General features: G+C 63.1%; 57 protein-coding genes (2 of these 57 cut by a window edge). 32 read left to right on the top strand and 25 right to left on the bottom strand.

All coding sequences use genetic code 11. The features are described from left to right. On the bottom strand, positions 1 to 242 hold the beginning of the coding sequence (locus tag MJ639_RS11840) for a methylated-DNA--[protein]-cysteine S-methyltransferase (protein WP_243372452.1). It extends 325 nt beyond the left edge of the window; 242 of the gene's 567 nt are visible here — the first part of the coding sequence; its start codon is at positions 240 to 242; its stop codon lies off the left edge, out of view. 235 nt (positions 243 to 477) lie between these two features. Here MJ639_RS11840 and MJ639_RS11835 point away from each other — a divergent pair, with 235 nt between their 5' ends. From MJ639_RS11835 to MJ639_RS11820, 4 genes are all read left to right on the top strand, one after another. Beyond that, on the top strand, positions 478 to 2,142 hold the full coding sequence (locus tag MJ639_RS11835; RefSeq protein ID WP_243372443.1) for an electron transfer flavoprotein-ubiquinone oxidoreductase: 1,665 nt from the start codon (positions 478 to 480) through the stop codon (positions 2,140 to 2,142). 210 nt (positions 2,143 to 2,352) lie between these two features. Next, positions 2,353 to 4,155 carry a tetratricopeptide repeat protein gene (locus MJ639_RS11830; RefSeq protein ID WP_243372441.1) on the top strand — a complete coding sequence of 601 codons (1,803 nt, stop codon included), beginning with the start codon at positions 2,353 to 2,355 and terminating at the stop codon, positions 4,153 to 4,155. A 99-nt stretch (positions 4,156 to 4,254) separates the two neighbouring features. Further along, complete coding sequence (locus tag MJ639_RS11825; protein ID WP_243372439.1) at positions 4,255 to 5,127, top strand: 4-(cytidine 5'-diphospho)-2-C-methyl-D-erythritol kinase; 873 nt, start codon at positions 4,255 to 4,257, stop codon at positions 5,125 to 5,127. Positions 5,128 to 5,213: 86 nt separating this feature from the next. After that, positions 5,214 to 6,107: a hypothetical protein gene (locus MJ639_RS11820; protein ID WP_243372437.1), complete on the top strand. Its 894-nt coding sequence runs from the start codon at positions 5,214 to 5,216 to the stop codon at positions 6,105 to 6,107. 80 nt (positions 6,108 to 6,187) lie between these two features. Here the strand turns inward: MJ639_RS11820 and MJ639_RS11815 are convergent, their stop codons facing one another. After that, on the bottom strand, positions 6,188 to 6,991 hold the full coding sequence (locus MJ639_RS11815) for a MetQ/NlpA family ABC transporter substrate-binding protein (protein WP_243372435.1): 804 nt from the start codon (positions 6,989 to 6,991) through the stop codon (positions 6,188 to 6,190). A 358-nt stretch (positions 6,992 to 7,349) separates the two neighbouring features. After that, the gene (locus MJ639_RS11810) at positions 7,350 to 8,369 is read right to left on the bottom strand and encodes a polyprenyl synthetase family protein (protein ID WP_243372433.1); all 1,020 of its coding nucleotides are present in this window, start codon (positions 8,367 to 8,369) and stop codon (positions 7,350 to 7,352) included. Positions 8,370 to 8,482: 113 nt separating this feature from the next. Between MJ639_RS11810 and MJ639_RS11805 the strand changes: the two genes are divergently transcribed. Together MJ639_RS11805 and MJ639_RS11800 are read left to right on the top strand one after the other, a co-directional pair. Continuing rightward, entirely contained in the window at positions 8,483 to 8,707 is a 225-nt protein-coding gene (locus tag MJ639_RS11805; RefSeq protein ID WP_243372431.1) for a putative signal transducing protein, read from the top strand. Continuing rightward, entirely contained in the window at positions 8,700 to 9,440 is a 741-nt protein-coding gene (locus MJ639_RS11800) for a tRNA1(Val) (adenine(37)-N6)-methyltransferase (RefSeq protein WP_243372429.1), read from the top strand. Before MJ639_RS11805 ends, MJ639_RS11800 begins: the two co-directional genes overlap by 8 nt. A gap of 30 nt (positions 9,441 to 9,470) precedes the next feature. Here MJ639_RS11800 and MJ639_RS11795 read toward each other — a convergent pair whose 3' ends face one another. Then, positions 9,471 to 9,791: a hypothetical protein gene (locus tag MJ639_RS11795; protein ID WP_243372413.1), complete on the bottom strand. Its 321-nt coding sequence runs from the start codon at positions 9,789 to 9,791 to the stop codon at positions 9,471 to 9,473. A 177-nt stretch (positions 9,792 to 9,968) separates the two neighbouring features. Between MJ639_RS11795 and MJ639_RS11790 the strand changes: the two genes are divergently transcribed. From MJ639_RS11790 to MJ639_RS11750, 9 genes are all read left to right on the top strand, one after another. Then, positions 9,969 to 10,853 (top strand): S49 family peptidase, encoded by an 885-nt coding sequence (locus MJ639_RS11790; RefSeq protein ID WP_243372411.1) that lies wholly within the window; start codon positions 9,969 to 9,971, stop codon positions 10,851 to 10,853. A gap of 76 nt (positions 10,854 to 10,929) precedes the next feature. Further along, the gene (locus tag MJ639_RS11785) at positions 10,930 to 11,871 is read left to right on the top strand and encodes a glycine--tRNA ligase subunit alpha (protein WP_243372402.1); all 942 of its coding nucleotides are present in this window, start codon (positions 10,930 to 10,932) and stop codon (positions 11,869 to 11,871) included. Between the two features lie 47 nt (positions 11,872 to 11,918). Beyond that, positions 11,919 to 14,168 (top strand): glycine--tRNA ligase subunit beta, encoded by a 2,250-nt coding sequence (glyS, locus tag MJ639_RS11780; protein WP_243372394.1) that lies wholly within the window; start codon positions 11,919 to 11,921, stop codon positions 14,166 to 14,168. Between the two features lie 96 nt (positions 14,169 to 14,264). Beyond that, complete coding sequence (locus tag MJ639_RS11775) at positions 14,265 to 14,912, top strand: L,D-transpeptidase (RefSeq protein ID WP_243372384.1); 648 nt, start codon at positions 14,265 to 14,267, stop codon at positions 14,910 to 14,912. 24 nt (positions 14,913 to 14,936) lie between these two features. After that, complete coding sequence (locus tag MJ639_RS11770; protein WP_243372382.1) at positions 14,937 to 15,257, top strand: hypothetical protein; 321 nt, start codon at positions 14,937 to 14,939, stop codon at positions 15,255 to 15,257. A gap of 11 nt (positions 15,258 to 15,268) precedes the next feature. Next, positions 15,269 to 15,583 (top strand): hypothetical protein, encoded by a 315-nt coding sequence (locus tag MJ639_RS11765; protein WP_243372380.1) that lies wholly within the window; start codon positions 15,269 to 15,271, stop codon positions 15,581 to 15,583. A gap of 154 nt (positions 15,584 to 15,737) precedes the next feature. Further along, positions 15,738 to 18,416 (top strand): pyruvate, phosphate dikinase, encoded by a 2,679-nt coding sequence (gene ppdK / locus MJ639_RS11760; RefSeq protein WP_243372378.1) that lies wholly within the window; start codon positions 15,738 to 15,740, stop codon positions 18,414 to 18,416. After that, entirely contained in the window at positions 18,416 to 18,679 is a 264-nt protein-coding gene (locus tag MJ639_RS11755; RefSeq protein WP_243372376.1) for a hypothetical protein, read from the top strand. The genes ppdK and MJ639_RS11755 overlap by 1 nt, the downstream gene beginning before the upstream one ends. Positions 18,680 to 18,689: 10 nt before the next feature. Continuing rightward, a complete protein-coding gene (locus tag MJ639_RS11750) occupies positions 18,690 to 19,049 on the top strand; it encodes a GFA family protein (protein ID WP_243373238.1) in 360 nt (119 codons plus the stop codon). A gap of 134 nt (positions 19,050 to 19,183) precedes the next feature. On the opposite strand, the gene MJ639_RS11745 is transcribed toward MJ639_RS11750, so the two are convergent. After that, complete coding sequence (locus MJ639_RS11745) at positions 19,184 to 19,585, bottom strand: hypothetical protein (protein WP_243372374.1); 402 nt, start codon at positions 19,583 to 19,585, stop codon at positions 19,184 to 19,186. Between the two features lie 133 nt (positions 19,586 to 19,718). Here MJ639_RS11745 and MJ639_RS11740 point away from each other — a divergent pair, with 133 nt between their 5' ends. From MJ639_RS11740 to acuI, 4 genes are all read left to right on the top strand, one after another. Next, positions 19,719 to 20,543, top strand: a complete 825-nt coding sequence (locus MJ639_RS11740; protein WP_243372373.1) for a helix-turn-helix domain-containing protein — start codon at positions 19,719 to 19,721, stop codon at positions 20,541 to 20,543. Between the two features lie 104 nt (positions 20,544 to 20,647). Then, positions 20,648 to 21,877 carry a cell wall hydrolase gene (locus MJ639_RS11735; protein WP_243372370.1) on the top strand — a complete coding sequence of 410 codons (1,230 nt, stop codon included), beginning with the start codon at positions 20,648 to 20,650 and terminating at the stop codon, positions 21,875 to 21,877. 131 nt (positions 21,878 to 22,008) lie between these two features. Beyond that, positions 22,009 to 23,247 (top strand): MFS transporter, encoded by a 1,239-nt coding sequence (locus MJ639_RS11730; RefSeq protein WP_243372368.1) that lies wholly within the window; start codon positions 22,009 to 22,011, stop codon positions 23,245 to 23,247. A 219-nt stretch (positions 23,248 to 23,466) separates the two neighbouring features. Beyond that, the gene (gene acuI, locus MJ639_RS11725; protein ID WP_243372351.1) at positions 23,467 to 24,453 is read left to right on the top strand and encodes an acrylyl-CoA reductase (NADPH); all 987 of its coding nucleotides are present in this window, start codon (positions 23,467 to 23,469) and stop codon (positions 24,451 to 24,453) included. On the opposite strand, the gene MJ639_RS11720 is transcribed toward acuI, so the two are convergent. Next, positions 24,417 to 25,382 carry a LysR family transcriptional regulator gene (locus tag MJ639_RS11720; protein WP_243372349.1) on the bottom strand — a complete coding sequence of 322 codons (966 nt, stop codon included), beginning with the start codon at positions 25,380 to 25,382 and terminating at the stop codon, positions 24,417 to 24,419. The two genes, acuI and MJ639_RS11720, sit on opposite strands and share 37 nt — an antisense overlap. Positions 25,383 to 25,567: 185 nt before the next feature. On the opposite strand from MJ639_RS11720, the gene wrbA reads away from it, so the two are divergent. Continuing rightward, positions 25,568 to 26,170 (top strand): NAD(P)H:quinone oxidoreductase, encoded by a 603-nt coding sequence (gene wrbA, locus MJ639_RS11715; protein ID WP_243372332.1) that lies wholly within the window; start codon positions 25,568 to 25,570, stop codon positions 26,168 to 26,170. A 21-nt stretch (positions 26,171 to 26,191) separates the two neighbouring features. Here wrbA and MJ639_RS11710 read toward each other — a convergent pair whose 3' ends face one another. Continuing rightward, entirely contained in the window at positions 26,192 to 27,184 is a 993-nt protein-coding gene (locus tag MJ639_RS11710; RefSeq protein ID WP_423790790.1) for an L-threonylcarbamoyladenylate synthase, read from the bottom strand. A 99-nt stretch (positions 27,185 to 27,283) separates the two neighbouring features. On the opposite strand from MJ639_RS11710, the gene MJ639_RS11705 reads away from it, so the two are divergent. Genes MJ639_RS11705 through MJ639_RS11690 form a run of 4 tightly spaced genes read left to right on the top strand, consistent with a single transcriptional unit; the run spans position 27,284 to position 31,712 of the window. Then, complete coding sequence (locus MJ639_RS11705) at positions 27,284 to 29,062, top strand: acyl-CoA dehydrogenase family protein (RefSeq protein ID WP_243372320.1); 1,779 nt, start codon at positions 27,284 to 27,286, stop codon at positions 29,060 to 29,062. 4 nt (positions 29,063 to 29,066) lie between these two features. After that, positions 29,067 to 29,918 carry an SDR family oxidoreductase gene (locus tag MJ639_RS11700; RefSeq protein ID WP_243372319.1) on the top strand — a complete coding sequence of 284 codons (852 nt, stop codon included), beginning with the start codon at positions 29,067 to 29,069 and terminating at the stop codon, positions 29,916 to 29,918. Between the two features lie 39 nt (positions 29,919 to 29,957). Next, the gene (locus MJ639_RS11695; protein ID WP_243372317.1) at positions 29,958 to 30,953 is read left to right on the top strand and encodes a magnesium transporter CorA family protein; all 996 of its coding nucleotides are present in this window, start codon (positions 29,958 to 29,960) and stop codon (positions 30,951 to 30,953) included. Positions 30,954 to 30,962: 9 nt separating this feature from the next. Continuing rightward, on the top strand, positions 30,963 to 31,712 hold the full coding sequence (locus MJ639_RS11690; RefSeq protein WP_243372306.1) for an SOS response-associated peptidase: 750 nt from the start codon (positions 30,963 to 30,965) through the stop codon (positions 31,710 to 31,712). Here MJ639_RS11690 and MJ639_RS11685 read toward each other — a convergent pair. From MJ639_RS11685 to ygfZ, 10 genes are all read right to left on the bottom strand, one after another. Further along, the gene (locus MJ639_RS11685) at positions 31,709 to 32,962 is read right to left on the bottom strand and encodes a class I SAM-dependent RNA methyltransferase (protein ID WP_243372295.1); all 1,254 of its coding nucleotides are present in this window, start codon (positions 32,960 to 32,962) and stop codon (positions 31,709 to 31,711) included. The genes MJ639_RS11690 and MJ639_RS11685 overlap by 4 nt on opposite strands. After that, on the bottom strand, positions 32,955 to 33,683 hold the full coding sequence (locus tag MJ639_RS11680; RefSeq protein WP_243372292.1) for a TlyA family RNA methyltransferase: 729 nt from the start codon (positions 33,681 to 33,683) through the stop codon (positions 32,955 to 32,957). The genes MJ639_RS11685 and MJ639_RS11680 overlap by 8 nt, the downstream gene beginning before the upstream one ends. Positions 33,684 to 33,689: 6 nt before the next feature. Next, positions 33,690 to 35,597 (bottom strand): 1-deoxy-D-xylulose-5-phosphate synthase, encoded by a 1,908-nt coding sequence (gene dxs, locus MJ639_RS11675; RefSeq protein WP_243372290.1) that lies wholly within the window; start codon positions 35,595 to 35,597, stop codon positions 33,690 to 33,692. Positions 35,598 to 35,703: 106 nt separating this feature from the next. Then, complete coding sequence (locus tag MJ639_RS11670; protein ID WP_243372288.1) at positions 35,704 to 35,952, bottom strand: exodeoxyribonuclease VII small subunit; 249 nt, start codon at positions 35,950 to 35,952, stop codon at positions 35,704 to 35,706. 39 nt (positions 35,953 to 35,991) lie between these two features. After that, on the bottom strand, positions 35,992 to 38,694 hold the full coding sequence (locus MJ639_RS11665; RefSeq protein WP_243372287.1) for a DUF2339 domain-containing protein: 2,703 nt from the start codon (positions 38,692 to 38,694) through the stop codon (positions 35,992 to 35,994). Positions 38,695 to 38,730: 36 nt separating this feature from the next. Then, entirely contained in the window at positions 38,731 to 39,264 is a 534-nt protein-coding gene (locus tag MJ639_RS11660; RefSeq protein ID WP_243372285.1) for a tyrosine phosphatase family protein, read from the bottom strand. 14 nt (positions 39,265 to 39,278) lie between these two features. Further along, complete coding sequence (locus MJ639_RS11655) at positions 39,279 to 39,869, bottom strand: HD domain-containing protein (RefSeq protein WP_243372283.1); 591 nt, start codon at positions 39,867 to 39,869, stop codon at positions 39,279 to 39,281. After that, positions 39,869 to 40,477 carry a DNA-3-methyladenine glycosylase I gene (locus tag MJ639_RS11650; protein ID WP_243372281.1) on the bottom strand — a complete coding sequence of 203 codons (609 nt, stop codon included), beginning with the start codon at positions 40,475 to 40,477 and terminating at the stop codon, positions 39,869 to 39,871. The genes MJ639_RS11655 and MJ639_RS11650 overlap by 1 nt, the downstream gene beginning before the upstream one ends. Positions 40,478 to 40,550: 73 nt before the next feature. Then, positions 40,551 to 42,500: a hybrid sensor histidine kinase/response regulator gene (locus MJ639_RS11645; protein ID WP_243372279.1), complete on the bottom strand. Its 1,950-nt coding sequence runs from the start codon at positions 42,498 to 42,500 to the stop codon at positions 40,551 to 40,553. 106 nt (positions 42,501 to 42,606) lie between these two features. Further along, a complete protein-coding gene (gene ygfZ / locus MJ639_RS11640) occupies positions 42,607 to 43,500 on the bottom strand; it encodes a CAF17-like 4Fe-4S cluster assembly/insertion protein YgfZ (RefSeq protein WP_243372269.1) in 894 nt (297 codons plus the stop codon). Positions 43,501 to 43,576: 76 nt separating this feature from the next. Between ygfZ and MJ639_RS11635 the strand changes: the two genes are divergently transcribed. Next, positions 43,577 to 44,908 (top strand): dihydroorotase, encoded by a 1,332-nt coding sequence (locus tag MJ639_RS11635; protein ID WP_243372267.1) that lies wholly within the window; start codon positions 43,577 to 43,579, stop codon positions 44,906 to 44,908. Here the strand turns inward: MJ639_RS11635 and MJ639_RS11630 are convergent. From MJ639_RS11630 to MJ639_RS11610, 5 genes are all read right to left on the bottom strand, one after another. Then, positions 44,905 to 45,393: a hypothetical protein gene (locus tag MJ639_RS11630; protein WP_243372265.1), complete on the bottom strand. Its 489-nt coding sequence runs from the start codon at positions 45,391 to 45,393 to the stop codon at positions 44,905 to 44,907. The genes MJ639_RS11635 and MJ639_RS11630 overlap by 4 nt on opposite strands. 59 nt (positions 45,394 to 45,452) lie before the next feature. Continuing rightward, complete coding sequence (locus tag MJ639_RS11625) at positions 45,453 to 45,716, bottom strand: hypothetical protein (protein ID WP_243372263.1); 264 nt, start codon at positions 45,714 to 45,716, stop codon at positions 45,453 to 45,455. A 300-nt stretch (positions 45,717 to 46,016) separates the two neighbouring features. Further along, positions 46,017 to 46,595, bottom strand: a complete 579-nt coding sequence (locus MJ639_RS11620) for a TIGR02301 family protein (RefSeq protein WP_243372261.1) — start codon at positions 46,593 to 46,595, stop codon at positions 46,017 to 46,019. Next, positions 46,592 to 47,041, bottom strand: coding sequence for an NUDIX hydrolase (locus MJ639_RS11615; protein ID WP_243372250.1), 450 nt, complete (start codon positions 47,039 to 47,041; stop codon positions 46,592 to 46,594). The genes MJ639_RS11620 and MJ639_RS11615 overlap by 4 nt, the downstream gene beginning before the upstream one ends. Then, complete coding sequence (locus tag MJ639_RS11610; protein WP_243372248.1) at positions 47,038 to 48,147, bottom strand: citrate synthase family protein; 1,110 nt, start codon at positions 48,145 to 48,147, stop codon at positions 47,038 to 47,040. The genes MJ639_RS11615 and MJ639_RS11610 overlap by 4 nt, the downstream gene beginning before the upstream one ends. Positions 48,148 to 48,221: 74 nt before the next feature. Between MJ639_RS11610 and MJ639_RS11605 the strand changes: the two genes are divergently transcribed. Beyond that, a complete protein-coding gene (locus MJ639_RS11605; RefSeq protein WP_243372239.1) occupies positions 48,222 to 49,289 on the top strand; it encodes a citrate synthase/methylcitrate synthase in 1,068 nt (355 codons plus the stop codon). 118 nt (positions 49,290 to 49,407) lie between these two features. Here the strand turns inward: MJ639_RS11605 and MJ639_RS11600 are convergent, their stop codons facing one another. From MJ639_RS11600 to pdxH, 3 genes are all read right to left on the bottom strand, one after another. Then, positions 49,408 to 50,130: an SDR family NAD(P)-dependent oxidoreductase gene (locus tag MJ639_RS11600; RefSeq protein WP_423790793.1), complete on the bottom strand. Its 723-nt coding sequence runs from the start codon at positions 50,128 to 50,130 to the stop codon at positions 49,408 to 49,410. 58 nt (positions 50,131 to 50,188) lie between these two features. Then, on the bottom strand, positions 50,189 to 50,539 hold the full coding sequence (locus MJ639_RS11595) for a hypothetical protein (RefSeq protein WP_243372234.1): 351 nt from the start codon (positions 50,537 to 50,539) through the stop codon (positions 50,189 to 50,191). A gap of 63 nt (positions 50,540 to 50,602) precedes the next feature. Continuing rightward, complete coding sequence (pdxH, locus tag MJ639_RS11590) at positions 50,603 to 51,211, bottom strand: pyridoxamine 5'-phosphate oxidase (protein ID WP_243372232.1); 609 nt, start codon at positions 51,209 to 51,211, stop codon at positions 50,603 to 50,605. A gap of 46 nt (positions 51,212 to 51,257) precedes the next feature. Here pdxH and MJ639_RS11585 point away from each other — a divergent pair, with 46 nt between their 5' ends. From MJ639_RS11585 to aroC, 6 genes are all read left to right on the top strand, one after another. Further along, complete coding sequence (locus MJ639_RS11585) at positions 51,258 to 51,773, top strand: RT0821/Lpp0805 family surface protein (RefSeq protein ID WP_243372230.1); 516 nt, start codon at positions 51,258 to 51,260, stop codon at positions 51,771 to 51,773. A gap of 105 nt (positions 51,774 to 51,878) precedes the next feature. After that, the gene (locus MJ639_RS11580; protein WP_243372227.1) at positions 51,879 to 52,817 is read left to right on the top strand and encodes a DnaJ C-terminal domain-containing protein; all 939 of its coding nucleotides are present in this window, start codon (positions 51,879 to 51,881) and stop codon (positions 52,815 to 52,817) included. 121 nt (positions 52,818 to 52,938) lie between these two features. Then, positions 52,939 to 53,763, top strand: a complete 825-nt coding sequence (fabI, locus tag MJ639_RS11575) for an enoyl-ACP reductase FabI (RefSeq protein WP_243372225.1) — start codon at positions 52,939 to 52,941, stop codon at positions 53,761 to 53,763. Between the two features lie 11 nt (positions 53,764 to 53,774). Further along, positions 53,775 to 54,368 (top strand): histidine phosphatase family protein, encoded by a 594-nt coding sequence (locus MJ639_RS11570; protein WP_243372215.1) that lies wholly within the window; start codon positions 53,775 to 53,777, stop codon positions 54,366 to 54,368. 77 nt (positions 54,369 to 54,445) lie between these two features. Further along, on the top strand, positions 54,446 to 54,838 hold the full coding sequence (locus MJ639_RS11565; protein WP_243372203.1) for a hypothetical protein: 393 nt from the start codon (positions 54,446 to 54,448) through the stop codon (positions 54,836 to 54,838). Positions 54,839 to 54,939: 101 nt separating this feature from the next. Continuing rightward, positions 54,940 to 55,124: the start of a chorismate synthase gene (gene aroC, locus MJ639_RS11560; RefSeq protein WP_243372201.1), read on the top strand. Its footprint extends 931 nt past the window's final position; only the first 185 of its 1,116 coding nucleotides appear in the window; it begins with the start codon at positions 54,940 to 54,942; its stop codon lies beyond the right edge, outside the window.

Here is a 55,124-nt window from a genome sequence, read left to right as displayed (position 1 = left end):
TCGCGCGCCTCGCCGTTCAGCAGGGCGAGGATATCCGCGATGATCGCCTGAATTTCTGCCGGAGGAGGGGCTTCCGAAAGTCCCGGAAAGCGTTGTGCAAGGCGGCTCCGTGTCCTGGAAGCATCATCCTCCGGCAATTGCACGCCAACGACCCCGCGCTCGTTCCACGCAAGGCCGCAGATGCCGATAGGCGTGTCGAAAAGCGTATAGAACGCTTCGCGGTCGGAGGGGTGATCCTGCATGAGCCTATTCTAAGCCTCCTGAAGGAGAGGGACAACTTTAGGATAGCCTTGGCCTGTTTGCCGTTGAAACGATGGTCATGATCGGCTTTCGGCATAACCTTATGCTGAAAGGGAACTTTCCGGTTGAGATCAATAAAGCTAGGACAATTCCAAACTAGTCTGCTCTTGAGAACCGCACTAGATTGTTCATATGTAAACTATCTGGTCCTCAAGTCGCGTACAGGAGAGAGCGCTCATGTCCGATCTGCCCGCCCGTGAATCCATGGAGTTCGACGTCGTCATCGTCGGCGCCGGCCCTGCGGGCTTGGCGACAGCGATCCGTCTGAAGCAGCAGGCGGCCGAGAAAGGCGCGGACATTTCGGTGGTCGTGGTGGAGAAGGGCTCCGAGGTCGGCGCTCACATTCTCTCCGGCGCGGTGATCGATCCGATCGGCCTCGATGCCCTCCTGCCGGAATGGCGCAACGATCCGGACCGTCCGCTCAAGACGCAGGTGACGGCGGACGAGTTCATGTATCTGGGCCATGCGGGCGGCGTGAAGCTGCCCAACGTGTTCATGCCCAAGCTCATGAACAACCACGGCAACTTCGTGGGCTCGCTCGGCAACGTCGCCCGCTATCTCGGCCGCAAGGCGGAAGAGCTGGGCGTCGAGATCTATCCCGGCTTCCCGGCCTCGGAAGTTCTCATCGAGGACGGCAAGGTGGTGGGCGTCGCCACCGGCGATATGGGCATCAGCCGCAACGGCGAGCCCAATGCCAATTTCACCCGCGGCATGGAGCTGCGCGCCAAGTACACGATCTTCGGCGAGGGCGCGCGCGGTTCGCTCACCAAGCAGATGGTGGAGCGCTACAAGCTCAACGATGGCCGCGACCACCAGAAATACGGCATCGGCATCAAGGAACTGTGGCAGGTGAAGCCCGAGAAGTTCCAGCCGGGCCTCGTGCGCCATTCCATGGGTTGGCCTTTGCCGAACAATTCCGGCGGCGGCTCCTGGCTCTATCATTTCGACGACAATCTCGTGTCCGTCGGCTTCGTGGTTCACCTCAACTACAAGAACCCGACGCTGTCGCCCTTCGACGAATTCCAGCGCTTCAAGACGCATCCGATGGTGCGCGACGTATTCGAGGGCGCCAAGCGCATCGGCTACGGGGCGCGCGCCATCATGGAAGGCGGCTGGCAATCCGTGCCGCGCCTCTCGTTCCCCGGCGGCTGCCTCGTCGGTGACTCTGCTGGCTTCGTGAACGTGCCGCGCATCAAGGGCAGCCACAACGCGGTTCTCTCCGGCATGCTTTGTGCCGATCATGTGTTCGATGCATTGCAGGCGGGCCGCGCGAACGACGAGGTGTCGTCCTATGAGGATGCCTGGCGCTCCTCGCCGATCGGCTACGATCTCAAGCGCGTGCGCAACGTGAAGCCGCTCTGGTCGAAATACGGCACGGCTGCGGGCGTGGCGCTCGGCGGTCTCGACATGTGGCTGACCGAAATTTTCGGCTGGTCCCCCTTCGGCACCATGAAGCACGGCAAGCCTGACCACGAATGCCTGCTGCCGCTCAATCAGGTAAAGCCGATCAAGTACGACCGTCCCGACGGCGTGCTCACCTTCGACAAGCTCTCCTCGGTGTTCCTGTCCAACACCAACCACGAGGAGGATCAGCCGATCCACCTCAAGGTGAAGGATATGGGCCTGCAGAAGGCATCCGAGCATGATGTCTATGGTGGCCCCTCGCAGCGCTACTGCCCGGCGGGCGTCTATGAATGGGTGGAAGGCGAGGGAGGTCCACGGTTCCAGATCAACGCCCAGAACTGCGTCCATTGCAAAACCTGCGATATCAAGGACCCGAACCAGAACATCAACTGGACCACGCCCGAGGGCGGCGGTGGGCCGAATTACGTGAATCTGTAAGACGAAGCGGTCATCCCGGACGGTTAAGCCGATCCGGGATGACCGCTTGGGCATTGTGCCGATTTATTCAGCCTCACGAGGCTTTTACGTCGCCAGCGTCAATCTTCCCCTTGCGACCGCTACAGGGAAACGCCATTCTCCGGCCTGATTTGGCGCACATCTCCTTCTGTACCCTACCTTGAGATGTCGCGATGATTGGAGCCGCACTTCGTGCCCACATTCAAATTACCTTTGTCCCGTAAGGGTTTGCCTGTTCTTGCTCTGATGGCGGCTGGCCTCGTGGCCGCGCCGGCCCTGGCGGCCAATACGGAGCCGAACGAGGTTCTGCGGCCCGCGCTGAGCCTGGAGGGGAACTTCCTCTCGGCCTATGTGGCCGGTTCCGCCCGCGATACGGAAGCCGCTGCCCTGTTCTTCCGCGAGGCGATTGCCGAGGATCCGAGCAACCAGGAGCTTCTGGAGCGGGGTTTCGTGGCTTTCCTCGCCAGCGGCTCCATGCAGGAGGCCTACCGGGCGGCCGAGCGGCTCTCCGCGCGTGATTCGTCCAACAACCTGGCCCAGTTCGCCCTGGCTGTCCGCTCCATCAAGGCGCAGAAATACACGGATGCACGCTCGCGCCTCGGAAAGGCGGCTCGCGCCCGTCAGGCGGACCTGACGGCGACGCTTCTGACCGCCTGGGCCTATGCCGGCGCGAAGGAGGGCAAGCAGGCCCTGACCACGGTGGACAAGCTGCGCGGCACGCCGGGCAACGATCCCTTCAAGCAATTCCGCGAATATCACGCCGCCCTCATCGCCGACGTGATCGGCAATGCCGAGGAAGCCGAGAAGCGTTTCAAGGCAGCCTATGAGGGCGAGAAGAACACCCTCCAGGTGGTGGACGCCTATGGCCGCTTCCTGGCCAAGCGCGGCAAGAAGGCCGAGGCGCTCGCAGTCTACAAGGCGTTCGACGAGCTCGCTCCGCGCCATCCCATCGTCAAGGCCGCCATGAAGGCGCTGGACGAGGGCAAGCCGCTCATGCCTCTCGTCACGAACGCGCAGGACGGCGCAGCCGAGCTGCTCTACGGCCTCGGCGTGGTGGGCAATACGCAAGGCGACGAGCTGACGGCGATCATCTATCTCCAGCTCGGCCTCGATCTGAAGCAGGACCATCCGCTGGCCCTGGTGACCCTCGGCGATGTCTACGAGCGCCTGAAACAGTACGATCAGGCCAACGCAATCTTCGACCGCGTGCCGAAAGACGCGGCCGTGCGCACCAGCGCCGATATCGCCATCGGCCAGAACTATGAGCAGATGGGTCGCGGCGATGACGCCATGACGCATCTCGACAAGCTCATGAAGGAGCGCCCGGACGATGTGGAAGTCGTCATGGCGCTCGGCAATGTGCAGCGCTCGCGCAAGAAGTTCGCGGAGGCCGCCGAGAGCTACGCCAAGGCCATCGAGCTGGTGGGCACGCCCCAGCGCGGGCACTGGATCCTCTTCTTCTATCGCGGCACGTCCTATGAGCGCGCCAAGCAATGGGACAAGGCCCAGGCCGATCTGAAGAAGTCGCTCGAGCTGGTGCCCGATACCCTGCCGGCCGGCAAGGCGCAGGTGATGAATTATCTCGCCTATTCCTGGGTCGACCGGAACGAGAATATCGACGAAGCCTTCAAAATGCTGACCAAGGCCGTGGAGCTCGCGCCCCGTGACGGCATGATCATCGACTCCCTCGGTTGGGCCTATTACCGCCTCGGCCGCTACGAGGACGCCGTGCGCGAACTCGAAAAGGCCGTGGAGCTGAAGGCCGGCGATCCGACGATCAACGACCATCTCGGCGATGCCTATTGGAAAGTGGGCCGCAAGGTCGAGGCCAAGTTCCAGTGGGATCACGCCAAGAACTCGAACCCCGAGCACGAGGATCTCGTGAAGATCCTACGCAAGATCGACCACGGCCTCGACGAGGTTGAAAAGAACCCGACGGCTGCCGAGAGCACACCTGCTCCAGCTCCCACACCGGCCGCGCAAAGCGGCGGCTGAGGATTGATTGCTCTTCTGAAATGGCCGGGTGCTCCCCGGCCATTTTCTTTTCCGGCCTGAACTCTTCCCATCAATGCCGCTCTCGGGCATGGAAGAGGCATGTCGCAGCCTCTCGCCACCCGCGCACCCGCCAAGATCAATCTCACGCTCCATGTGCTGGGGCGGCGGGCGGATGGTTATCATGCGCTCGAAAGCCTCGTGGCCTTCGCTCGCATCGGCGACGATCTTCAACTCGTGCCTGACTCCCAGCTCTCATTGCATGTCAGCGGTCCGACAGCGCCGCTTGCGGGAAACGACGCGGACAATCTCGTTCTGAAAGCGGCGCGGCTTCTTGCCGAGCGCGTCGATGGCCTGAAGGTCGGTGCCTTCCATCTGGTCAAACGGCTTCCGGTTGCTGCCGGGATCGGCGGCGGCTCGTCCGACGGGGCGGCTGCTCTGCGGTTGCTGGCACAGTTGAACGACCTGCCTCTTTCGCATCCCGCATTGCAGGAGGCCGCGCGCCTCACGGGCGCGGATGTTCCCGTCTGCCTTGATCCGCGTGCGCGCATGATGCGCGGAATTGGCGATGAACTCGGGCCTGCGCTGCCGATGCCTCCGCTCTTCGCCGTGTTGGTGAACCCGCGCGTGCCGGTTGAAACACCTGCGGTGTTCAAGGCGCTCGGCTTGCAGCCGGGACAGGCATTGGGGGGTGTGGCGCATCCCATTGCGAGCACGGCTTCGTTCAAGGCGCTGCTGCACCATCTGCGATCCGCGCGAAACGATCTTGAGACGCCTGCACGTCAGGTGCAGCCGCTCATCGGTGACGCACTCGCATGCGTGGCTAAAACCGAAGGTTGCCGTCTCGCGCGCATGTCGGGTTCTGGCGCGACGGTGTTCGGGCTCTACGACGATCCCCGTAGCGCGGCGGAGGCCGCTCGGGCCATTCACGCCGATCAGCCGGACTGGTGGGTCGAGGCGACAGAGCTGGAGTAAATGGCTGACCGCGAAAGTCTTTGCGGGGCCATTGAGTCTTTTTCGATATAAAATTATGTTTCGCCACTCCGGTGGGAGGGACGACTTTGGATTCGGACGACACGCTGAAGGTCGCGGGCGGCTGGCGCGAGCATTTGCCCAAGCTGCTCGGATTGGCAGGGCTCATCTGCATCGCCTATGCGGGCGCTCGTCATCTGTCTTTCTGGGTCATCCCCCTCGGCGGCCTGATTTTTGCCGCTGCCTCCATCATCGAGCGACGAGAACTATGGGCCTATGCCCTGTCCACGGAGAGCGTTGGGAAAGCCGTGCGTCAGGTGCTCCTCACCGTCGCCACACAGATTGTCGTCGTCGCGATTTTCTATCTGCTGATGTTCGGCCTTGCGGCCATCGTGACGGGACGCGCCACGTTCACGCCGTTCGGGATGCATGAAGCCATCGTGCTCCTCCTGACGGCTGCTTTCTTCAGCCTGGCCGCGATCCTCAAGCCGATGCTGGGAGCATCTTCTGTTCCAGACGACACGCTGGCCATCCTGGAAGAGATCGACGAGATCGCATCATCCTCCATCGTGATGCCGGTGCGCATTTTCCAGCTCGCATCGCGGATCGCCCAGCAGAGGCTCGGTTTCGCAGTGGGGCTGATCGAGCAATGCGCGGACAACGAGGAAAGCTTCCATGTGCGGCGTGTCGCTTTCACGGCCATACGCTTCATGGGACTGCGCGAAAATCCGCTGCTCGATGTGCGCGCGTTTCTCGACAAGGGCTTTGCGGATTCTCACCCTTGGGTGCGCTACGACGCTGTGTTCGCTGCTGAGAAACTCGGCTTCGACGATCCTGCCCTGCGCAGCAAGCTCATCGAGATGGCCGATGGCCTAGAGCCTCCACCTGAGGGTGAATCCATCACGTCGAGCGATGCCGATCTGCAATTGCGCGTGAGAGCAGCGCGCCTGTTGAGGAAACTCGAAACTCCCGCTGCCGCATAAGCGTCGGCAAGTTGGATGAAATAAAAAAAGCCGGACCATCTTGAGATGATCCGGCTTTTGCTTTCAGCGGGTCTTGGTTCTTACCAGGCCGGGATGATCGCGCCCTTGAAGCGCTCGTCGAGGAACTTCGCGACTTCAGGAGACTGGTAGGATTGCACGAAGGTCTTGATCTCCGCGCGGTCGTCGCCCTGACGAGCAGCGACGAAGTTCGCGTAAGGATTGCCCTCGCGCTTCTCCACCGCGATCGTGTCCCTGCGGATGTCGAGACCGCCGTTGATCGCGTGGTCGGTGTTGATCACGGCAGCATCCAGATCGGGCAGGGCGCGCGGCAGCTGGGCTGCATCGAGCTCGGAGAACTGCACGTTCTTCGGGTTCTCGGCGATGTCGAGCAGGCTCGGCGACAGGCCCTTGCCATCCTTCAGCTTGATGATGCCCTGAGCGGCAAGCAGGTTGAGCGCGCGGCCGCCATTGCTCGGATCATTCGGGATGCCGACCTTCGCGCCCTTGGGCAGGTCGGCAACGGCCTTCACCTTCTTCGAGTAGAGACCGATCGGCTGCACGAAGGTGAAGCCGACGGGAGTGATCTTGTAGCCGCGCGCAGCGATCTGCGCATCGAGATAGGGCTTGTGCTGGAAGGCGTTCGCGTCGAGGTCCTTACGCTCCAGCGCCTCGTTCACGAGGGCATAATCGGAGAAGGGCACGAGCTGAACGTCGAGGCCCTTGGTGGCGGCGACCTTCTTGACGACCTGCGCCACTTCTTCCTCGGCGCCGGACATGACGCCGACCTTGATGCTCTTCTGCTGAGCGGCAGCAGGCAGCGCCGCAGTGAGGGCGGCGATCGCGATGGTCGCGGACAGGATGGTGCGACGGGTGAAAACGGACATGGGAGTACCTTTCGGGCAAAGTGCGTCCAGGCTTCAACTTGAAGCCGGACATGTGGTTCTGGTTAGGAGAGAGAAAGGTCAGGCGTGGAAGCGACGACAGCCTTCAGCCAGCAAGGGCTCTCGGCTCTGCATGAATGCCATTGTGAAAGTCGTTCGCGTCATAGCCCGTCGTTCCTCGTGAACCACGAGGCGGAGGCCGCTCGTGGCGCTTTAGCCTTTGATCACGCGGGGCAAGCTGCTCGTCTCAAATCACCGCGGCCTTGAGGCGGTGTTGAGCGCCTCAGGACAGGGACCTTTTTATACGGGCCGGATTTTATGTCAACCGAAGTGTTCTGTAAAAAGAACAGTGCAGCTATGCTCAGTACGCACGGGCGATGCAGAAATCGACCGTCTCCAGCAGGGCCTGCTTCATCGGGCTCGACGGGAAGAGGGCGAGCGCATCGCGGGCCATGGATCCGTAATGGCGCGCACGCTCGACAGTATCCTCCAGCGCCTTGTGGCGGCGCATGATGGCGATCGCCTGTTCGAGATCGCCGTCCTGGATGTCGCCCTGTTCGAGCACGCGCTTCCAGAAGGCGCGCTCCTCGTCCGTGCCGCGGCGGAAGGAGAGAACCACGGGCAGCGTGATCTTTCCTTCGCGGAAATCGTCGCCCACGTTCTTGCCCAGCGTCGCGGCCTTGCCGCCGTAATCGAGCGCGTCGTCGATGAGCTGGAAGGCGATGCCGAGATTCATGCCGTAGGAGCGGCAGGCGGTCTGCTCGGCCTTCGGGCGGTTGGCGATGACGGGGCCGACCTCGCAGGCGGCGGCGAAGAGTTCCGCCGTCTTGCCGCGAATGACCGCGAGATATTCGTCTTCCGTAGTCTCGGTATTCTTGGCGGCGGCGAGCTGCATCACCTCGCCCTCGGCGATGATGGTCGCGGCGGCGGAAAGAATGTCGAGGGCACGCATCGAGCCCACTTCCACCATCATGCGGAAGGCCTGGCCGAGCAGGAAATCGCCCACGAGCACGCTTGCCTCGTTGCCCCACTTGATGCGGGCGGCGATCTTGCCCCGGCGCATGTCGCTCTCGTCCACCACGTCGTCGTGGAGGAGGGTGGCCGTGTGCATGAATTCGACGGCGGCCGCGAGCTTCACGTGCCCGTCGCCCTCATATTCGGAGAGACCGGCGGTGGCCAGCGTCAGCATGGGGCGCAGGCGCTTCCCGCCTGAGGAGATGAGGTGGTTCGCCACCTCGGGAATCATCGTCACCTCGGATCCCGTGCGCGACAGGATCATCGCATTGACCCGCTGCATATCGCCGGCCACAAGGGAGACGAGCTTCTCGATGCTCGCATTCTTCTCGGGATGCTTCTCTTCGAAGGGAACGACGACGCCCACGTGTTGAAACCCGGGTTGCCGGCTGTCATGGCCGGTAGGAATATTGATTACCGTGGCATGGCATTTTCCATGCTGCAATGCAAACGCTTGCCGCTAAGGAAGGTTGTCAGCCGATGGTCGAAATCGTCCGCACCAACGATCTCGTTCTGGTCGGCTTCCTACAATCCTTATTGGAGGACGCCAATATCCACGTTCTGGTGGCGGACGCCCATGTCAGCGCCATCGAGGGCATGATCGGAGCCTTTCCCAGGCGCATTCTGGTGCCCGACGACGATGTGCAGGAAGCCCGTCAGCTCATCCGGGATGCGGGCCTCGAGGCCGAGTTGCGTCATGAATGAGATCACGAAAGATTGTCTGCTCGGCGGGCGTGTCTCCCTCGTCCAGCCCGCCAAGGGGCATCGCGCCGGTACGGATGCGGTGCTGCTCGCGGCTGCCGCGCCAGTGAAGCCCGGCGACAAAGTGCTCGACATCGGCGCAGCCACCGGCGCGGTGGGGCTCATGGTGGCAGCAAGGGTCGCGGGCGTGAACTTGGGTTTCGTGGAGCGCGATCCCGGTCTAGCCGAACTCTGCCGCCTGAACTGCCGGGAGAACGAGATCGAGGCCGATATTTTCGTGGCCGACCTCCTGGACAAGGCCTCCCGCCATGAGGCGGGCCTGCGCCCGGAGAGCGTCGACGTGGTTCTAACGAATCCTCCCTTTCTGGAAGAAGGACAGGCGCGAATCTCGCCTGATCAGGGGAAGGCGGCTGCCCATGCCCTGCCGTCGGGCGGGCTGGAGGCTTGGTTGAAGGCCTGCGTGAACCTGCTCAGGCCCAAGGGGCAATTCGTGCTGATTCACCGGGCCGATAAAGTGGCCGAATGCCTTGCGGGGCTCGATGGCCGGTTGGGAGGCATCGGCCTGCGTTCCGTGCACCCCAGTGCCGACAAGCCGGCCATCCGCGTCCTGATTTCGGGCATCAAGGGCAGCCGGGCTCCTTTGAGCATCTTGCCGCCGCTCATCCTCAACGGTCCGGATGGGCGCTTCACGCCTCAGGCCGAGGCGCTGCATCTCGGAGAGGCCGATCTCCTATGAAAAAGGGCGCCAGAGGCGCCCTTGCTCTTGTTACCAGCGTGCAGGCCTGCGGACAGTGCGGCAGACCTCGACCGGACGGCGGACCCAGCCGTAGTTGGTCCAGACCCGGCGCGGCTCGGTCCAGCAGCGGCGGACCGTGCGGACCGGGCGGTAGACCGGGGCAGGGCGGTAATAGCGGCGGTCATAACGATGCGGACGACCGTATTCATGGCGTACGACGACGGGGCCGGCATGGTATTCGACGGCCGGACGGCGGTAACCGTAATAGGGCTGGGCCTCGGCAGGCGCGGACGACAGGGCGCCCAGGCCAAGGGTGGCGAAACCGAGAAGACCGATCAGCAGCTTACGCATGTCATTTTCTCCTTGTACCCGCTCATAGAGGGCTTGAGGCGGGGCATGGCTGGATGTTGTCCATGCTGAATCTTTAAACGGGCTTAACTGAACGAAGGCCGAAACTTTCCCTAACGGTATGTTCATCTTGGGAGCCGTTGCCTTGGGAACCCTGGCCGCCCGCACTACATGAAGGCCATGGCTCAGACATCTCTCCTCTCCCTCCTTCCGGCCCGCCTTCAGTTCCTCCTCCCCAGCCGTTACCGCACGTATCGGAAACCCATCGTGCCTGTGATGCGGCTGGCAGGCGCCATCGGGGCCGTCACGCCGTTCCGCTCTGGCCTCGCCATGTCGAACGTGGCGTCCATGCTGGATCGGGCCTTCTCCGTGCCCGGCGCCAAGGCGGTGGCCATCGTCGTCAATTCGCCCGGCGGGTCGGCGGCCCAGTCGCACCTGATCTTCAAGCGCATCCGCGCGCTCTCGGAGGAGAAGAAGATCCCGGTCCTCGCCTTCGTGGAAGATGCGGCGGCCTCGGGCGGCTACATGATCGCGTGCGCGGCGGACGAGATTTATGCCGATCCGGCCTCCATTGTCGGTTCCATCGGCGTGGTGTCGGCGAGTTTCGGGTTCCAGGAGCTGATTAACCGGATCGGTGTGGAGCGGCGTGTCCACACGGCAGGCGAGAACAAGGCGATGCTCGACCCGTTCCGGCCGGAAAACCCGGAGGACGTGGCACGCCTGAAGAGCCTACAGCGCAGGATTCACGAGGTCTTCGTGGATCTGGTGAAGACCCGCCGGGGGGAAAAGCTCAACGATTCCTATGAGGATCTCTTCTCCGGCACCTTCTGGGTGGGGGCTGAGGCCCTGGATCTCGGCCTCATCGACGGCCTTGGCGATGTCCGTTCCATCATTCGCCAGCGCTTCGGCGAGGACGTGCAGTTCCGCATGATCGAGCCCGCCCGTCCGCCGCTGATCGCCCGCCTCATCGGCCGCCGCGCCGTGACCGGGGGCGGCCTCATCGACCCCGCCGAGGTGGTGGGGGCGCTGGAGGAGAAGGCGGCCTGGGCGCGGCTGGGGCTGTAAGCACCCCGCGCTTGACTTAGACAGCCCGTCATCCCAAGGGTTCGGCTGACATTTTCATCAAGACCGGACGCCATTCATGACGAGCGAACCCGCGCACATGAACCCTGCGCGCTCTTTCCAGGGCCTGATTCTCACGCTCCAGCGCTATTGGGCGGAGCAGGGCTGCGTCATCCTGCAGCCCTACGACATGGAAATGGGCGCGGGCACCTTCCACCCGGCGACGACGCTGCGGGCGCTCGGCCCCAAGCCCTGGCGCGCGGCCTATGTGCAGCCATCCCGCCGTCCGAAGGACGGGCGCTACGGCGAGAACCCGAACCGCCTTCAGCACTATTACCAGTTCCAGGTGATCCTGAAGCCGAACCCGCCGAACCTGCAGGAACTCTATCTCGGCTCGCTGAAGGCCATCGGCATCGACACCGGCGTGCATGACATCCGCTTCGTCGAGGACGATTGGGAAAGCCCGACGCTGGGCGCCTGGGGGCTCGGCTGGGAATGCTGGTGCGACGGCATGGAAGTGTCGCAGTTCACCTACTTCCAGCAGGTGGCGGGTTTCGAGTGCTCGCCGGTCGCGGGCGAGTTGACCTACGGACTTGAGCGTCTCGCCATGTATCTGCAGGGGGTGGAGTCGATCTACGATCTCAACTTCAACGGCCTCGAAGGTGACCGGAAGGTCACCTATGCGCAGGTGTTCCAGCAGGCCGAGCAGGAATATTCGCGCCACAATTTCGAACATGCCGACACGGAAATGCTGTTCCGCCATTTCCGCGACGCGGAAGCCGCGTGCCGCAAATATCTCGAAGCGGGCGAGCCGAAAGAGGGCTCCAATGACAGCCGTCACCTCATGGCGCTGCCGGCCTATGACCAGTGCATCAAGGCCAGCCACATGTTCAACCTGCTCGACTCGCGCGGCGTGATCTCCGTCACCGAGCGTCAGAGCTACATCCTGCGCGTTCGCGAACTGGCGAAAGCCTGCGGCGCGGCATGGCTGAAGACCGAGGGCGGGGGCATGGCTGCTTAAAAGCCACGCACTCACCCGTTCCCTCAACACTCAGATTTCATACTCCCATGCCCGATCTTCTCCTTGAACTCTTTTCCGAAGAAATTCCCGCCCGCATGCAGCGCCGTGCGGCGGAGGATTTGAAGAAGCTTGTCACCGATGCGCTGGTGGAGCGCGGCTTCCTTTATGAGGGCGCGCAGGCTTTCGCCACGCCGCGCCGTCTCGCGCTCACCATCATGGGCTTGCCCGTGAAGGGCCAGGACGTGCGTGAGGAGCGCAAAGGTCCGCGCGTGGGCTCGCCCGATGCGGCGATCCAGGGCTTCCTGAAAGGCGCAGGCCTCACCTCGCTCGATCAGGCGAAGATCGAAAGCGATCCGAAGAAGGGCGAGTTCTATGTCGCCCTTATCGAGAAGCCGGGCCGCGCGACGACGGATGTGCTCGCCGAGATCCTGCCGCAGATCATCAAGGCATTCCCGTGGCCGAAATCCATGCGCTGGGGTGCTGCTTCCGCGGAAGCCGGTTCCTTGCGCTGGGTGCGTCCGCTGCAATCGATCCTCTGCACCTTCGGCCCTGAGACCGAAGATCCGGAAATCGTGCGCTTCGATGTCGACGGCATCGCGTCCAGCGATGTCACCTATGGCCACCGCTTCCTCGCGCCGGGCGAAATCCGCGTGAAGCGTTTTGATGATTATGCGCCTGCTCTGGAGCGCGCGAAAGTCGTGCTCGATGCGGATCGCCGCAAGGACATGATCCTGCACGACGCGAAGGACCTAGCCTTCGCGCAAGGCCTCGAACTCGTCGAGGATGAAGGTCTGCTCGAAGAAGTCGCCGGCCTCGTGGAATGGCCCGTGGTGCTCATGGGCTCCTTCGACGAAGCCTTCCTAGACATTCCGCCGGAAGTGATCCGCACCACCATCCGCGCGAACCAGAAATGCTTCGTACTGCGCGATCCGAAGACGGGCGGTCTCGCCAACAAGTTCCTGCTCACCTCGAACCTCATCGCGAGCGATGGCGGCAAGACGATTGTCAGCGGCAATGAGCGCGTGGTGCGCGCGCGCCTCTCCGACGCCAAGTTCTTCTGGGAGACGGACCAGAAGGTGAAGCTGGAAGAGCGTCTCGAGAAGCTGAAGAACATCGTCTTCCACGAGAAGCTCGGCACGCAATACGAACGCGTGGAACGTATCGCGGCGCTCGCAAAAGAGTTGGCACCCATCGTCGGTGCAGATGCTGCTCTTGCTGAGCGCGCGGCACGTCTCGCCAAGGCCGATCTCGTCACCGAAATGGTCGGAGAGTTCCCCGAGCTGCAGGGCCTCATGGGGCGTTACTACGCGACGTTGCAGGGTGAGAACCCGTCAGTCGCCGCCGCCATCGAAGAACACTACAAGCCGCTCGGTCCCTCCGACCGCGTGCCGACCGATCCTGTCTCGGTCGCCGTGGCGCTCGCCGATAAGATCGACACGCTCGTGGGCTTCTGGGCGATTGATGAGAAGCCGACGGGATCGAAGGACCCTTACGCACTGCGCCGTGCGGCGTTGGGTGTGATCAGGTTGGTGATTGATAACAATTTGCGCCTGAAGATTTCTGAGCCAGCGTTCTATGCAAGCGCGATGCATCAGTATGTCAGCTATCTCCGCTCTCGCCTAAGTGAGCTGGAGGACATCGAGACTATCGCTGAGAAGATGCGCAGTGAAGAGCTGGAGGAAGCTGCCATAAAGTTTGGCGGCGGAACGAAGGCGATCGAGCTTGAGGATGCGAGAGAATTCTTCGGTAATAGGGACCTTGGGGTTGATCTCCTCTCCTTCTTCGCCGACCGCCTGAAAGTCTACCTCCGCGATCAGGGCGCGCGTCACGATCTCATCGATGCCGTGTTCGCGCTTGAAGGCCAGGATGACCTGCTCATGATCGTCCGCCGCGTTGAAGCGCTCGGCCGCTTCCTCGATACGGAGGACGGGGCGAACCTGCTCGCGGGCTATCGCCGCGCTGCCAATATCCTGCGCATCGAGGAGAAGAAGGACGGGCGCGCCTATAACGAGGCGCCCGATCTCGAAATCGTGAATGCCCAGGGGCAGATCGAGGAGAAGGCCCTCGCGGTCGTTCTCAACGGCGCTAAGGAAGAAGCGCAAAAGGCCGTCGAAGCGGAAGATTTCGAGGGCGCGATGCGGGCTTTGTCCCGTCTGCGGCAGCCCGTGGACGCGTTTTTCGACAAGGTCACGGTCAATGCGGAGGATCCGGTTCTCCGCGAGAACCGCCTGCGGCTCCTCAACAGCATCCGCGAGGCGACCCGTACGGTGGCCGATTTCTCCCGGATCGAAGGGTAATAGAGTTAATTCCCATTAAGGTGTTGCACGAGGGGCACAGCCAAAGGCCCCTCGTGGCTCTAGGTAGTCGGCAACACCTTTTTCGGTAGATTCTCCATGATCCGTCGCCTGCTTCTCGGCGCAGCTCTTTGCGCCTCTCTCACCGCTTGCCAAACCGCCCAGCAGCCCGCGCCCATCGAGGCCGCGGCCACCGAGGATGCCGCTTGGTATATCGGCTCCATGCCCGACAAGCCGTTCGATGTTCCGCTCGTCGATCGAAGCCGCATGGACGCGAAATACGCCCGTCAGACGGTGAATTACGAGGGTCCTGAAAAGCCCGGCTCCATCGTGGTCGATATCGACGACCGCATGCTCTATCTCGTGCAGCCCGACAAGAAGGCGATCCGCTACGGCGTCGGCGTCGGCAAGCAGGGCTTCTCCTGGAAGGGTGTGGCATCCGTCGGCCGCAAGGGCGTGTGGCCGTCCTGGCGCCCCACCAAGACCATGAAGGGCATCAACCCAGATCTGCCGGAGCACCGCGAGGCCGGTCTCGACAATCCGCTCGGCGCGCGCGCGCTCTATCTCTACCAAAACGGCGCGGACATTCTCTTCCGCATCCACGGCACCAACGAGCCCTGGAGCATCGGCGAGCAGCTCTCTTCCGGCTGCGTGCGCATGCTCAACGAAGACGTGGTCGATCTCTACGAGCGCGTTCCCGTCGGCACCACGGTCTACGTGAAGCGCAACGGGCGTTATCGCGTCTAAGTTCACCGTGAAGGATTGAGAACGATGCTGGGCGCTCTTTTCAGAACGGCCGGCATCGTTTTGTTTTATGCCATCGTCTCGGGCGCGGCGTCCTGGGTCGCTGCCGATTGGGCTCCGCGCCTCATCGATACATGCTCGGGACCTGCTGTCGATTGCGGCTTCACGCGGGGGTTGGAGGCCGTTCTCGTCTACCATCCGCTGTTCTGGTTCATCACCTTTGCGTTGCTGCTGGCGACGCGAAAGGGCACGCTGCTTCCCGTATTCGAGACACGCTGGATCTACCTGATCGCACCTGTGATCTTCCTCGCGGTTTTTGCCGTCTACTTCGTGTTCTTCGTTCTCTGAAAACCAGCCGCATGACCGTCGATCTTCTCGGGCTTCTCGCCGTTACGCTCATCTATGCCGCGATCAGCGGATCGGCTGCCTGGAACGGCGCCGAAATCCTCGGCCAATACGGCGTGTTCGGTTCGGGCGCGCATAGCGGGAAGGAGCTTGGCATCATCTTCATCGGCTTCCCGGTGCTCTGGGCTTCGTTCTTTGCCTTGCTCTTTGCCGTCCACGGCCTGCAATTCGGTTTCCTGCTGCAAGGCTGGTGGGGCTATGCCTATCCCGCCGGCGCCTTCATCGTCATCGGCGCGGCTTTCTTTGCCTGGCTGCTGACCCGCCGCTAAGGCGATCTGCCAGGGCTACCCCCTCCGAATTGACTAGTCTTTTGGGCCGTTTTGTAACGAAGGAACCTTGGCTGTTCAGCTTGCGTTTGGGCTCTACATGCTTCAAGCCAACACCTGCCTGCAGCAGGACGTTCACGAGCCAAGGGGTCTAGCGATGACGCAGTGGGTTTACACCTTCGGAGACGGTAAGGCCGAGGGCCAGGCGGGGATGAAGAACCTGCTCGGCGGCAAGGGCGCCAACCTCGCCGAGATGTCCAATCTGGGACTGCCGGTTCCCCCGGGCTTCACCATCACCACGGAAGTCTGCACCTATTACTACGACCATGGCCGCGCCTATCCGCAGGAGTTGAAAGCCCAGGTCGAGAATGCTCTTCAGTTCGTGGGCAAGCTCACGGGCCGCACCTTCGGCGATGCCGCTAATCCGCTTCTCGTTTCCGTCCGCTCCGGCGCGCGCGCGTCGATGCCCGGCATGATGGACACGGTGCTCAATCTCGGCCTCAACGACGTGACCGTCGAGGCGCTGGCCAAGGGCGCTGGCGACGAGCGCTTTGCCTATGATTCCTATCGCCGCTTCATCACCATGTATTCCAACGTGGTGCTCGATATCGGCCACCATCATTTCGAGGAAGTGCTCGACGAGTACAAGGACCGTAAAGGCTATACCCTCGACACGGATATGACGGCGCAGGACTGGAAGGCCATTCTGCCGCGCTACAAGGATCTCGTGCAGAAGGAACTCGGCAAGCCGTTCCCGCAGGATCCGCAGGAGCAGCTATGGGGCGCCATCGGCGCCGTGTTCGGATCGTGGATGAACAGCCGCGCGATCAAGTATCGCGAGCTGCATTCCATCCCCGCGAGCTGGGGCACGGCGGTGAACGTTCAGGCCATGGTGTTCGGCAATATGGGCGAGACTTCCGCCACCGGCGTCGCCTTCACCCGCAATCCCTCGACAGGCGAGAAGCTGCTTTACGGCGAATTCCTCATCAACGCACAGGGCGAAGACGTGGTGGCGGGCATCCGCACGCCGCAGGACATCACGGAAGCAGCCCGCATCGCATCCGGCTCCGATAAGCCGTCCATGGAAAACGCGATGCCGCAGGCTTATGCCGAGCTGGTGCGCATCTACGGCATTCTCGAGAAGCACTACCGTGACATGCAGGACATGGAATTCACGGTGGAGAAGGGCAAGCTCTGGATGCTTCAGACCCGCAACGGCAAGCGCACCGCGAAGGCTGCGCTCCGCATCGCGGTTGAGCTGGCATCCGAGGGCCTGATCACGCAGGAAGAGGCGATCACCCGCGTCGAGCCCGCGGCTCTCGATCAGCTTTTGCACCCGACCATCGATCCGAAGGCCGAGCGCAAGATCATCGCATCGGGCCTGCCCGCATCGCCGGGCGCGGCGAGCGGAGAGATCGTGTTCAATTCGGACGATGCGGAAGCTGCGAAGAAGGCAGGCCGCAAGGTCATTCTCGTGCGCGTCGAAACATCGCCGGAAGACATTCACGGCATGCATGCGGCTGAAGGCATTCTGACCACGCGCGGTGGCATGACCTCGCACGCCGCCGTGGTGGCGCGTGGCATGGGCAAGCCCTGCGTGTCGGGTGCTGGCTCGATCCGCGTCGATTACGCCGCGCAGACCATGACTGTCGCAGGCCAGGTGCTGAAGAAGGGCGACGTGCTTACCATCGACGGCTCGAACGGCCAGGTGCTGCTCGGCCAGGTGAAGATGCTGGAGCCGGAGCTCTCCGGCGAGTTCGCAACGCTCATGGGTTGGGCCGACAAGGTACGCCGCATGAAGGTGCGCGCCAATGCGGAAACACCGCTCGATGCGAAGACCGCGCGCACTTTCGGCGCGGAGGGCATCGGCCTTTGCCGCACGGAGCACATGTTCTTCGAGGGCGACCGCATCATCGCGGTGCGCGAGATGATCCTTTCCGATGACGAGGCCGGACGTCGCGCAGCGCTTGCGAAGCTGCTGCCGATGCAGCGCAAGGACTTCGTCGAGCTGTTCACGATCATGAGCGGGCTTCCCGTCACGATCCGCCTGCTCGATCCCCCGCTGCACGAGTTCCTGCCGCATTCGGAAGAAGAGATGGCGGATGTGGCGAAGGCCATGAACGCCTCCGTCGACAAGTTGAAGCGCCGTGCGGCTGAACTGCACGAGTTCAACCCGATGCTCGGCTTCCGCGGCTGCCGTCTCGCCGTGGCTTATCCTGAAATCGCCGAAATGCAGGCGCGCGCCATCTTCGAGGCAGCGGTGGAAGCGGGCCGCAGCACTGGCAAGCCTGTCGTGCCGGAGGTGATGGTCCCGCTCGTGATGACCAAGGCGGAACTCGATCTCGTGAAGGACCGCATCGTCGCCATGGCGGATGCGGTATCCAAGGAAAGCGGCGTAAAGGTCGATTATCAGGTCGGCACGATGATCGAACTGCCGCGCGCGGCTCTTCGTGCCGGCGAAATCGCGGAATCGGCGGAGTTCTTCTCCTTCGGCACCAACGACCTCACGCAGACGACGCTCGGCATCTCGCGCGACGACGCGGCTTCGTTCCTCGGCCCGTATACGCAGAAAGGCCTGCTGCCTGCGGATCCGTTCGTCACCATCGACCAGGAGGGCGTGGGCGAATTGGTGAAGCTCGCGGCCGAGCGCGGTAAGAAGACGCGTTCGGACATCAAGCTCGGCATCTGCGGCGAGCATGGCGGTGATCCGGCTTCGATCCATTTCTGCCAGTCGGTTGGACTCGACTACGTGTCCTGCTCGCCGTATCGCGTGCCGATCGCGCGTCTCGCGGCGGCGCAGGCGGCGTTGGGCAACAAGGCAGCGAGCCAGGCGTAATGACTTTGTCGCGTGTGAAACTTCTCTATATCAGCGCGGTGCTGGTTGCCGGTGTCGTCATTGGCTTCCTCGTGCGGGCCAAGCCCGAATGGCAGCAATTGGCTGTCCCGCCTGCCGCGTGGCCCTTCGCCGTGTCTCTCGTGATCGATCTTGTCATCGGGCAATTGGCGGCTCAGGGCCGGACCGAGCCGCTCACCATGGGCGACCGCTTCGTCGCTGTGATCGGCGCGGGCATCATCGTGACGCTGATGACAGCGCTATAAGGGGACAATGATGGCTCTGCACAAAGGCTCGTGCCATTGCGGCAAGGTGACGTTCGAAGTGGAAGCCGATCTCTCGCAGGTGATCGAGTGCAACTGCTCGATCTGCCGCAAGAAGGGTTATCTGCTCGCTTTCGCTCCGCGTGAGGCGCTGAAGGTGAGCGGCGAGGAGAACCTCTCCACCTACACCTTCAACACGCATACGATCCGCCATCGCTTCTGCGCCCATTGCGGGACGGCCACCTTCGGCGAAGGTCAGCCGCCGGGCCAGCAGCCAGACAAGCCGCCGATGGCTGCGATCAACGTGCGTTGCCTGGAAGGGGTGGAATTGTCTGAGTTGAAGACCGTGCCCTTCAACGGGCGGGATCGGTAAGAGCTAGGCTCTCCCAAACGTCATCCCGGACGGCGTAGCCGAGCCGGGATCGCGTGACGAGAATGGCGCCTTATGCTGCCAACGATCCCGGGTTCTGCTGCGCAGCCCCGGGATGACGTGTGTCGATCAGAACCTCATACCATCGCCGCATTCGACCGGCGCAGCCCCATGATCTGAAGCTCCGCATACATCAGCACCACGAGCGCCTGCATGATCACGAAGGCATAGCCTGCCGTGGTGGGCGAGACCCATCCGCTGACGAGCAGCAGCAGGCTGTCTGCGGTCCAGGCGATGTTGCCGATGATGACGCCCCAGATCAGCGCCTTGGGCATCTCGCCGCGCAGGCTGAGCCAGGCGAGCAGGGCGACGTAGGGCAAAAGCACCAGGCCTGCGCCGCGCAGCAAACCTTCCGGCAATCCGAGCAGGCGGCTCAAGGGATCGGCTGCAAGCAGCATCAACAGGCCGAAAGCGCCGCTCGTGGTGGCGTCGGCCAGCAGGGCTTGGCGAAGAAGCGGGGAGGGGTGGATCGTTGTCATGGCAGGCTCCTTTCAAGGCTGTCGGGCATCCCGAACGGCTTGGAGGATCACGCAACGAGGGAAGGCCGTCGATTACCTCCGAGGTCATGGAATAAGAGCCTGGCTCGCGCTATGGTCCCGGCCCATGAAACCGATGAAGACCCCAAGCCCCGTGCATTTCGGCGATTACTTGCGCGAATGGCGCCAGCGCCGTCGCATGAGCCAGATGGATCTCGCCCTCGAGGCCGAGATTTCCACGCGGCATCTGAGCTTTCTTGAAACGGGCCGCTCGCAGCCGAGCCGGGACATGGTGCAGCTTCTCTCGGAGAAGCTCGACATGCCGCTTCGCGAGCGCAACGTGATGCTGGCCTCGGCCGGGTTCGCACCGGTTTATTCCGAACGCTCCCTCGACGATCCGTCCTTGCGCAGCATGCGCGAGGCCATCGACCTCGTGCTCAAAGGCCATGAGCCTTATCCTGCTCTTGCCGTCGACAGGCATTGGTCGCTGGTCGCCGCCAACGAGGCGCTGCTGGCGCTGATGCAGGGCGTCGATCAGGCTTTGCTCAAGCCGCCCGTGAACGTGCTGCGATTGAGCGTTCATCCCGCAGGTCTGGCGCGACGCATCGCGAACTTCTCCGAATGGCGCGATCACCTCATCGCGCGCCTGCATCATCAGGTGAATGTCACGGGCGATGCGGTTCTCTCCGCGCTCATCGAGGAACTGCGTGCCTATCCGATTCCGGATGCCGCGCGGCGCACGCTCCATTCCAAGCCGCATCATGCCGACCTCGTCGTGCCGCTGCAGCTGACGATGGAGGAGGGCGTGCTCACTTTCTTCAGCACGACGACGGTCTTCGGCACGCCCGTCGATGTGACACTCTCGGAACTCGCCATTGAGGCCTTCTTCCCCGCCGATGCGGAGACGGCGGACGCCTTGAGGCGCATGGCCGAGAAGCGTCAGGCTGCCGCAGGCGTCTGACGGATAAAAGGCTTCGTCTTAACCAGCCATCAACCTTAACCCCCGATAACCATAAGGAACGGCGGCCTTTTGTTCGAGGCTGCTCTGGTTGAGTGGGTGTTCGCGTGCGTCTTCGGAATCGTCGCTCTCAGGTGAGATGGATCTGCGCCACAACGGCGCCCTGGGCGCTGGCGACCGGCCTGCTGATCTCGTTTACCGCCTCCGCCAGCAACGATCCGCAGGCCGGTATGAGCTTCGCCGCGCCGAGCCCCGTCGCGCGCCTGACCCAGACCGATCTTGTTCCCCCTATCGGCATGTCCATCGCAGGCGGCCGTCTCGATCTCGACCGCGACGTCCTGCGCTTCCTGCCGCGCTACGACCTGCCCGACGACATGGCCAATGCCGTGCCGCCCAAGGCTGATCGTAAGGCAGGGGCGGGCGACATCTATTCGGAGGTCGACCGCTCGGGCAAGGGCGATCCCCTTGTTGCGCCTCATGTCACGCTTTCCCTGCGCGCCAAGCAGCTGCGTCCGGATCTTGCGCGGGCCTCGGGCGCGCGCCTTCTCTTCGGCCAGGACGAGCGCCTTCTGCCGCCCACCGTTCTCATGGAGGGCCAGCTTGAAGCCTTCGAGACGGAGCAGAGTTTCGAGCCGTCGGAGATGCCTGAATTCACCACCACGCGGCAGGCCGTGTCGGTGCAGTCGCCCACTGCCGCCGCTGCCGGTTCCACCGGCGCCGCGGCAAGCCTGACGACCCCCATCGTAAAGCGCGCCACCGCGCTCTCCTCCACGACGCCCGCTCCGATGGAAGCTACACCCATCGAGATCGCCGCCGCGCCCGTCTCGCTGCAATCGCCGCGCCTCGACAAGGGCGACCATGGCACGAGCCTCCTGCCGAATACGGATGGCGAAGCGCCACGCTATGCTGACCTGATTGATCCCGACAACATGAGCAAGGAACAGCGCTGCCTGGCGGAGGCTGTCTATTTCGAGGCGCGCAGCGAGCCGGAAGAAGGGCAGGCCGCCGTGGCGCAGGTGGTGCTCAACCGCGTGAAGAGCGGGCTCTATCCGTCCTCCATCTGCGGTGTGGTTTATCAGAACCGCCACCGCCATCTCGCCTGCCAGTTCACCTTCGCCTGCGAAGGCAAGGCCCTGCGCACGAACGACACCGTGTCCTGGGAACGCGCCAAGCGCGTGGCGAGCGCCGTGCTCGAGGGCAAGACCTATCTCGCCGAGGTGGGTGGCGCGACGCACTATCACGCCAATTACGTCCGCCCCTATTGGGCGCGTCGCCTGAAGAAGATGGACGTGATCGGCCGCCATATCTTCTACAAGCTCAAGCCCGGCCAGACCTGATCGGAAGCGCGGGCCGGGGAGGCCCGCGACCCATCACAACCCCTCATACCAAAGCCAAGAAACTTTCAATATTGCGGATGCGGAACTTCCGTTAGTATCCGCCCTCCGATTTGCCGTCTGAGGCCGCACTCATGTCCGCACCCTCCACCCAAGCCCGCGTCTCGCCGCAGCTCATCGTTCTGGCGGGCTGCCTGATCGCGCTGATCACCTTCGGGCCTCGCGCCTCGGTGGGCCTGTTCCAGATCCCGATGACCACGGAATTCGGCTGGGGGCGTGATACGTTCAGCTTGGCCATTGCCTTCCAGAACTTGCTCTGGGGTCTCGGCCAGCCCTTCGCGGGCGCGGTGGCGGATCGGTTCGGAGCCTTCAAGGTGCTGTGCGCCGGTGCGCTGCTCTATGCCATCGGCCTCGTGGTGATGGCCAATGCATCGACGCCTGGCATCCTCCATCTCGGCGCGGGCGTGCTGATCGGCTTCGGCCTCTCCGGCTGCTCGTTCAACCTTGTGCTCGGCGCCTTCGGCAAGCTGTTGCCGGAGAAGTGGCGTCCCATGGCCTTCGGTGCGGGCACAGCGGCAGGCTCCTTCGGCCAGTTCCTCTTCCCGCCTATCGGAAACGCGCTCATCGATTCCTTCGGCTGGCATCAGGCGCTCGTGATCTTCGCGGGCTCCGTGCTTATCGTCATGCCGCTCGCGCTGGCGCTTGCGACGCGTCCCAATGCAGGCGGGGCCGCCAGCGCGGCCAATGTGCCGAACCAATCCATCAAGCAGGCGCTGACGGAAGCGTTCCAGCATCGCTCCTATGTGCTGCTGGTGCTGGGCTTCTTCACCTGCGGCTTCCAGCTCGCCTTCATCACCGCGCATCTTCCGGCTTACTTGAAGGATGCAGGCCTCTCGGCTGCCGTCGGCGGCTGGACGCTTGCCGTGATCGGTCTGGCCAACGCCTTCGGCTCGCTCGGCTCCGGCTGGCTCTCCACGCGCATGTCGAAGCGCTGGCTGCTGGCCTGGATCTATTTCGGCCGCTCGATCGCGATTGCAGCCTTCATCCTGCTGCCGGCTTCGCCCGTCACGTCGATTGCCTTCGGCATCTCCATCGGCCTGCTGTGGCTCTCCACCGTGCCGCCCACATCATCGCTCGTGATGCTGATGTTCGGCACGCGCTACATGGCCATGCTCTACGGCTTCGCCTTCTTCTCGCATCAGGTCGGCGGCTTCCTCGGCGTGTGGCTCGGCGGCGTGCTGTACGAGATCTACGGCAATTACTCGCTGGTCTGGTGGTTCTCGGTCGCGCTCGGCATCGCCTCGGCGCTCATCAACCTGCCGATCAAGGAGCGCCCGGTGGAGCGCGGCCCCGCGCTGCAGCCTGCGGAATAAGGGTCGTAGGAACATCACTATAAGCCTCACCCTGAGGAGCGTAGCGTCTCGAAGGGTGAGGCGTCTCCAGTCTGCACTGGATCCTCCTTCGAGACGGCGCTCCGCGCCTCCTCAGGATGAGGGCTGAGATAGAGATTGCCTCGTCCGAAGGGATAAGCCTCTCGACCTTGCCCTGATCCTTCCCCGCGCCAACAATCGGCATGAGGGAGGATCATGCACATGGCATCATTCAAAGCGCTCGTCATCGACAAGAGCGATGCAGGACAGAACGTCGAGTTTCGCGACTTCGACGAGACCGATCTCATGGACGGCGACGTCACGGTGCGCGTGTCGCACTCGACGTTGAACTACAAGGATGGTCTTGCGCTGACCGGCAAAGCGCCTGTGGTGCGGCGCTTTCCGATGATCCCCGGCGTCGATCTCGTCGGTGTTGTCGAGACGTCCTCTCATTCCGAGTTCAAGCCCGGCGATGCGGTGATCCTCAATGGCTGGGGCCTGGGCGAGACGCATCTCGGCGCCTATGCCGAGAAGGTGCGCGTGAAGGGCGATTGGCTGATCCCGCTGCCGTCGGGGTTGAGCCCGCATCAGGCTATGGCCATCGGTACGGCGGGCTACACCGCGATGCTCTGCCTGATGGCGCTCGAAAAGCACGGGCTCACGCCCGAGCGCGGCCCTGCCGTCGTCACGGGCGCTGTCGGCGGCGTCGGTTCCGTCGCCGTGACGTTGCTCGCGCGGGCCGGCTGGCATGTGATCGCCTCAACGGGGCGACCCGAAGAGGCGGATTATCTCAAAGGTCTCGGCGCTGCGGAAATTCTCGACCGCAGCGAACTCACGGGCGCGGTTCGTCCGCTCGGCAAGGAGCGCTGGGCGGCAGGCGTCGATACGGTGGGCTCAGTACCGCTCGCCAACGTGATCGCCATGACGAAATACGGCGGTGCAATCGCGGCCTGCGGTTTGGCGGCGGGCATGGATCTGCCCTCGACCGTTGCACCCTTCATCCTGCGCAACGTGGCGCTGCTCGGTGTCGATTCGGTGATGGCGCCCAAAGCGCTGCGCATCGAGGCTTGGAACAGGCTGGCGCACGAACTCGACCACGGGAAGCTTGCGGCCATGACCTCCACCATTCCTCTCGCCGAGGTGATGGAGGCGGGACGCAAGATCGTCGAGGGTCAGATCAAGGGGCGTGTCGTCGTCGCCATAGCCTGATCGGCAGGCTTCTTGCCGTTGCCTTCGATCCAGCGGCGCTGCTTGGCGATCTCTGCGGCCATGAAATCCATGAAGGCGCGCACGCGCGCCGATTGGCGCAGGTCCGGATGGGTGAGAAGCCACAGGCCGGCGGAGAAATCCGGGTTCACGTCCGACAGCCGCACGAGGTTGGGGCTCGCATCCGCGATGAAACAGGGCAGGGGGCCGATGCCGAGACCGGCCTCCACGGCTTCCGCGAGGCCGAGCACCGTGTTGACCTTGTAGACGATGTTCTCTGGCGCCACGCGGTCGCGCACGAAGCGGGCGGCTTTCAGAGCAGCGAGGTTATCGCCGAGTGCCACCCAATGGCGGTTGTAGAGTTCGGGTGAATTGAAATCGACCGGCTCATGCTGGTCGGGGAAGTCTTCCAAGCGTCCGTATATCGCCCAGGCGATGGTGGCGACGCGGCGTCCGACGAGCGTTTCCGGCGGATCGTCGGTGGCGCGGATCGCTACGTCCGCATCGCGCTTCGAGAGGTTCAGCGCCTGGTTGGCGAGCACCACGTCGAGGCGCATTTCGGGATTGCTCTTCACGAAGCGCGAGAAAAGATGCGTGAGCAGGTGGACGAGGAGTGTGTCGTTCGTCGTCACCCGCAATTCACCGGCAGGCGCCACCGCCTGGCCCGCGAGCTTACGGGTGAACGAGGTGACGTTCTCTTCCATCTGCTCGGCAAGCGCCGACATCTCCTCGCCTGCGGGCGTGAGCACATAGCCGGTGCGGTGCCGCTCGAAGATCTTGACGCCGAGGTTCTCCTCCATCTGGCCGAGACGGCGGAAGACCGTGGAGTGGTTGACGCCCAGACGTTCGGCCGCACCCGCGAGGCCGCTGGCCTCGGCGATGATCTTCACGAGCTTGAAATCGTCCCAGTCGAGCTGTTGTTGCTTCGCCATGTGTCTAGGCCATGTCTCTTGCATCGGTGCAATGGAACCCCTGCATGTCTAGCACTGGTTTTGCAAGCAGGAAAGCTTATCCTAACTGCGTCACACAGTTGCAGAGCGGCCAAGCCATGGCCAGGACCCAAGCCTAGCCTGGAATCCCGCCTGTTTGCTCTCATTCATTGGTATTGGAGATACACATGGCCAAGGTTCTTGTGCTGTATTACTCGTCCTGGGGACATATCGAGCAGATGGCTTATGCAGCCGCCGAGGGCGCGCGCGAGGCCGGCGCCGAGGTGGTCGTGAAGCGCGTGCCGGAGCTGGTGCCCGACGAGATCGCCAAGGCCGCTCATTACAAGACCGACCAGAAAGCTCCCATCGCCACGGTCGAGGAGCTGCCGGAATACGACGCCATCATCTTCGGCACGCCGACCCGCTATGGCACCATGACGGCCCAGATGAAGAACTTCCTCGACCAGACCGGCGGCCTGTGGGCCCAAGGCAAGCTCATCGGCAAGGTGGGTTCGGTCTTCACCTCCACCGCCACTCAGCACGGCGGCCAGGAAGCCACGATCCTCACCACGCTGCCCGTGCTCCTGCACCACGGCATGGTGGTCGTCGGACTGCCTTACTCCTTCCAGGGCCAGATGGGCGTCGACCAGATCCGTGGCGGCTCGCCCTATGGCGCGTCCACCATCGCCGCCGGCGACGGCTCGCGCCAGCCGAGCGAGATCGATCTCGACGGCGCCCGCTTCCAGGGCAAGCATGTGGCGCAGATCGCCGCGAAGCTCGCGGGCAAGTAAGCTGCTTTTAAGCGGAGCGGGTCACCGCTCCGCGGCAGCGCGCCGGAGGCGGTCGTTGATGGCTTCGCCCAGACCCATCTCCGGAATCGGCGCGACCGCGATGGTGTGAGCGCCCGAGGCATCGAGCTGCCTCAGATACGAAAACAGATGAGCGGCGGCCTCCTTGAGGTCGCCGTTTTTGCTGAGGTTCAACTGAGCCTTTGCCTGTTCGCTGCCAGGCAGCATTTTAGGGCCGAACAGCATTGCGGCCTCGCCCGGCATGATATCGGCCGCATTCAAACGCACCTGGGCGCGCGGCGCATAGTGTGAGGCGAGCATGCCCGGCGCGAGCGGGCTCTTTTCTCCACCTTCCGAACCGCTCTCGAGTTTCTGCCCGATCAGCGCCTCAATGGCCTCGCGCGGCACGCCGCCGGGGCGCAGCAGGCGAGGGGTGCCGCCGAGGCACGCGACGATGGTGGATTCGACACCTACATCCGACGCGCCGCCATCGACCACTGCATCGATACGCCCGTCGAGATCGCCGAGCACATGATCCGCGTCGGTGGGGCTCACCCGGCCGGAGCGGTTGGCGGAAGGCGCGGCAACAGGACGGCCGGTTGCTTTCAGCAGCGCATGGGCGAGGGGATGGGCCGGCACCCGCAGGCCCACGCTGTCGAGACCCGCGCGGGCGAGATCTGAGATCGTGCAGGTGGGGGCGACCGGCACCACGAGGGTGAGGGGGCCGGGCCAGAAGGTCTCGGCGAGTTTTTGGGCGGTCTCGTCGAAGATGCCCTGCACCTTCGCGGCTTCAAAGCTTTCCAGATGCGAGATCAGCGGGTTGAAGCTCGGGCGTTCCTTGGCGGCATAGATGCCCGCGACTGCTTCCGCATTGGTCGCATCCGCCCCCAGGCCGTAGACGGTTTCGGTCGGGAAGGCCACGAGGCCACCGCGCTGCAGGATTGTTGCAGCTTCAGCCAGACCGGCCTCGTCTGCCACCAGACGCGCCGTTCGTCCCATTGACCCGCGATCGTTCACGTCTAAACTATCCCATATGCGAGATGATACCTTGGGCGGGTTTAACCGCGCGGGGGAACGCGTCAATATCCAAAAGCCAAAGCTGTGAGAGGAAATGCCATGAGCTATCGCGCTCCCGTGTCGGACATCGTCTTCACCATGCGCCACGTGGCGGGGTTCGACCGTGCCGTCGATGATGGGCTCTATGGCGATCTCTCCGCCGATCTCGCTCAAGCCATTCTCGATGAGGCCGGGCGCTTCGCGAACGATGTGATCGCGCCCTTGAACCGCGAGGGTGACAAGGTCGGGGCGAGCGTGAAGGACGGCGTAGTCACCACCGCACCCGGCTGGAAAGATGCCTATAAGGGCTGGACGGAAGCGGGATGGAACGCGCTTCCCGGCCCTGTCGAATATGGCGGCCAGGGTCTGCCCACACTGCTGAACTCGGCCTGCGTGGAAATGTGGAATTCCGCCTCCATGGCTTTCGGCATCGGCCCGGTGCTCACGCACGGCGCCATCGAGGCGCTGGAGTCGCATGCTTCCGATGAGCTGAAGAGCCGCTATCTCGAAAAGCTTGTCTCCGGCGAGTGGACGGCGACGATGAATCTCACCGAGCCGCAGGCGGGTTCCGACCTCGCCGCTTTGCGCTCGCGCGCCGAGCCGGTGGGCGACGGCACCTACAGGATCACCGGGCAGAAGATCTTCATCACCTACGGCGAGCACGATCTCACCGACAACATCATCCATCTCGTGTTGGCGCGTTTGCCCGATGCGCCTCAGGGCACGCGCGGAATCTCGCTCTTCCTCGTGCCGAAATTTCTGCCGGACGGCACGCGCAACGACGTGCGCTGCCACAGCCTGGAGCACAAGCTCGGTATCCATGCCTCGCCCACCTGCACCATGATCTTTGGCGACAAGGGTGGCGCCATCGGCTGGCTTATCGGCGAAGAAAACCGTGGCCTCAACTGCATGTTCACGATGATGAACAATGCGCGCCTCGCGGTAGGCCTGCAGGGCGTGGCGATTGCGGAGCGCGCCTATCAGCAGGCATTGGCTTATGCGAATGAACGCAAGCAAGGTCGCGCGATTGGCTCTGCGGAAGGTATGAGCCCCATCGTCGTGCATCCCGACATTCAGCGCAATCTTCTCACCATGAAGGCGATGACGGCCGCTGCCCGCGCCATCTGCTACATGACGGCGGAAGCCATCGACCGCGCGCATCTGGAGCAGGATCCGACACGCGCCAAGAAAGCGCATGAGCGCGCATCGCTTCTCACGCCCGTGGCGAAAGCCTTCTCCACCGATATCGGCATGGAGGTGGCATCGCTGGGCGTGCAGATCCATGGCGGCATGGGCTTTATCGAGGAGACAGGCGCGGCGCAGCATTATCGCGATGCGCGCATTGCGCCGATTTATGAAGGCACAAACGGCATTCAGGCCATCGATCTCGTCACGCGCAAGCTGCCGCTCTCCGGTGGCGAGACGGTGCATGCGCAGATCGCCTCCATGCGCGCCGTCGTCACGCGTCTTCTGAAGGAAGGCACACCTGCCTTCGGCGCCACCGCCTCGCGCCTGCGCGACGCCATCGAGAGCCTGGACCGTGCCACGAGCTACATGCTCAAGGCCATCTCCTCCAATGCACAGGGTGACGCGCTGGCAGGTGCTACGCCTTATCTGCGTCTCTTCGGTCTCGCGCAGGGCGGTGCTGCTCTCGCAGAGGCTGCGCTTGCGGCGAATGCGTTGATGGCGGGTGGCGACAAGGATCCTGCTCATGCAGGCCGCATCGCGCTCTGCCGCTTCTTTGCGGAGAACATCGCGGTTGGCGCGAAAGGATTGGAAGACACGGTGCTTGGCGGCGCGGGCTTCCTGCAGGACGCAACTCTGGCACTGGCGAGCTGATATCATGAGCCTTCAAGGAAAGACACTTTTCATCACCGGCGCCTCGCGGGGCATCGGTCTCGCCATCGGCCTGCGTGCGGCGCAGGACGGCGCGAATGTGGTGATCGCGGCCAAGACCGCAGAACCCCATCCGAAGCTTCCCGGCACCATCTACACAGCGGCGGATGAGATCGAGAAGGCGGGCGGCAAGGCCCTGCCGCTCGTTGTCGACGTGCGTGACGAAGATGCGGTGAAGGGGGCGATCCAGAACACGGTCGATACCTTCGGTGGCCTCGACATTGTGGTCAACAATGCCAGCGCCATCAGCCTCACGCCGACGGCGATGACGGACATGAAGCGCTTCGATCTGATGCATCAGATCAACACGCGCGGCACATACATGGTCTCGAAATACGCGATCCCGCATCTGGAAAAGGCCGAGAACCCGCACATCCTGATGATGTCGCCGCCACTCGACATGAAGGAAAAATGGTTCGCGCCGCATCTTGCCTACACTATGGCGAAATACGGCATGAGCCTGTGTGTGCTGGGCCTTGCCGGCGAGCTGCGTTCGAAGGGCATTGCCGTCAATGCGCTCTGGCCGCGCACGACCATTGCGACGAGCGCCGTGAAGAACCTGCTCGGTGGCGACGAGATCGTGCAGGCGAGCCGCACGCCGGAAATCCTCTCTGACGCGGCCTATGCCATTTTCCAGAAGCCCTCCAAGAGCTTCTCCGGCCATTTCCTCATCGACGACGTTTTCCTGAGCGAGGAAGGCGTGACCGATTTCGAGAAATACCGGGTCGACCCCACCAAGCCGTTGATGCCGGACTTCTTCGTGCCCGACGATATTCCCCCGGTGAAACAATCGTCATAAAGGTGAGGTTACAACTCACCCGACAAGGCGGAGACGGGTATGATCGTGATCCACAGGCCGGCACAGGCAATGACTCCCGCAGGGGAATCCCTTGATCGCTATGTGCTGCCACCGGAAGAACCGATTCCGGAGGATGCTCTCTGGGTCGATCTGATCGAGCCGACCCGCGAGGAGGATCGCCTCGTCGAACGCCATCTCAATATTGAGATTCCGACGCGGGAGGAGATGGCCGACATCGAGCCGTCCGAGATTCTCTATCACGAGAACAATGCCCGCTACATGACGGCGCGCGTGCTGTGCAGCTCCGATACCGAGAATCCGAAGCTCATCGACGTGTCCTTCATTCTGACGGAGCGGGCGCTGGTGACCGTGCGCTACGGCGAGCCGCGCTCGTTCAGCATGTTCATGACCCGCGCCGGAAAGCCGGGTGGCTGCCGCCATCAGCCGGAGGCGATTCTCGATGGCTTGATCGAAACGATCATCGACCGCGCCGCCGAAATCCTCGGCACCGTGGGGCACCGCATCGATCGCCTGTCACAATCGATCTTCGAAAATGAGAAGAAGGGCACGCGCCGCACGGCCTCCTTCCGCGCGGCGCTGAAATCCATCGGTCGAAAGGGCGACATCATCTCGAACGTGCGGGAGAGCATGGTGTCGGTCGAGCGCCTGCTGCTGTTTCTCTCCGCCAGCATGCCGCGCCCGCAGAAATCGCGCGGTTATCAGGCGGAATGGCGCACGGCCCTGCGCGACGTGCAATCCATCGAGGAGCACGCGACCTTCCTTTCCAACAAGATCCAGTTCCTGCTCGATGCCACGCTCGGCCTCGTCACCATCGAGCAGAATGACGTCATCAAGATCTTCTCGGTGATGTCCGTGATTTTCCTGCCGCCGACCCTCGTGTCGTCGCTCTACGGCATGAACTTCAAGCTCATGCCGGAACTGGATTGGGAATTCGGCTACCCCTGGGCCATCACGCTCATGGTGCTGGCGGCCGTGCTGCCTTATCTGTTTTTCCGCTGGAAGCGCTGGCTCTAGGAGGCGTCCATGTGCGGGCGCTTTGCCATTTCCCTTGCTCCCGAAATCTTCCGGGAGTTCTACGGTTATCCTGAGCAGCCGAACTTTCCGCCGCGCTACAACGTGGCTCCCACCCAGCCCGTGCCCATCGTGCTGGAGGATCGCGGCGAGCGCCATTTCATGCTGGTGCGCTGGGGCTTCCTGCCGTCCTGGGTGAAAGACCCGAAGGATTTCCCGCTCGTCATCAATGCGCGCGGCGAGACGCTGGAGACGAAGCCAACCTTCAAGGCTGCAGTGAAACGCAGGCGCTGCATCTTCCTCGCCGACGGCTTCTACGAATGGCGCCGGGAAGGGCGCGAGAAGACGCCGTTCCTCATCCGCCCGCGCAACCGCAAGCCGCTGCCGATGGCAGGTTTGTGGGAAACCTATTCCAGTCCCGACGGAAGTGAGATCGACACTGCCGCCATCGTGACGACGGATGCCAACGGCACCATGTCCGCCGTGCATGACCGCATGCCGGTGATCCTGTCGGAAGAGAGCATCGCAGCCTGGCTCGATGTGCGCGACGAGCGGGCGAATGTCATGAACCTCGTGAGGCCATGCCCGGATGAGTGGCTGGAGGTTCTGCCGGTTTCAAGCCGTGTCAACAAGGTCGAGAACGACGATGCGGGTTTGATGGAGCCGCTCGCGCATTCTGAACCCGCGCCGGTGAAGCAGAACAAGCCAAAGGCGAAGAAGCCACTCTCCAGCGACGAGGACGAGCAGGGGAGCTTGTTCTAGAGCCGCCGCTTCTTCACTACGTCGCGTCGCAAGATGCCGACGACTTCGAGATGCGGCGAGTGCTTGAATTGATCGACTGGGATCACACGCTCCAGGCGATAACCGCTTTGCATGAGAATGGCGGCATCGCGCGCGAAGGTGGCTGCGTCGCAGGAGACGCTGACCACAAGCGGCACTTTCGACACGGCAAGCTGCTTGGCCTGAGCCTCCGCGCCTGCGCGCGGCGGGTCGAGAACCACAGCATCGAACGCATTGAGTTCGGGCGTGAGCAGCGGACGGCGGAAGAGATCGCGAGCCTCCGTCGTAATGCGGCGAAGGTTTGGCGTGGCGCGGAATGCCTTGTCGAGGGCCATGGTCGAACCCTTATCGTATTCGACCGCATGAACGTCCGACTTTTCGGCAAGTCGCAGGGCGAAGGGGCCTGAGCCCGAGAAGAGATCGGCCACGCGCTTCGAGCGCTCGCAGGCCTCAGTCACGAAGCGCGCAAGCGTTTCCTCGCCCAAGCGCGTTGCCTGCAGGAATGAACCGGGCGGCGGCACGACAGAGGCGCGCCCCATAATGATTGCTGGCGGGCGGCGCTCCACGATCACGTCGCCGTGGATTGAAAGGCGCGAGAGGTCGAGCTTTTCCGCAAGGCCGATGAGACTGAGACGATCCGCATCCTTCAGCGGCCCATGCCCGCGCACATCCACGTCGAAACCGGTCTGGGTATTCGTAATTTGGATATCGAGCGGCTTGCGCGCGCTTTTCAGATGCTCGCCTATGGCGCGGGCGATGCCGGGCGCTTGATCCTTCAGCGGAGCTTCCGCGATGGGGCAGAACCCGATCTCGACGATCTGGTGGCTGCGCGCGGCCATAAAGCCCACATGCATGGCCCGGTCGGGAAAGCGCACATGCAGCGTCACGCGGCGGCGGCCTTCGCCATGAGCATCAATGATCGTCTCGAGCGGCGCTTCGATGCGGGCCTGGCGAAGCGTGTGGGCGAGCGTCTCCTGCTTCCAGTTCTGATAGAAGCCATGCTTCATGTGCTGCGTCGCGCAGCCGCCGCATTCGTCGAAATAGGGGCAGAACGGGATCTCGCGCTCGGGCGAGGCCTCATCGACACTGATGAGATCGGCACGCGATCCTTCGCGCTCGATGGTGACTTTTTCACCCGGCAGCACCTTCGGCACGAAGACAGGTCCTGATGTGGCCTCCGCGATGCCGTCTGCTTTCGCGCCGAGGCGCTTGATCGTTACCTGCTCAGCCACGGTGGGCTCCCAACAAAAATTCGCGATTGCCGTCCCCGCCTTCGATAGGCGAGGGCACGATGCCATCGACAGTAAATCCAAGAGATGTGACGAAGGCTCTGATATTGTCGCACACGGCGCGATGCACCTCCGGGTCACGGACGATGCCCTTCTTCACGTTGTCGCGCCCAGCCTCGAATTGCGGCTTCACGAGAACCGCGAGCTTCGCCTGCGGGTTAAGAAGCGCGACGGCGGCGGGAAGAACGAGCTTTAACGAGATGAAGCTCACATCCGACACGAGAAGATCGGCGGGTTCGGGCACGAGCGCGGTATTGAGCACGCGCGCATCAATGCCTTCGAGATTTATCACGCGCGGATCATTCGCCACTTTCGGATGAAGCTGCGAATGGCCCACATCCACCGCATAGACATGGCTTGCATCGCGCATCAGCAGCACTTCGGTAAAGCCGCCGGTGGAAGCGCCAATGTCGAGGCAGATGCAGCCCTTCGGGTCGATGGCGAAGATATCAAGGGCGGCTGCGAGCTTCACGCCGCCACGCGAGACGTAAGGATGCGGCTGTTCGGCGGTGATGACGGCATCGTCCGGAACGGTCTCGGAGGCCTTACGCAGAGCGGCGCCGTTCACGGTCACGAGGCCGGCGGCAATGGCTTCCTGCGCCCGGGCACGGCTCGTAAAGAAGCCGCGCTCGACGAGAACGACGTCAGCACGTTTACGGGTCATACGAAGTCAGGCCCGCGCCTTGCGGGTCTCTTCCTGACCGAGGGCCTCGAACACCTTCTTCACGATGCCCGGAGCATCGAGGCCGGCATCGGCATACATGCGCTCGGGCTTGTCGTGATCCTGATAGGTATCAGGCAGCACTAGGGAACGCACTTTCAGTGTGCCGCGATCGAGCGCGCCCTTGTCGGAGAGAAGCTGCAGCACGAAGGAGCCGAAGCCGCCCATGGAGCCTTCTTCCACGGTGACGAGAACCTCGTGCTCGCGGGCGAGCTTGAGGATCATCTCCTCGTCGAGGGGCTTTGCGAAGCGGGCATCGGCCACAGTGGTGGAAAGCCCGCGCGCTTCGAGTTCTTCCGCCGCCTTCAATGCTTCGCCGAGGCGCGTGCCAAGGGACAGAATGGCGATGCGGCTGCCTTGCTTGACGATGCGGCCCTTGCCGATGGCAAGCGGAATACCTTTCTCGGGCATGTCGACGCCGACGCCTTCGCCGCGCGGATAGCGGAAGGCGATGGGGCCATCGTCATAGGCAGCGGCGGTGGCGACCATGTGCACCAGTTCCGCTTCGTCGGCGGCCGCCATCACAACCATGTTCGGCAGGCAGCCGAGATAGGCGATGTCGAAGGAGCCTGCATGAGTGGGCCCGTCCGCACCGACGAGGCCCGCGCGGTCGATGGCGAAGCGCACCGGCAGGTTCTGGATCGACACGTCGTGGATCACCTGATCGTAGGCGCGCTGCAGGAAGGTGGAATAGATCGCGCAGAACGGTTTGTAGCCTTCCGTCGCCATGCCGGCGGCGAATGTCACTGCATGCTGCTCGGCAATGCCCACGTCGAAGGTGCGTGCAGGGAATGCTTTTTCGAAAAGATCGACGCCCGTGCCGGAGGGCATCGCCGCCGTGATGGCGACGATCTTGTCGTCGGCTTGCGCTTCCTTGATGAGGCTTTCGCCGAACACCTTGGTGTAGGACGGCGCATTTGCTTTCGGCTTGGCCTGCGCGCCCGTCACAACGTCGAAGGTGACGACGCCGTGATACTTGTCGGCGGCAGCCTCCGCAGGCGCGTAGCCCTTGCCCTTCTGCGTGACGACGTGAACGAGGATCGGTCCCGTCTCGGAATCGCGCACGTTCTTCAGGATCGGCAGAAGATGATCGAGGTTGTGACCGTCGATGGGGCCGACATAGTAGAAGCCGAGCTCCTCGAACATGGTGCCGCCGGTCCAGAAACCGCGGGCGAATTCCTCGGCGCGCTGCGCCTTCTCGTAGAAGAATTTGGGAAGCTTTTTCGCGAGCTGCTTGGCGGTCTCGCGGATGCCGCGATAGGTGCCACCGGAAACAAGCCGCGCGAGATAGGACGACATGGCGCCCGTGGGCGGGGCGATCGACATGTCGTTGTCGTTGAGGATGACGATGAGGCGCGAATGCATGGCGCCCGCGTTGTTCATGGCCTCATAGGCCATGCCCGCCGACATGGCGCCGTCGCCGATCACGGCGATGACGTTGTTCTGCTTGCCTTCGAGATCCCGCGCCACGGCCATGCCGAGGCCCGCCGAGATCGAGGTCGAGGTGTGCGCGGCGCCGAAGGGGTCGTATTCGCTCTCTAAGCGCTTGGTGAAGCCCGATAGGCCACCCGCTTGGCGAAGCGTCCGGATGCGGTCGCGGCGGCCAGTGAGGATCTTGTGGGGATAGGCCTGATGACCCACGTCCCAGATCAGCCGGTCCCGGGGGGTGTCGAACACGTAATGGAGCGCCACCGTTAGCTCGACCACGCCGAGGCCCGCGCCCAGGTGTCCGCCCGTGACGGAGACGGCGCTGATGGTCTCCGTGCGCAGCTCGTCCGCCACCTGCTTGAGCTGGCTCTCGGAAAGCTGCCGGAGATCGTCCGGGGTCTGGATGGTGTCGAGAATAGGGGTGGACAAGGTTGTTCTCACCTAAGGTTCGCCGAAGGCCGGCCACATCTGGACATAGGGAGTGCGGAGGGGCTGGTCAAACCGGAACCAGCCCTTTTGAGCCCGAAGCTCCGCCTTATTCCGCAACGTCCAGCGGGGCCGTGCCGGAGGCCGCCCCGTCCGGGCCGATGGTGATCTTCTCGATCCGGGCCTCGGCCTTCTTCAGGAGATGCTCGCAATGCTTCTTCAAGGCCTCGCCGCGCTCGTAGATGGCGATCGAATCCTCGAGGGGCACATCGCCGCGCTCAAGCCGCCGCACGATCTCCTCCAGCTCGGCCAGGGCCTTCTCGAAGGGGAGGGTCTTGATGGAAGTGGTGTCGGTCATGCAGCTATCCGCTCAAAAATCGTTATTTCTCCGCCCTTTTTAAGGAAGGACGGCATTGCCCGGGCGCCGGACGAGGAACCTCTGATAAACGAGGCCGATGCCGATGAGAACAAGCCCGAGGCCAATAAATGACAGGGCCCGCATCACGCCTTCCAGATTGGACAGGTCGATGATGAACACCTTCAGAACGGCCAGCACAAGATAGACCGCCGAGGCGATGCGCGCAAAGCGGTTGTCCCGGAGAATGCCAAAGCCGAGCAGGACCATGCCGATGACAAGAAGCGCCACGGAATAGCTCCATTGTTCGCCCTGGGTGAAGCCGAGGCGAAGGCTCAGGACCGGCCCGTGGAAAATCCGCCGGATCTCCAGGGCTACATAGGCCCATTGCAGGAGGAGGCTTAAGACCGCCGAGGAGAGGGCATAGTAGTAAGGGCGAGAGTTCCTCTCCACATAAGCCAGCACACCCGCCAGGATCGAAGGCAGGAGATAGGCCAAGAGCAGGCTGTTGAGGATCACGCCGCCTAAAGCCTGCTGTTTGGAAATCAACGGATTTCCACCGAGGAAAAGCCCGAAGAAGCAGTAGAAGAACGAGATGACCCGGAAAGCCAGTGCTCCCCAGCGATAGATCGGGTCGGCCCTGCGGATATCGAGCCTCGTGAGCAGGATCGCGAAGGCGAGGCTTTCTGTCGCAATGAGGCCGTTCTCCACAAGGGTGAATTTGTCGGCCAGCGGATCGCCCCCATGCACCGCATGGCGAATCTCGAAGAACACCAGAAGAGCCGCGAAGACGATGGAGAGGCCCTCGGTGAGCTGAACGATTCGGTCGCGTCCCGAGCGCTCCATCAGGCGGCTGGCCAGCCAGAACGAAACGGCGGGAACGCCATAGCCCCAGAGCAGCCAATTGAAGATCACGGGCCCCGGATCGCCGCCGACGATCGTGGGCTCCCAAATCAGGCGGCCCAGCACGATCACTCCGATGGCTCCCACCGCGTAGCGCAGGGCCGGAATGGCGATGCGTTCCGCCACCCAGGCGGTGCCCAACGCTGCCAGCGCGAAGGCCACCGTTAGCATGCCCTTCTCGAGGGCGAAGGTAAGGCCCAAAGCCACCGCGCCGAGCGCCGCCGATGCGGTGGCGCCGAGCGCGAGGCGGATGGCGGCATTCGTCTCAAGGTCCCGACGCATCAGCCATTGCGAGGCGAGCACGAAAGCAAGCGCGATGATTCCTGCCACAACTGCGAAGGACAGGCTGCGCTCGAACTCCGTCACGCGCCAATAGGCGGCGATCAGGATGAGAAGAGGCCCGGCGCTTGCGGCGGCTGCGTACCAAGCCGCAACGGGCAGGCGCAAACCTTGCGAGCGTGCCAGCCGCAACAGCGATGCAGCGGCGATAACGGGGGTGAGAATGCCCGCCAGAGCGAGATAGGTGTTGAGTGCGTAAGGGCGCGCGGTGAAAGCATCGCCGCTCTGGAAAAGGAAGTTTTCCGGATCGCCCCTCAACTCGTTGGCGAGAGGCCAGACAAGCAGGGCGCCGAAGGCGAGCATCGCTGCACTGGCGGAAGCCATCGACACGCTGGCGGCGCGAAAACCTGTGGCCAGCAGCACCAGAGCGAGAGCAGCCACGAAAACGGCGCGTGCGTCTCCCGCGCCGATGGTGCTCGCGATGACGATGCCTGCAAAGGCGAAGGCGAAGAAGACCGCGCTTGCGCCCCAATCGATCTGCGCCTCTTCATCGGGGATGGAGCCATAGGGATCGAGGCCGAGGAAGAAGGCCGCAAAGCCTGCCTGGAGCACCAGATGCACCATGGCCGGCATCACCTCGTGCGAGCTGATGGAGAAGATCGGCACCGTCCACAGCAATACGCCCACCGCGCCTGAAAGCGCGAGCCAGCGCCACAGGCGAAGCCGCGCGACGCCGTAGGCGGGGAGAACCACGAAAGCGAGATAGATCACGAGCGCCCAGGGCTGCGGCCTGTCGGATGAAACAAGGAGCGGGCTGCCCATGGCGCCGAGAAGACCGAGTGCGGCAAGCATCGGTCCATGCAGCGTCGAGGCGACCATCGCAAGAACGGCGATGAGCCCAAGCAGCACGAAGGCCGTGCCGGGGCCGATCAGGCCGTAGAGCGCGTAGGCGGCATAAGCCGAAGCGAAGGCCGTGCAGGTGCCCGCAGCCGTGAGGATGCTGGGAACATGGGCGCTGGGAATGCCGGGCAGGTCGATGCTGCGTTCGCGGCGACGCATCCACTCGCCCACGCCGATGAGAGCAAGCGCGAAGAGAATGCCGAGGGCAATGCGGGTTTGCGGCGTAAGCAGGTTCTGTTCGATGGAATAGCGGACGAGGAAGATGCCGCCGAGCGCCAGCGACACGCCGCCGACCCACACAGTCCAACGGGTGCCGAGCTTTTCTTCGAGGCCCTGACGGGGAGGAATGGGCTGGGGCGCCACTGCCGGAACCGGCGGGACGGATGTCGGCTTGGGCGCTTCGGGTACTTCCGTGGGCGGAGCTGCTTCGAGAGGTTTCTCGAGCTCTGCTTCCGGAGCGGGCGCAGGAGCAGTCTGTTGGGCAGCGCCGGGCTCCTGCGCGGGGCGAGTCTGCGTCTCAAGGCGATCGAGTCGAAGCTGGATGCGCTGAAGTTCGCGCCTGGTTCGCGCCGCGAAGACGATGCCGACGATCGCGATGATAGGACTGCCAATCCCGATCAAGATCGCCAGGAGGATGGCAAAAGCAAACAACACGTCTTCCACGAAGGAGCCCTCAGAAGTTGATCGGGGCCGCCTTCATCAGGTGGAATCGCACGAACCCCTGTTAAGCTGTAACATGAAGGGCGTGCCCTCCATAGCCTCCGCGCCCCGACCGATGGCGCGGATGGCCGCGACCATGCGGCCTTGCCTGTTCAGGAGATCGTCGGCAAGCGCCACGAAGCGTGCATTGGGCGTAGCGGATGGCGCAGCGCTTCTGAGCGCACGGGCAAGCTCCGCCTCGTCGCGCTCGGGCGCGAGAGTACAGGCCGCGATATAGGCCGCTGCCGTCGAACGGCTGATACCGGCCCAGCAATGAAAGAGCAGGGGGGCCTTTCTGTCCCAGGCCCGTATGAAGGCGAGCAATTGCTGCATGTGTTCAGGTGCAGCCAGCACATAGCCTTCCCTCGGCTCCACGATGTCGTTCACACTGATGGAGAGATGATTGTGAGGCACAATCGAAGCGGGACGCTCCACCTCCGCGCCCATGCTCATGAGGCTCACCAGATGGCTTGGACCGATAGCGGCGAGTGTTTCATCGAGACAGGAGAGAGGACAGACATGGAGTGTCGGCATCGCGCCATCCCGTCTTACGAGATGACGGCGAGAGCGCGCTCGCGGAAACGATCTTCGGCCTCTGATACAGGCAGCGGCTTCAGCCATGCCTGCACGCCGCGCGGCAGAGGCTCCGGTCGCCCGAAGAACTTAATTGCCTCCTCGCGACTGAAACCTGCAAGGTGCGTGGCTTCGAGGAACGCGGCCTGACGGTCAGCCTGCTTGATGAAACGCTTCAACGCGGCGCTGGGCGCGGCGGGCAATCCGAAATGAAGATGGATCGCGCCGAGCAAACCCGCTTCGATAGCCTTATAGGCATCGCCGATCACTGCTTTAAACGGCGATATGATATCGCCGATCACGTATTCAGGCGCATCGTGCAGCAGCACGGCAAGACGCGTGGCACGTGGCATTCCGGGGTCGAGATGATCGGCGATAGATTCCACGAGCAGGGAATGCTGCGCCACCGAGAAGATGTGATCGCCGATCGTCTGCCCGTTCCAGCGCGCGACGCGCGCGAGACCATGCGCGATGTCGTCGAGCTCCACATCGAGGGGCGATGGATCGAGCAGGTTGAGGCGGCGGCCCGAAAGCATCCGCTGCCAGACGCGCGGTTCCTTCGCCATTAGAGTTTCTCGGCGAGCGCTGCGCATTCCGCATGGCGGTAGCAGCCGACGAGATGATCGTTCGCCATGCCCACCGCCTGCATGAAGGCATAGACGATGGTGGGGCCGACGAAGTTGAAGCCTTCCGCGCGCAGAGCTTTCGAGATGCGCTTCGACACATCCGTTTCCGCCTGCACCTGCGAACGGCTTTTCAGATTGTTCTGGATCGGGCGGCCATCGATGAAATTCCAGAGGAAGTGCGAGAAGCCGCCGCGCTCCTGAATGGCAAGCCATGCGCGCGCGCCTGCAATCGTCGCCTCGATCTTGGCGCGGTTGCGCACGATGCCGGTGTCGAGCATCAGCGCCTCGACCTTCTTCTGGTCGAAGCGCACGATCTTCTCCGGCTCGAAACCTGCGAAGGCTGTCCTGAAATTCTCGCGCTTGCGCAGGATGGTGATCCAGGACAATCCCGCCTGGAAGCCATCGAGAATGAGCTTCTCGAACAGGGCGCGGTCGTCGAATTCGGGCACGCCCCATTCGGTGTCGTGATAGGCGACATAGAAAGGGTCCGTGCCGGGCCACCAGCAGCGGTGCTTGTTGTCAGGGTGAAGGATCAGTCCGTCGGTCATGGGCCAAGGTGTAGCGGGCTTGAGCGAAAACGGAAAGATCCGATCCGTCGGATCACGGGAGGCGGTGGCTTTTCTAGCTTCCGGTGCGCAGGTTGCGCAGCTTGTCGGCCAGCTCCGTCCAGCGATAGGGCTTGCTGATGAAGGAGATGTCCTGGTCGAACCCCTCCGGCGGCAAGGCCGACATGGGATAGCCGGAGGCGAGCAGGACCTTGATGTTGGGGCGCATCTCGCGGGCCCTACGGGAGAGTTCGAACCCGTTCATTCCATTGGGCATGACGACGTCGCTGAACAGCACATCGACAGGTGAGCCGCCTGCGAGCACCTCGATGGCATGAGGTGCATCGGGTGCCGTCAGCGCGTCATAGCCCAGGCTGTCGAAGATCTCTTTCGCGACCTCCAGAACAGCGGGTTCGTCCTCGACGATCAGCACCGTGCCCGCGCTATTCCGGGCGGGACGGAGGGTCTGGGATTCGGGCTCCTCGACCGCAGGCTCGGTGCCGCTATGGGCAGGCAAAAGCATGGTGATCGTCGTGCCCTGACCAAGCGTGCTGTTCACCTTGATGTGTCCGCCGGACTGGGTGATGAACCCATAGACTTGGCTCAAGCCGAGACCCGTGCCTTTGCCGATTTCCTTCGTCGTGAAGAAGGGCTCGAAGACCCGCGAGGCCACCTCCGGTGTCATGCCCGTGCCCGTATCCTGGACGGTGACGACGACGTAGGGCCCTGGGACGAGGCCCCAGATCTCGGCGCGATCTTCGCCCAGCTCGGTTTCGCTTACGGCAATCTTTAGATCGCCTCCGTTCGGCATGGCGTCACGCGCATTGACCACGAGATTGAGGAGCGCAGCCTCGAATTGTGCACCATCCACATTGATCGCGCTTACGCGCGAGGGCAGGGCGAGACCAAACTTCACAGTCTCGCCGCAGGCGCGCTGCAGGACTGTCTCGAAGCCTGAGATCAGCGTGCTCGGATTGTGCAGCGCAGGCTGCAGCGGCTGACGGCGCGAAAAGGCGAGCAGCTGTTGTGTCAGCTGTGCACCGCGCTCGGCGGCACGATGCGCGCTCTCGATCAGGCGGCGCTCGCGGACGCCATGCACGGTGCGCGTCAGGAAATCCAGGTTGTTGACGATGATCATCAAGAGGTTGTTGAAGTCATGCGCGAGGCCGCCCGTGAGCTGGCCCACGGTTTCCATCTTCTGCGCCTGGAACAACGCAGCCTGTGTCTGCGCCAAAGCCTCCTGGGCATCGCGGCGCTCGGTGATGTCACGCGTGATCTTGGCATAGCCGATATGGGTCTTTGTGTCGTCGTAGATCGGATCGATGACGATGCAGGCCCAGAAGCGCGTGCCGTCCTTGCGCACGCGCCAGCCTTCCGCTTCGAACCGGCCCTCGCGCCGTGCGGTCTCGAGGGCGTGCCGAGGCAACCCGGTGGCGCGGTCTTCGTCCGTGTAGAAGCGCGAGAAGTGCTGTCCCCTGATTTCGCCTTCGGTGTAGCCCTTGATACGCTGCGCGCCGGCATTCCAGCTCGACACATGGCCTTGCGTGTCGAGCATATAGATGGCGTAGTCGGTGACACCTTGCACCAGCAGCCGAAAGTGTCGCTCGCTTTCGCGTAAGGCTTCTTCCGCCTTTCGCCGTTCAGTCAGATCGCGCGTGATCTTCGCAAAACCGAGGACGTTGCCCTCGCGGTCGAGGATCGGATCGATGATGACATGCGCCCAGAAGCGCGTGCCGTCCTTGCGCACGCGCCAGCCCTCGGCCTCGAACTTGCCTTCACTCGCGGCGGTGGCGAGCGCGCGCTGGGGCAGGCCCGTGGCGCGGTCCTCATCGGTATAGAAACGGGAGAAATGCTCTCCGAGAATTTCGCTTTCGGTATAGCCCTTGAAGCGCTGTGCTCCGGAATTCCAGCTGGCGATGATGCCGTTCGGATCGAGCATGTAGATGGCGTAGTCCGTGACGGCATCGACGAGGAGCTGAAAACGTTCCTTGTCCTGCGCCGCCGCGTACGCTTCAACAGCAATCATCGAGAAACCCTTGGAGACTTACTCCTCGCGCATGTCTTACGGCACGTAGGAGGCCCGTTCGCGGCTAACGCAGACGTAATCGTTCCAGTTCCTTTGCAATAAAGGTTCAACTCGGCGCAGTCGTAGATTGAATATCACTTTCCCCTGGGTAATAAAAGTTCACCCATGCAGGCTTTTCCAATTTGACGGGGATACCTCCAGCCAAGATGGGCTGGCCTGCGGCGAGCGCATCGGCGGCGCGGTCGAGGCGGATCATGATGAGGCCATAGCCGTCTGCGCCGCTGCCGGTCTTGCCGAGGGTCTTCTCGCCCGCCGTGACATCGACGCCGACATCCGCGGCAAAGCCGCCTTCATAGAGCGCCAGCACAAGGCGCGTGCGCGCGGTGCCGCGATGCTGCATGCGCGAGACAACCTCTTGGCCCACATAGCAGCCCTTGTCGAAATCGACCCCATGCAGTTGGTCCATGAGCGCTTCGTGGGGAAAGGCATCGCCGAGCAGAAAGTCGCGCCCGGCTTCCGGGATGCCGAGGCGGATGCGGTGGGCGTGGTAAGCTTCCGCCGGGGACGTTGCGAATTCCGCCGCATCCTGCGCCGCGACGATGGCACGCCAGCCGAGCGCGGGGAGGCGAGGGTCCTGCGTCACGAGACCGACCTCGTCGTCGGGCTTGGGAGCCTCCCAACCTGCCACCACGGCCATGGCTTCGGACATGTCCTCGACCACGACCTTGGCCCGCAGCTTGTAGAAGGCGAGCCGCTTGGCGAGGTCGGATGCGAAGACCCTGAAAGTATCGAGATAATAGCCGCCGCCAATCTCGTCAGGGGCCTGGAAGACGATGAAATCGAACAGGACCTTGCCCTGGGGCGAGAGCAGGGCCCCAAGGCGCGCATTGTGTGCTGACACACGGTCCAGGTCGCAGGTGACGAGCCCATCGAGAAAACTCTTGGCGTCCTCGCCCGAAACCCTTACCACGCCCCTGTCGGCTAAATGGACTGACGGCATGTCCCGCTCCAGCTGTTCCAAACCCAGAGCGTGACATATGCCCCCTTCGCTCGAGCCTCAAGGGATTAAGATCGCCATGCCCCAAACCTTCGACCTGATCCTCAAAGGCGGCATCGTCGTGAACCATGACGGTCGTGTCGAGCGCGATGTCGGCATTCGGAGCGGCGCCATTGCCGCCATCGGCGATCTCTCGCAGGCTTCTGCCGGACGGGAGATCGATTGCCATGGCCTGCACATTCTTCCCGGCGTCATCGATACCCAGGTGCATTTCCGCGAGCCCGGCCTCGATCACAAGGAGGATCTGGAATCCGGTTCCCGCGCGGCGGTGATGGGCGGTGTCACGGCGGTCTTCGAGATGCCGAACACCGACCCGCAGACCACCACGCCGGAGACGCTTGCCGACAAGGTGCGACGTGGCCACCACCGCATGCATTGCGACTTCGCCTTCTGGGTCGGCGGCACGCATGAGAACGCGAAGCATGTCGCGGAGCTGGAACGTCTGCCGGGGGCTGCGGGCATCAAGGTGTTCATGGGTTCATCCACCGGCTCACTGCTCGTCGAGGACGATGAGGGCATCGCCAACATCCTGCGCAACACGCGCCGCCGCGCAGCCTTCCATTCGGAAGACGAAGCCATGCTGCGCGCACGCAAGGACCTGCGCGTCGAGAACGATCCGCGCTCGCATCCTGTGTGGCGCTCGGCGGAAGTGGCGCTCGCCTGCACGCAGCGCCTCGTGCGTATCTCGCGGGAAACCGGCGCGCGTATCCACGTGCTCCACGTCACCACGGCGGAGGAGATGGAGTTCCTGAAAGGCTGCAAGGATCTCGTATCCGTCGAAGTCACGCCGCATCATCTGACGCTGGCGGGCCCCGAGGATTACGAGCGTCTCGGCACCTATATCCAGATGAACCCGCCCGTGCGCGACGAGCATCACCGCGCCGCGATCTGGCAGGGCTTGGATGAAGGCATCGCCGACATTCTCGGCTCCGACCACGCGCCGCATACGCGCGAGGAAAAGAACAAGACCTATCCCAACACGCCCTCCGGCATGACCGGCGTGCAGACGCTTGTCCCGATCATGCTCGATCATGTGAATGCAAGCAGGCTCACCCTGGAGCGCTTCGTCGACATGACGAGCGCAGGCCCCAAGCGCCTCTTCGGCATCGCGCGTAAAGGGCGCATCGCCGTGGGCTACGATGCGGATTTCACCATCGTCGATCTCAAGCGTACCGAGACGATCACCAACGACTGGATCGCGTCGAAATCACAATGGACGCCCTATGACGGCAAGAAGGTCACCGGCTGGCCCATCGGCACCATCGTTCGCGGCAATGTGGTGATGTGGGACGGCGGGCTAGAGACGCCGTCGCAAGGCGAGGTGGTAAGGTTTGAGGAGACGGCGCGCTAAAATTCAAGAGGGGGAAGGAGGTCGATGCCTGCGCGTTCGTAGGCATCGATAGGGCGGACTTTATGGATCAGCTTTTTATTTTCTGATTTCAGGATCCAGGCGATCTTCGCCTTCTTCAATTCATACGCGATTGCTTCGCGGTGTGGATCGTGCAGTTGCGTGATTGCATTCACGATATCGCTGACCTGCACAACATGCTCCCAGTGAAAGATCTCTCGTTTGGGATCCATCATTTTGCTGGTCTGATCGCTCCATCGAAAGCGGCGGATGTCGCCAATGTCTAATTCTTCTGCTTTCTTCATGGCATTCACGGACGCATGAGGCATGACGAAGTTCTCAAGCCCGCGAACCATCCATTTCAGGCTGTAGCGATAATATTTGCTGAGAGAGTCGTCGCGTTGCAGGCCGCGCATTTGCTCGACCATAGGCAACATCGCGTCTGCAACTGCGATTGCAGCCATGTCGATGGAAAGAAAGCTACTCATAAGAATAAGACCTTGAGCCTACAGTCAGTTGCTCAGGTCTGCATCTCCTGAGCGTCTCTTCAATGCTTGAGCGTGGCCATCATCGAAAATGCGCCGCTGCGGATCTTGTCTGCGAATGTCGCGGCATATTCCGCCACCGCCTCCTCGCCGTAAGTGGCGACAAGTTCGGTGAAGGCTGCGAAGAGTGCTGCCTGCGCCATGCAATCGGCATCGAGCCCGTCGAGCTCGGCCTCGGCGAAAGCCTCGGTCACATAGCTCAGAGCAGCCTGCTTGATGGCGCTGAGTTCGGGCAGCTCGGTGAGGGGGACGTCGTTGTCGTTCATAGATCCAGGCCCCTTTCTAGGGGTCGGCGCGCGGGTTCGGTTGATTCGACTCTAAGACATCGCGCCGTCCCACCACCAGCATCACCTTGCAAAGAGGTTAACGCGAGAGGGTGGCAATCGAAAAATGTGGATAAAACCCTTTGCCGGGCATGGACTTGCCGCTGTCCTCATCCTGAGGAGCAGCCTTGAGGCTGCGTCTCGAAGGAGGATCCAGCGCTCTCTAGAACCTCCTTCGAGACGGATTGCTCATGCAATCCTCCTCAGGATGAGGTCTGGAGATCAAAAGAAAGAAGAAAACCTTCAGCCGCCGTAGCGCCCGGTGATGCTGCGGGCGAGCTGTTCGCCCTCGCGGACGAAGCGGGTGGACGCTTCCTGCGCCGACGGGGTGCAGACCCGGTAGGTGAGAGCATAGGCCTGGTAGCCCTTGTTATAGGCTCCGGCCAGGCGCTCCTTGCGGCCGGGTGTCGATCCCTCCGTGTCGAGCAGGATCTGCATGCGGCGGGCCCATTCCTTGGAATCGGGAGCGGTGCAGAGCGGACGCAGCATGGCGAGTGCCCCCATGATTTCGGCAAGCCGCAGCAATTCCTTCTCATAGGGAGCCGGCGGCGGCTCGACCACGGGCGCGGGCTCCGCCTGCTGCTGGGGTTGGCTGGGGGCCTGCTGGGGCGCGGATTGCTGCGGACGCCGCTGCTGCGGTTGAGGCTGCGGGCGATACTGGGGCTGCGGCCGGTATTGAGGCTGCTGCGGATAGGGCTGTTGCGGCGCATTCGGATTGCGCGGCGGGCCGAACAGGCGCTCGAAGAAGCCCTGCGCGCTCGCAGGCTGCACGGAAGCCGGGAGCAGGGCGAGAGCAGTGAACAGCACGAGGGCGCGCTTCATGGGCGCAATTCCTCGCGGGCAAGCCTGAAGGCCTGCTGGAGAATTCCGGTGAGCCCTGCTGTCAGGGGCAGATCGGCGATGTCCCGTTCCGTGACCCAACGGATGTCCTTTGCTTCCGGTCCTGTCTGGGGTTCGCCCGAGACCCAGCGGGCTGCATGGGCGGCGATGACGACATGATGCTTTATATGGCCTCTCTCGTCTCTTTCAATGAACTCGACGGGAGCGATCAGGCTGATGATCTCGGCCTCGACGCCCACCTCCTCGCGCAGTTCCCGCAAGGCCGTCTCCCCGAGTGTCTCACCGATCTCGACCATGCCGCCGGGCAGCGAGTAGAGGCCTTCGCTCGGCGGTTTGCCGCGCGCTGCGAGCAGGATGAGCCCGTCACGGATCACCGCCACCGAGGCGGCGAGAACGGGGCGAGAGGGATAGAAGCGGTCATCGGTCATGACGATGTGGGTTCCTCTCCCACCACATAGCGGGCGCGGGGACGGATGAGTTGGGCCTGGCTGCGCTGCTCAATGGCATGGGCCAGCCATCCGGCGCTGCGCCCGACCGCGAAGAGCGTAAAGGCCGCGCCGCGCGGGAGTCCATAGGCGCGTTCCAGCATTACGAGGGCGGTGTCGATACTGGGCTTGCCGCCCGTGGCGTTCTCCAGCGCCTGCAGGGTGGTGGCGTCGGAGGAGAGCAGCGGCACATTCTCGAGGATCGCGGCCGCGCGCGGGTCGCCGTCCGGATAGAGCTTGTGCTGGAAGCTGGGTGCTGCGCTCTTGCCGGGCTCCTCCAGAAAGGTCCGCACCCGCTCCGTGACGCCGCCGTGATAGGGCCCGCTGAGCGCTGCCAGACCCGCGATCACCGTATTGCGGAGCAGAGCCCCAGTGGAAGCCGTTACGCGTACGGCGAAGGCGGAGGAGCTCAGCTCATGATCCGCGCAGAGCACCAGCGAGCGCCGGATGGCGTCAGTCGCCTGGGGAGCATTCCAAGTCTCGGCCAGATGCCGGTGCAGGGGCGTCGTGCCTGGATCCGTTCCGCTTCCTGCAGTCGCCATGAGGCGCAGGATCGAGGCCACTTCGGCGGCCCTCAGCTCCTTCGGGCGAGGCTCGGAGAGCAGGCGGACCGCATTGGTGACAAAGCCATGGAGGTCGCCCGGAGCGCCGGGCAGGGGGTGAGGCAGCCGGGAGGGCAGGTGGAAGACATGGCGGTCCAGCCCGCCGATGAGCAGGAGTGCCGTTTCCTCGAGGGTGGCTTCCTCTGCCCAGGCAACGGCATCGTGCCCGCGATAATAGAGATGCCCGTCCTTGATTTGCGTGATGCTCGTTTCCAGCACCGGCAGGCCCCAATCGAGCGCCGTCGCGGCAGCGGCGGCCGGGCGGCGAAAGCGAGCTTTTTTCTCGATCAGGGCCTCAACATCGTCGAGGGCATAAAGGCGCTGGCGGGGATCGTGGGGCGAGGAGAAGGAGCGGATCAGGCCCCGGCTGACATAGGCATAGAGGCTTGCCCGGCTGATGCCGAGACGGCTGGAGGCTTCTTCTGCGGAAGTCAGATCAACGCTCATATGTTGATATGTTGATTCAAGATTGACCCTTCCGCAAGGGCGTCCAAAGCTCTTTTCATAAAAGGAGTTCTCCCATGAGCATCGGACTTGATGACGTCATTGCCGCCGAAACCACTTTGAGCCACGTGGATGGCGAGGCGGGCCGCCTCATCATCCGGGGCCACGACCTTGAAGAGCTGGCAGGCCGCGTCTCCTTTGAGGAGACGACCGCGATGCTGTGGGAGGGGCTCGTCTCGGTGGGCAGCGATCCGCGTGCGCTTTTCGGCGAGGCGCGGGAGAGGGCGTTCCGCTATCTCTCGCCGCTCGCCAAGAGGCTCGCCGGCCTTACGCCGGTGGAGGGCATGCGCCTCCTGCTCTCGGCGCTGCCGGATTCCGACAAGGACCCGGCCTCTCTCGCCATCGGCGGCTCTGGGGTCGCTGCCGCCATGGCGATCCGGGGCGCGAAGGGCTTGGCCCCGGTGGCACCCGATGCGTCTCTCGGCCATGCCGCCGACCTGCTGCGCATGATCAAGGGCGCGCCGGTCGATGAAAGCCGGGCGAAGGGGCTCGATACCTATCTCGTGACGGTGATCGACCACGGCCTCAACGCCTCCACCTTCACCGCCCGCGTGGTGGCCTCCACCGGAGCCGGTCTGCTATCCGCTGTCGTCGCGGGCCTCTGCGCATTGAAGGGGCCTCTCCATGGCGGCGCTCCCGGTCCGGTGCTCGATATGCTCGATGCCATCGGCACTGTGGCGAACGCGGATGCCTGGCTCGACGACGCCATGGCGCGCGGCGAGCGCCTCATGGGCTTCGGCCACCGCATCTACCGCGTGCGCGATCCGCGCGCCGATGTATTGAAGACCGCCGCTGCACGGCTGAAGGGCGGCGACAACCGCATTGCTTTCGCGGAGGCTGTGGAGCAGACGGCTCTGAACGTGCTCCAGCGCCGCAAGCCTGGCCGCCGCCTCGACACGAATGTGGAGTTCTACACGGCGATCCTGCTCGATTCCCTCGGCGTTCCGCGCGAGGGCTTCACCCCGCTCTTTGCGGCAGGACGCACGGCAGGCTGGGTGGCTCACGCCCGCGAGCAGGAAAATGCAGGCCGCATCATCCGCCCGCAATCGCGCTATGTGGGGCCGTGGCCCAAGCAGGCTGCTTGAAGAATTAAGGTGGTCATCCCGGACGGCGTAGCCGATCCGGGATCGCTTGACGAGAATGGCGTTCTATTCTGCTCACAGTCCCGGGTTCTGCTCCGCAGCCCCGGGATGACGCCAATCCTTAAACGTGCTGCCCGCCGTTGATGTGCAGCTCCGCGCCGGTCACGTAGGAGCTCGCATCGGTGCAGAGGAAGTAGATGGCCTTGGCCACTTCGTCCGGGGTGCCGAGACGGCGCATGGGGAGTTGCTCGACGATCTTCTCCGTGCCGGGCGAGAGGATCGAGGTGTCGATCTCGCCGGGGGAGATGGCGTTCACGCGAACGCCGAGCGGCCCGAAATCGGCGGCCATCTCGCGGGTGAGCGCGGCGAGCGCCGCCTTCGAGGTGGCATAGGCCGCGCCCGCGAAGGGATGCACGCGCGAGCCTGCAATGGAGGTGACGTTCACCACCGAGCCCTTGGCGCGGGTGAGTTCGTCCTGCAGGCCGCGAGCAAGCATGATCGAGGCGAAGAAGTTCACCTGAAACACTCGCAGCCAATCGTCATGCGACGTATGGATGGCATCCAACCGCGAGCCGCCGGGGCCCTTTGGCGAGATGCCCGCATTGTTGACGAGCGCATGCAGGCAGCCGCCCTCCGCGGCAAGCCGCTCCTTCACCTCGGCGATGGCGCGGACGGTGTCCTCTGCATTGGCGAGATCGACCTGCAGATGATCCTCCGGTCCCATCTCCCACGGGCAATTTTCCGGGAAGCCATGGCGCGAGCAGGTGATCACGCGCCAGCCGGCGGCGGAGAAGCGCTTCACCGTGGCATGCCCGATCCCGCGGCTAGCGCCGGTGAGCAGCATGATGCGGCGGGAGGTGTTGGACGAAGAGGACATTTTACAAATCTCTTAGAGGGCTGCGTCATTCAAGATCGCATGGTCCGATGCCGCCGTTTCTCAAGCCTGTCAGATAAACCTCAGGATCAAGACGAAGCCCGACGGTGCCATTACCGTAGACATCTTCAAAGAACCGGTCGGATAGAAACAGTAATCGGAACGTGTCCTGGCCGAACTGCAATATTGCCGTACGACCACGCTCCTGGAATTCAACTTTAATCGGCTCCGATACCGTATTACCCGGGGTTGAGCCATAGCAATTGATCGTCCTCATCCCATCGCGACGGTAGTAAGAGGGATCGCCATTGCCGAAGACGAGAAGTGCAGCGCCCAGGATAAACAGGAAGATTGGTCCGATGATGATGGATCGGAGCAACCATCTTAGAAAGATATTATCCGCTATCAAATTCGTTCCACCTAACCTGATCGAGAACTTGTCTCACGGATAAAGCCGCGTCTTCATCCAGCCGTCGCCCTCGCGGGTGAAGACGACACGGTCATGCAGGCGGAAAGGCTTGTCCTGCCAGAGCTCGATGGAGACGGGCGCGATGCGGAAGCCCGTCCAGTAGGGCGGGCGCGGCACTTCGCCGATGGCGTATTTCGCCGTGTTGACGGCAACCGCCTTCTCGAGCGCGAAGCGGCTTTCCAGCGGGCGCGATTGCTGGCTCGCCCAGGCGCCGATGCGGCTGTCGCGGGGGCGGCTCTGGAAATAGGCGTCCGCCTCCTCGTCGCTCACGATGGTCACGAGACCACGGGCGCGGACTTGGCGGCGCAGGCTCTTCCAGTGCAGCACGATGGCGGCCTTCTGCTGGCCCAGAAGCTCGCGGCCCTTGTTGGATTCCGTGTTGGTGTAGAACACGAAGCCGTTCTCGTCGAAACCCTTCAGCAGCACCATGCGCACATTGGGCAGGCCCGTCTCGTCGACGGTGGCGAGCGCCATGGCGTTCGGATCGTTCGGTTCGGAGGCCTCCGCCTCCTTCAACCAAGAGGCAATCAGGGCGAAGGGCTCTTCCGCTTCGGTGAAGTCACCGGTTGTTAACGGGTTCAATGTTTTATCCCTGGGTGTGACTTTTCGATCTGGGGAGATCCAGCGCGTGCCGTGGACCAATCCGCGCCGTTATAGATCAGATGCTTTCCTGCGCGAAGCCGGGAAAATTCTGGCGGTGGGATTGCTCGCCCTGTCGACATCCGCCTGCAGCTATTCCCTCGGCATGATGGGCATCAGCGACGATGAGCCCAAATCCACGGGCGCGATTGCGCCGGTCGATGTCGAGCCCGTCGCATTGTCTCCCCTGTCGCCGGATTTGGACGAGGAGGATTGGCGCCGCGCTAAGGCCGCTCTCGCGGTTGCGCTCGATCCGCAGGGGCCGGGCACCCAGGTGTCCTGGGACAATCCCGAGACCAGCATGAAGGGCACCTTCACGCCTACCGGCGCGCCTTTCGTGAAGAATGACGAAATCTGCCGCAGCTTCAACGCGCAGCTCAGCGGCGCGGCCAGCGCAAATCTCCATGGCACCGCCTGCCGCCCTTCCGGCGATGAATGGGCGATCAAGGAGGTCAAGCCGGTCGGTGCCGAGCCGAAGCCCGCGAAAAAGATCGCCAAAGCCTAAGCTTGGGTCAAAACCTCGTTGCAAAGCAGCAACACTTTTCCCATATGAACCCTGAATTCCGTGGGGCGGTTCTGCCCCAATCCAACGGTTCATGGATTTTCCAACATGCGAAACCCCTACGACGTTCTAGGCGTATCCCGCTCCGCGAGCGAAGCGGAGATCAAGAAGGCGTTCCGCAAGCTGGCCAAGACCCATCATCCCGACAGCAACCAGAACGACCCCAAGGCCAAGGACAAATTCGCCGAGGTCAATTCCGCCTATGAGATCCTGGGCGACGCGGAGAAACGCGGCCAATTCGACCGGGGCGAGATCGATGCCGAGGGCAAGCCGCGCTTCCAGGGTTTCGAGGGCTTCGGTGCGGGACAGGGCGCTGGCGGTCGCGGTTTTGAAGGCTTCGGTGGGTTCGGCGGACGCCGTGCTCGGGGCTTTACGGGCGGGGACACGAGCGACTTCTTTTCCGAGCTTTTCGGTGAGGCGTTCCGCAATGCCGGGGCCGAGGGCATGCGTCAGCAGCAGAGCCGCGCCCGGCCCCAGCAGAAGGGCGCGGATGTGGAGGCAACCCTTACCGTGACGCTCGAGGAGGTGGCCGACGAGGCCAAGAAGCGCATTCGTCTTCCCACGGGCCGCGATCTCGACGTGGTGATCCCCAAGGGCGTCGTCGACGGGCAGGTGATCCGCCTGCGGGGCCAGGGGCAGGGCGCTCCGGGGGTGAACCCGGGCGATGCCCTGCTGACCATCAAGATCGCCCCTCATGAGCGCTTCACCATGGAAGGCTCGAACCTGCGTTCGCGCCTGCCGGTTCAGATCGAGGAGGCAATTCTCGGTGGGCCAGTGCGTATTCCCACGCTCACCGGTGCGGTGAGCATGAATATCCCGCCCATGACCGATTCCGGCCGCACCTTCCGCCTGCGCGGCAAAGGCCTGCCCATGAAGGGCGGGGAGAGTGGCGATCTGCTGGTAACGGTGGAGATCAAGCTGCCGGAGGTCGTGGACGAGGCGCTGATGGATTATGCCCGCAAGCGGCGCTCCGCGAAGGCCGAATAGCAAATATTCACGATATAACGCCTGGAATTGGCCGCTTGGAGCCAAGAGGGCTTCCCCACGCCTGTGCTCTCGGCTAAAGAAGCCGCTCATTTTTGCTGTCCAGCGACGATTTAGGTGAATCATGGCGGAGACAAAGGCCACCGGCATTCTGGCCGGTAAGCGTGGCTTGGTGATGGGCGTGGCGAACAACCGTTCGATCGCCTGGGGCATTGCGCAGGCTGCTCGCCAGCAGGGCGCGGAGCTGGCTTTCACGTATCAGGGCGACGCTCTCAAGAAGCGCGTCGAGCCCCTGGCAAAGGAGCTCGATGCTCACGTCGTCGGCCATTGCGACGTGACGGACGGCGCCACCATCGACGCCGTGTTCGAGGAAGTGAAGCGCCTCTGGGGCTCCATCGACTTCGTCATCCACTGCATCGCCTTCTCCGATAAGGACGAGCTGACCGGCCGTTATGTGGACACGACCGAGGGCAACTTTTCCAAGTCGCTGCTGATCTCCTGCTATTCCTTCACGGCCATCGCGCAGCGCGCCGAAAAGCTGATGAACAACGGCGGCTCGATGCTGACGCTCACTTATTACGGCGCCGAGAAGTGGATGCCGCACTACAATGTCATGGGCGTGGCCAAGGCCGCTCTCGAGGCATCGGTGCGCTACCTCGCGGCCGATCTCGGCCCCAAGAACATCCGCGTCAACGCGATCTCGGCTGGCCCAATCAAGACGCTTGCCGCCTCTGGCATCGGCGATTTCCGCTACATTCTGAAATGGAACGAGTACAACTCGCCGCTGCGCCGCACGGTCACCATTGAGGAAGTCGGCGAGACCGCTGCTTATCTCGTCTCCGACATGTCCCGCGGCATGACCGGCGAGATCCTGCACGTGGATGCCGGCTACCACGTTGTCGGCATGAAGAACCCGGAAGCGCCTGACCTCTCCCTCGACAAAGAGTAACCTGATCCATCATGACCCTGTCTCGCCCGACGATCTATTTCATCCGCCACGGCGAGACGGATTGGAATCTAGAGGGCCGCCTCCAGGGTCAGAAGGACATCCCCCTCAACGACCTCGGCCGCGTGCAGGCCGAGGAAGCGGGACGGCGGCTTCAATCCATCGCCTCGCATTACGAGGACCTCGCCTATGTGGCGAGCCCCATGTTCCGCACCCGCGAGACCATGGAAATCATGCGCGGGGCCATCGGCCTCCACCCCGAGAGCTACAAGCTCGACGAGCGACTGATCGAGATCACGTTCGGCGCCTGGGAAGGCATGACCTGGAAAGAGGTCCGCAAGGCCGAGCCGCAATTGGCGGCGCTTCGCGAGCAGGACAAGTGGAACTACGTCCCCCCAGGCGGTGGTGAGAGCTACGCCATGCTCACCGACCGTATCCGCCCCGTCATCGACGATCTGAGCCGCGACACGGTCATCGTTGCCCATGGCGGCGTGGCCCGGGCTTTCCTTGCCATCTGCTGCGGCGTCAACTCACGCCAAGCCGCCAGCATGGATATCTGGCAGGGCAGGGTGCTGGTCATCCAAGGCCGCAACTATCAGTGGGTGTGATATCGCGCACTTGCTATTGTGGCGTTTGGGAATATGTGCTGGTTTAAGAACACAGTTACATATCCCTGAGGCCCTCCATGTACCGCGCTGCCCTCCTTCTTGCAGGTCTGACACTCGCTGCTTCCCCCGCCATGGCTGAGACTGTGGAGCGGGCGGTCAAGGCAAACGCTACCTCCGCCATCGGCGGATTCTTCGGCTATGAGGTCAACACCTGCTATTCCTCGATCATCCCGGATGTGAAGGTGAAGCAGGCTCCGGCCAATGGCAGCTTCCGGATCGTGCCGTTCGAGCAGACCCTGGGCAAAGACACCAGCTGCGCCGGCAAGAAGGTTCGCGGCCTGGCCTATGTCTATACGCCCAAGAAGGGCTTCACCGGCAGCGACGAGGTCGTTCTCGACGTGCCGTGGAGCGGGAATGATCACAGCTTGCCGACGGTCTACACCAATACCTACCGCATCAAGGTGCAGTAACATCGTCTCCGGACTGATGCCGGCGCAAGACGATCGAAGCGGGCGGGGCGTGACACCCGCCCGCTTTGGTTTTAAGACGCGTTGAAACCTGAAGAAGCGCCATGTCCCACAATACGTTCGGTCACCTTTTCCGCGTCACCACCTTCGGCGAGAGCCATGGGCCCGCCCTCGGCTGCGTCATCGACGGCTGCCCGCCGATGATCCCGCTGGAAGCCGCCGAGATCCAGGCGGAACTCGACCGCCGCCGTCCTGGGCAGTCGCGTTTCACGACGCAGCGCCAGGAACC

The organism is Microvirga solisilvae (assembly GCF_022808595.1).
In the GTDB taxonomy this organism is placed as follows: Bacteria; Pseudomonadota; Alphaproteobacteria; order Rhizobiales; family Beijerinckiaceae; genus Microvirga; species Microvirga solisilvae.
The sequence above is the reverse complement of the archived record's forward strand: the minus strand, read 5'-3'. Positions and strand labels throughout refer to the sequence as shown.

What these genes read in the sequence shown, in the direction of transcription:
- MJ639_RS11835 (WP_243372443.1), top strand. Translation starts at nt 478, where the DNA reads ATGTCCGATCTGCCCGCCCGTGAATCCATGGAGTTCGACGTCGTCATC.
- MJ639_RS11825 (WP_243372439.1), top strand. Translation starts at nt 4,255, where the DNA reads ATGTCGCAGCCTCTCGCCACCCGCGCACCCGCCAAGATCAATCTCACG.
- MJ639_RS11815 (WP_243372435.1), bottom strand. Translation starts at nt 6,991, where the DNA reads ATGTCCGTTTTCACCCGTCGCACCATCCTGTCCGCGACCATCGCGATC.
- MJ639_RS11805 (WP_243372431.1), top strand. Translation starts at nt 8,483, where the DNA reads ATGGTCGAAATCGTCCGCACCAACGATCTCGTTCTGGTCGGCTTCCTA.
- MJ639_RS11800 (WP_243372429.1), top strand. Translation starts at nt 8,700, where the DNA reads ATGAATGAGATCACGAAAGATTGTCTGCTCGGCGGGCGTGTCTCCCTC.
- MJ639_RS11795 (WP_243372413.1), bottom strand. Translation starts at nt 9,791, where the DNA reads ATGCGTAAGCTGCTGATCGGTCTTCTCGGTTTCGCCACCCTTGGCCTG.
- MJ639_RS11790 (WP_243372411.1), top strand. Translation starts at nt 9,969, where the DNA reads ATGGCTCAGACATCTCTCCTCTCCCTCCTTCCGGCCCGCCTTCAGTTC.
- MJ639_RS11785 (WP_243372402.1), top strand. Translation starts at nt 10,930, where the DNA reads ATGACGAGCGAACCCGCGCACATGAACCCTGCGCGCTCTTTCCAGGGC.
- glyS (WP_243372394.1), top strand. Translation starts at nt 11,919, where the DNA reads ATGCCCGATCTTCTCCTTGAACTCTTTTCCGAAGAAATTCCCGCCCGC.
- MJ639_RS11775 (WP_243372384.1), top strand. Translation starts at nt 14,265, where the DNA reads ATGATCCGTCGCCTGCTTCTCGGCGCAGCTCTTTGCGCCTCTCTCACC.
- MJ639_RS11770 (WP_243372382.1), top strand. Translation starts at nt 14,937, where the DNA reads ATGCTGGGCGCTCTTTTCAGAACGGCCGGCATCGTTTTGTTTTATGCC.
- MJ639_RS11765 (WP_243372380.1), top strand. Translation starts at nt 15,269, where the DNA reads ATGACCGTCGATCTTCTCGGGCTTCTCGCCGTTACGCTCATCTATGCC.
- ppdK (WP_243372378.1), top strand. Translation starts at nt 15,738, where the DNA reads ATGACGCAGTGGGTTTACACCTTCGGAGACGGTAAGGCCGAGGGCCAG.
- MJ639_RS11755 (WP_243372376.1), top strand. Translation starts at nt 18,416, where the DNA reads ATGACTTTGTCGCGTGTGAAACTTCTCTATATCAGCGCGGTGCTGGTT.
- MJ639_RS11750 (WP_243373238.1), top strand. Translation starts at nt 18,690, where the DNA reads ATGGCTCTGCACAAAGGCTCGTGCCATTGCGGCAAGGTGACGTTCGAA.
- MJ639_RS11745 (WP_243372374.1), bottom strand. Translation starts at nt 19,585, where the DNA reads ATGACAACGATCCACCCCTCCCCGCTTCTTCGCCAAGCCCTGCTGGCC.
- MJ639_RS11740 (WP_243372373.1), top strand. Translation starts at nt 19,719, where the DNA reads ATGAAGACCCCAAGCCCCGTGCATTTCGGCGATTACTTGCGCGAATGG.
- MJ639_RS11730 (WP_243372368.1), top strand. Translation starts at nt 22,009, where the DNA reads ATGTCCGCACCCTCCACCCAAGCCCGCGTCTCGCCGCAGCTCATCGTT.
- acuI (WP_243372351.1), top strand. Translation starts at nt 23,467, where the DNA reads ATGGCATCATTCAAAGCGCTCGTCATCGACAAGAGCGATGCAGGACAG.
- MJ639_RS11720 (WP_243372349.1), bottom strand. Translation starts at nt 25,382, where the DNA reads ATGGCGAAGCAACAACAGCTCGACTGGGACGATTTCAAGCTCGTGAAG.
- wrbA (WP_243372332.1), top strand. Translation starts at nt 25,568, where the DNA reads ATGGCCAAGGTTCTTGTGCTGTATTACTCGTCCTGGGGACATATCGAG.
- MJ639_RS11705 (WP_243372320.1), top strand. Translation starts at nt 27,284, where the DNA reads ATGAGCTATCGCGCTCCCGTGTCGGACATCGTCTTCACCATGCGCCAC.
- MJ639_RS11700 (WP_243372319.1), top strand. Translation starts at nt 29,067, where the DNA reads ATGAGCCTTCAAGGAAAGACACTTTTCATCACCGGCGCCTCGCGGGGC.
- MJ639_RS11695 (WP_243372317.1), top strand. Translation starts at nt 29,958, where the DNA reads ATGATCGTGATCCACAGGCCGGCACAGGCAATGACTCCCGCAGGGGAA.
- MJ639_RS11690 (WP_243372306.1), top strand. Translation starts at nt 30,963, where the DNA reads ATGTGCGGGCGCTTTGCCATTTCCCTTGCTCCCGAAATCTTCCGGGAG.
- MJ639_RS11680 (WP_243372292.1), bottom strand. Translation starts at nt 33,683, where the DNA reads ATGACCCGTAAACGTGCTGACGTCGTTCTCGTCGAGCGCGGCTTCTTT.
- MJ639_RS11670 (WP_243372288.1), bottom strand. Translation starts at nt 35,952, where the DNA reads ATGACCGACACCACTTCCATCAAGACCCTCCCCTTCGAGAAGGCCCTG.
- MJ639_RS11660 (WP_243372285.1), bottom strand. Translation starts at nt 39,264, where the DNA reads ATGCCGACACTCCATGTCTGTCCTCTCTCCTGTCTCGATGAAACACTC.
- MJ639_RS11655 (WP_243372283.1), bottom strand. Translation starts at nt 39,869, where the DNA reads ATGGCGAAGGAACCGCGCGTCTGGCAGCGGATGCTTTCGGGCCGCCGC.
- MJ639_RS11650 (WP_243372281.1), bottom strand. Translation starts at nt 40,477, where the DNA reads ATGACCGACGGACTGATCCTTCACCCTGACAACAAGCACCGCTGCTGG.
- MJ639_RS11645 (WP_243372279.1), bottom strand. Translation starts at nt 42,500, where the DNA reads ATGATTGCTGTTGAAGCGTACGCGGCGGCGCAGGACAAGGAACGTTTT.
- ygfZ (WP_243372269.1), bottom strand. Translation starts at nt 43,500, where the DNA reads ATGCCGTCAGTCCATTTAGCCGACAGGGGCGTGGTAAGGGTTTCGGGC.
- MJ639_RS11635 (WP_243372267.1), top strand. Translation starts at nt 43,577, where the DNA reads ATGCCCCAAACCTTCGACCTGATCCTCAAAGGCGGCATCGTCGTGAAC.
- MJ639_RS11630 (WP_243372265.1), bottom strand. Translation starts at nt 45,393, where the DNA reads ATGAGTAGCTTTCTTTCCATCGACATGGCTGCAATCGCAGTTGCAGAC.
- MJ639_RS11625 (WP_243372263.1), bottom strand. Translation starts at nt 45,716, where the DNA reads ATGAACGACAACGACGTCCCCCTCACCGAGCTGCCCGAACTCAGCGCC.
- MJ639_RS11620 (WP_243372261.1), bottom strand. Translation starts at nt 46,595, where the DNA reads ATGAAGCGCGCCCTCGTGCTGTTCACTGCTCTCGCCCTGCTCCCGGCT.
- MJ639_RS11615 (WP_243372250.1), bottom strand. Translation starts at nt 47,041, where the DNA reads ATGACCGATGACCGCTTCTATCCCTCTCGCCCCGTTCTCGCCGCCTCG.
- MJ639_RS11610 (WP_243372248.1), bottom strand. Translation starts at nt 48,147, where the DNA reads ATGAGCGTTGATCTGACTTCCGCAGAAGAAGCCTCCAGCCGTCTCGGC.
- MJ639_RS11605 (WP_243372239.1), top strand. Translation starts at nt 48,222, where the DNA reads ATGAGCATCGGACTTGATGACGTCATTGCCGCCGAAACCACTTTGAGC.
- MJ639_RS11600 (WP_423790793.1), bottom strand. Translation starts at nt 50,130, where the DNA reads ATGCTGCTCACCGGCGCTAGCCGCGGGATCGGGCATGCCACGGTGAAG.
- MJ639_RS11580 (WP_243372227.1), top strand. Translation starts at nt 51,879, where the DNA reads ATGCGAAACCCCTACGACGTTCTAGGCGTATCCCGCTCCGCGAGCGAA.
- fabI (WP_243372225.1), top strand. Translation starts at nt 52,939, where the DNA reads ATGGCGGAGACAAAGGCCACCGGCATTCTGGCCGGTAAGCGTGGCTTG.
- MJ639_RS11570 (WP_243372215.1), top strand. Translation starts at nt 53,775, where the DNA reads ATGACCCTGTCTCGCCCGACGATCTATTTCATCCGCCACGGCGAGACG.
- MJ639_RS11565 (WP_243372203.1), top strand. Translation starts at nt 54,446, where the DNA reads ATGTACCGCGCTGCCCTCCTTCTTGCAGGTCTGACACTCGCTGCTTCC.